The sequence below is a fragment of the Rhodanobacter terrae genome (assembly GCF_042657005.1).
GTDB classification, from domain to species: domain Bacteria; phylum Pseudomonadota; class Gammaproteobacteria; order Xanthomonadales; family Rhodanobacteraceae; genus Rhodanobacter; species Rhodanobacter terrae.
In genome coordinates this window covers 57,672-102,411 of record NZ_JBHSNG010000014.1, presented here as the reverse complement: position 1 = coordinate 102,411, position 44,740 = coordinate 57,672, and the positions used below count along the sequence as shown (strand labels likewise).

The window sequence follows — 44,740 nt, the reverse complement described above, 5'->3', positions numbered from 1 at the left end:
ACGTTCAACGCCGCACGCACTGACATGCACGACGCAACACAGAGGACAACATGATGGCCAGCGAAAGCCTGAAAGCTCAAGGCAAGAGCATCAAGCGGGCGGTATTGACGGGAAGTCTCTTACGGAGACATTAGGCTGGATCGGGCGAACGCTGCGGCGGGTACGAGACGGTAGGCGGGACATGCAAGCTCCCGAAGGCGGCTGCCCGTCGTGCCCATCCATTCGGAGCGTGCCACCCACCGAGGCCATTCCGGAATGAGAGACCCGCGCTACGACATCCTGTTCACCCCGCTCGAGATCGGCCCGGTCACCGCGAAGAATCGCTTCTTCCAGGTACCGCACTGCAACGGCATGGGCCACGCGATGCCGCTGGCGCATGCGGCTATGCGCGAGACCAAGGCGGAGGGCGGCTGGGCGGTGGTCTCCACCGAGGAATGCGAAATCCATCCCAGCGGCGACCTCACGCCCTACGTCGAGGCGCGGCTGTGGGACGACCGTGACATCCCCGCGCTGGCGCTGATGTGCGACAAGGTGCACGCGCACGGCGCACTGGCCGCATTGGAGCTGACCCACAACGGCCCCGCCGCGTCGAACCTGTATTCGCGCGAGGTGCTGCTGGCGCCCTCGCACCAGCCGTCCAAATACGGCTACCCGTCGCAGGCGCGCGCGATGACCTTGCACGACATCCGCGAGTACCGGCGCTGGCACCGCGAGGCGGCGATCCGCGGCAAGCGCGCGGGCATGGACATCATCTACGTCTACGCGGCACACGACCTGTCGCTGGCGATGCATTTCCTGCAGCGCCGGCGCAACCAGCGCAGCGACGCCTACGGCGGCTCGCTGGAGAACCGCGTGCGCCTGCTGCGCGAGGTGCTGCAGGACACCAGGGACGCGGTCGGCGATCGCTGCGCGGTGGCGCTGCGCTTCGCCACCGAAGAGCTGCTCGGCCCCGGCGGCGTGGAACTGGCCGAGGCGAAGGACATCGTGGGCATGCTGGCCGAGCTGCCGGATCTCTGGGACGTGAACCTCGCCGCCTGGTACAACGACTCGGTGCCATCGCGCTTCGCCGGCGAAGGCGCGCAGGAGCCGTTCATCGACTTCGTCAAGAAATCCACCAGCAAGCCGGTGGTGGGCGTGGGCCGCTTCACCTCGCCCGACACCATGGTGTCGCAGCTCAAGCGCGGCGTGCTGGACATGATCGGCTGCGCGCGGCCGTCGATCGCCGATCCGTTCCTGCCGAGGAAGATCGAGCAAGGCCGCATCGATGACATCCGCGAATGCATCGGCTGCAACGTCTGCGTCTCCGGCGACATGACCATCTCGCCGATCCGCTGCACGCAGAACCCGACCATGGGCGAGGAATGGCGCAAGGGCTGGCATCCGGAACGCATCGCGCCGGCACGCACGCCGGCACGCGTGCTGGTGGTCGGCGCCGGCCCGGCCGGGCTGGAGGCCGCACGCGCGCTGGGCCAGCGTGGCTGCGAGGTGAGCCTGGCCGAGGCGCGCCGCGAACTCGGCGGCCGCGTCAGCCGCGAAGCGCGCCTGCCCGGCCTGGCCGAATGGGCGCGCGTACGCGACTGGCGCGTGGGGCAGATCGACAAACTCGCGAATATAGCCGTCTACCTCGATTCGGCCTTGACCGCGCAGGACGTGCTCGACTTCGGCGCCGAACACGTGGTGCTGGCCACCGGCTGCCACTGGCGCCGCGACGGCTACGGCCGCAGCAACGGCTTCGCCATTCCCGGCTTCGCCGACGGCGCGCGGATCTACACACCCGACGACCTGATGGACGGACGCCTGCCGAAAGGCCGCGTGGTCGTGTTCGACGACGACGGCTTCTATTACGGCAGCGTGGCCGCCGAGATGTTGCGCCTGCGCGGTTGCGACGTGATCCACCTGACTCCGGACGACAGCATCGCGCCATGGAGCCAGCACACGCTCGACTACCGGCATATCCGCAAGCGGATGGCCACGCTCGGCATCGAGCCGCTGGTGTCTCACGACATCATCGGCTTCGACGGTACCACGCTGACCGTCGAAGACGTCTGGACCCATCGGCGCCGCGAGCTTGGCTGCGACGCGGTAGTCGCCGTGACCGCCCGCGTGCCCGACGATGCGCTGTACCAGCAGCTGCTGCAGCGCGGGACGGAATGGTCCGCCGCCGGCGTGCAGTCGTTGCGCTGCATCGGCGACGCCGAGGCACCGGGCCTGATCGCGCACGCGGTCTACGCCGGCCATCGCTACGCCCGCGAGCTGGAGGAACCTGCCAGCGGCGAGGTCGCGTTCAAGCGGCACTTCCACACCACCGACGCCGACGACCTGCGCCGCCCGCACGATTAGGGCCTGTTCTCGATCTCCACATGGCCCGCGCCTGGAGCTGTTTGCGCGCAGGCCAAGGAAGAACGAAGGGAGTGGATGTCCATCCACGACCGAGTGATGACGCAGGGATGCGGGCAAACGGCTCCAGGCCCTCCGGGTTGCCTTGCCGTGGCCGCCAGGTGGTGGCCACGGCAAGCAAACCCGGGCTATGTGGAGGTCGTGAACAGGCTCTTAGCCTCCAACGCCAACCCCTCGGCCCACGCGATGCCGCGCGCGATCCCGCCGCCCAGTGCGGAAACTCGCACCGCGGGCCGCGCGTCCAGCACTTCGAGTCCGGCCAGCCGGCTACAGCGAAGACGTCCGATATGGAGTCATCGCCGTTTCGGTCGTGAAATCGTCGTAGGTCAACCAGCGCGCCATGCACAGCAATCGTGCCACCGTCGCGAGGTCGACGGTGGTTGGAGTAGCCGTCGGGGGTAAAACCCGGGGCGGCTCGGGGCCTCTTCTGTTGATAGGCTATGGAACACCATCGCCCGGAGAGCAATGTCCGCAACCCGGCGAGGCGCCGCTCCAAGGGGAGGAAGCACATGAAGGCTTGGGCATCGTTCGTCCTTTTGCTTGCCATAGCAAGGCCCGCGGCATGGGCGCAGGATGCCAGCGGCGACTGGATCGGCCATCTACCCAGCGGTTTTCGGGTGCTGGTGCACATCGACAAGGTCGGGCACGGCTACAGCGGCGTGCTAATCAACCCGAGCGACAATCAGACGCCGCTGGACGACATAACGGCAAATGGCCGGCATCTGCACTTCGGCGCCACCGCCCTCGGCCTCGGGTACGACGGGGACTGGGACGCCGGCCGGAAAGCTTGGCATGGCCAGCTGACCTTCCAGAAAACCTATCCGTTGGATCTGCATCACGCCACCGATGCCGAACTGTATCCGGCACCGCCCAAGCGCCCGCAGGAAGCGGCGATCCAGGCCGGCCCTCGTCCCTACACGTCGCGGGATGTGCTTTTCCCCAACCAGCGCGCTCACGTTACCCTGGCCGGCACTTTGAGCGTGCCGTCGGGCAAAGGTCCTTTCCCCGCGGTGGTGTTGGTTTCGGGCACTGGCCACAACACCCGTGACGAGACCGTGTGGAACCACCAGGTGTTTCTGGTGTTGGCCGATGCGCTCAACCGTGCCGGGGTCGCCGTGCTTCGCTACGACAAGCGCGGCGTGGGCGGTTCCAGCGGCGACTACGATGCCGCCACCACGGCCGACTTTGCCAGCGATGCTGATGCCGCCGTGGCGTGGCTGCGCCGCCAACCGGGAATCGACGCAAACCGTATTGGCGTACTCGGCCACTCCGAGGGGGGAGTGATCGCGCCGATGGTGGCCGATCGGGATCCCAATGTCGCCTTTGTCGTCACCATCGCCGGTCCGGCGATCCGCGGCGATCGTCTGTTCGTGCTGCAGTCGGCGATGACTGCCAAAGCCTACGGCGCCCCTGACGAGTACATCGCGCGCCGCAAGTTGTTCGACCAACGCCTCTACGATGCGATCATCGCCGCGCCCTCCGCACAGGCCGCGCGCAAGCGGGCCGACGCCCTTGTCGCGCAAGGCATCAAGGACAAGACGGTCGATCCGAACGAGGCCAAGAACCTCGCGACCGACGTCACCAGTTCCTGGGAACGGTACTTTCTCGCTTACGATCCGGCGCCAGCGTTGCGGAAGCTGACGGTGCCCATACTGGCTCTCAACGGCTCGCTAGATCTGCAGGTGCCGGCGCAGGATGACCTTGTGGCGATGCGGCAAGCCCTGGCACACAATCCGCACGCGACCATCGTCGAGATGCCCGGCATGAACCACTTGCTGCAGGATGCGAAAACTGGTGCTCCCAATGAGTACAACGGCATTGAGGAAACCATGTCCCCTCGGGCGCTGAACCTGATCTGCGACTGGGTGAAACGTTGGAGCAGATCGTCCAAGAAGGGGTGAAATCCCGATTTGAAACAACGTCGGGCTCGTTTGCTTCAGATGATGTTTCACGTGGGCGGTGCGCGGAATATCGCAAAAGCAGGCATCACCCTGGCGGTGCCAGTGACAAGGTCTTTAACCCTGACGCTTGCCGCGTGACCCAGTTGGACTGTTGGCGATAAGCCGCTGATCTCTGGAGAAGTCGGGGCGACGGCAGGGTCAGGAGCCGCCGCCACCTGTCGCAGAGCTCACGCAACCGCCTGCGCAATACGCTGACACATCGCCTCGTCCAGCTTCGGCAGCACGTCCAGCGCGCCGAGGTTGTGCTCCAGCTGTTCCAGCCGGCTCGCTCCCAGCATCACGGTGGAGACGTGCGGATTGAGCAGGCACCAGGCGATCGCCAGTTGCGCCAGGCTGGTGCCCAGCTCGTCGGCGACCGGCTGCAGCGCGCGCACCTTGCCGATCCGCTCCTTGCTCAGCGCGCTCTCGCGCAGCCACTCGTAACCGGGCTGGGTCAGCCGTGAATCGGCCGGCACGCCGTCGTTGTACTTGCCGCTCAGCAGACCGGATGCCAGCGGCGACCAGATCGTGGTCCCCATGCCATAGGCCTCGTACAGCGGCGCGTATTCCACTTCCACCCGCTCGCGGTGCAGCAGGTTGTACTCGGGCTGCTCCATCACCGGCGCGTACAGATGGTTCTCGCGCGCAATGCGGTGCGCCTCGTGGATCGCCTCGACCGGCCACTCACTGGTGCCCCAGTACAGCACCTTGCCCTGGCGGATCAGCGTATCCATCGCCGCCACGGTTTCCTCGATCGGCGTATCCGGATCGGCGCGGTGGCAGAAATACAGATCCAGATAGTCGACGCGCAGGCGCTGCAGCGCCTGCGTGCAAGCCTCCATCACATGCTTGCGCGACAGCCCGCGCTGGGTCGGCAGCGGCTTGTCGACCGCGCCAAAAAACACCTTGCTGGAGACGCAGTAGCTGTCGCGCGGAAAGCGCAGGTCGGCCAGCACATCGCCCATCACCTGCTCAGCCACGCCATGGTTGTAGATCTCGGCGTTGTCGAAGAAGTTGACCCCGCGATCGTGCGCCAGCGCCAGCAGTTCGCGCGCCTGCGTGCGACCCACTTGTTTGCCGAAGGTGACCCAGGCGCCGAACGACAGCGCGGACAGTTGCAGGCCGGATTTTCCGAGGCGGCGGTAAAGCATGGGGATGCTCCGATGGTGGGGAAGACCGGCAGCATGCCAACAGTCGTGCCGCCGCGTCCAATCCTGCGTCGAAGGCACCTGTCGTCACGGGCGCAACGGCGTACTCTTGAGGTTCCCCTTCTCGCCGGAGTCCGTCATGTCAACGATCAAAGGCTGGGCCGTCAACGCCGCCGGCCAACCCCTCGAACCGGCCACGTTCGACGCAGGCGCGCTCGGCGCCGAGGAAGTCGAAGTGGCGGTGGACTACTGCGGCATCTGCCATTCGGATCTGTCGATGATCCGTGACGAATGGGGCAACGCGCGCTATCCCTTCATTCCCGGCCACGAAGTGATCGGCCGGATCACCGCGCTGGGTGCGCATGCGAAGGGGCTGAGCGTCGGCCAGCGTGTCGGCATCGGCTGGACCGCGGAAAGCTGCATGCACTGCCGCCAGTGCCTGTCCGGCGACCAGAACCTGTGCGCGTCATCGGTGGCGACCATCGGCGGCCGGCACGGCGGCTTCGCCGACAAGCTGCGCGCGCATTGGGCGTGGACGATTCCGCTGCCCGACGGCATCGACCTGGCCAGCGCCGGTCCGTTGCTGTGCGGCGGCATCACCGTGTTCAAGCCGTTCCTGGCCTATGACATCAAGCCGACGGCGCGGGTCGGCGTGGTCGGCATCGGCGGCCTCGGCCACATGGCGATCAAGTTCGCTGCGGCATGGGGCTGCGAAGTCACCGCGTTCACCTCCACTGCCGCCAAGGCCGACGAGGCTCGCGGCTTCGGTGCGAACCACGTGGTGGCCAGCCGCGACTCCGATGCGATCAAGGCGATCGCCGGCACGCTGGACCTGCTGCTGGTCACGGTGAACGTGCCGTTGGACTGGAACGCGTTGCTCGGGACGCTGGCGCCGAAGGGGCGCATGCACGTGGTCGGCGTGGTGCTGGAACCGATCCCGGTGCCGGCCTTCGCGCTGATCGCCGGCCAACGCGACGTCTCCGGCTCGCCCAGCGGCTCGCCGGTCGACATCGCCCGCATGCTGGACTTCGCCGCCCGCCACGACATCCGCCCGCAGGTGGAGATGTTCCCGATGGCCAAGGTCAACGAGGCGCTGAAGCAGCTCGCGGACGGCAAGGCCCGTTACCGCATCGTGCTGGAAGCCGAAGGCCGCTGATCAAGCGCAGCGGCCCATGCGCAAGATGGGCTCCACCAGCACCCGGTAGGAGTCGTCGGCCTCGCGCGCACTCGGCGCCGGCCGGCAGTGCAGCCACCAGTCGATGACCACGAGGAACGTGGTGACGAGGTGCTGCGCCAGAAGTTCGGGCGGTGTGGCGGGCATGTCCCGATCGAGTGGCGCTCGCCGGATATCGGCTTCGGCCTGTTCGATCAGTATCTTCTCGAGGCGCCGATGAACCTGCCGATGGCCACGCCTCGTCGCAGCAACGGGTGCCTGCTGGATATGCGCCTCGATGTGCTGCAGAACGGGAAGGCTGAAGTAGAGCAGCCTGTCGACCGGATCGGATAACTCGGGCAGCCGATCGCGCGCCACGGCCAGCACGTACCGGATGCTGCTGAGCAGCAGCTCCTCCTTGCTGTCGAAATGCGCGTAGAAGGTCGATCTCGCCAAGTGCGCGCGCGCAAGGATCTCCTTCACCACGATGGCGTCATAACTCTTCTCGTGGATCAGCGTCGCCAGTGATCGATGCAGCAGGAGCCTGGTCCTGCTTGCCCGGGAATCGGTCTTTCGCATGTCGCTCATCGGAGTCTGCCTGTTCTGGTCCGGACTGTTCTGGTCCGGACTGTGCTGGCTCGAACCGTTCTGGCCCGAACGTTTCCGGACGCTGTGCGGCTTCTTGTCCGGAATCGAACAATCGAACCGCTGCTGTCCTTCTCGTGTCGACCGATCAGTATCACATTAGCGCACCACCGCAGAAGCGGCGATCGCACGGCACGCTGATCATGACCGAATCAACACCCGCCACGAAAGGACTCGTCCTGCACTCGCATGCGCGCTACTACGACTTCGTCGTGCGACTGCTGACGCTGGGACATGGCCATGCCCTGCACGAGCGGCTCGTCGGGCTCGCGGGACTGGCTCCCGGCGAGGCGGTGCTAGACGTCGGCTGCGGAACGGGCTCGCTCGCACTGGCTGCCAAGGCCCGCGTCGGAGCCGGCGGCACGGTGCACGGCATCGATGCTTCGAGGGAAATGATCGAGCAAGCCTCGCGCAAAGCCCGAAGGCGCCGCATGCCGGTGGGCTTCCGGATCGCTTCGGTGGAAACACTGCCGTTTCCCGACGGCAGCTTCGACGTCGTGTTCAGCACCTTGATGCTCCATCATCTGCCGCGGCCGCTTCGGCGCGCATGCGCCATCGAGATAACGCGGGTGCTCAGGCCCGGCGGACGCGTTCTCATGGCCGACTTCCGGGTGCCCACACGCCGGCGCGGGGGCTGGCTGGGGCGCCTTCATCGCCACGGCTCCGTCACGGCGGAGGAAGTGCGCGAGCTTCTTGTCGGCCGCGGTTTCCACGTGCTGGAGAGTGGTGATGTCGGCATCGGCGATCTGCATTTCACTTTGGCGTCGCGGGAAGGTCATCGATGAGGCATGGTCGTCGGAACATGCCCACCTGGCTGGTCGCCATCGGCATCGCCGTGGCCCTTGCCGTGCACGTCGCGCTGCTGCTTCGCCCGGGTACGTACGTAACGTCGGCGGGCGCGCTGGCCTTCGCCGCACTGGTCATCGTTGCCAAGCACCTCGGCGTGGTGCGATGGCCACGCCGACAGGCGCAAGATCCCGACTCCGCATCGGCGCACGAGGATGAAACATCGCCGTGACGACTGTACTGCGCAGCTGCCGACGCGCGGCGATCGTGGACAGGCCGAAAATACCGCGACATACCGTCCGCGGCGAGTGCGCTCACCTGCCCAGCTGCAAGGACAGCGGTACATCCACACCCTCGATAACCCCGCGTGCGCTTTCATTCGGCACGGGCCCCTGCAGGCGGACACGGAGAGCCAGATCCGTACGCGAATCGGCATGTTCCAGCGCTTCGGCATAACCGATCGTGCCGGCGGCATAGAGCGCATACAGTGCCTGATCGAAGGTCTGCATACCCACTTCGGCGTTCTGCTTCATGGCCTCGCGAATCGTCGCGATCTCGCCCTTCTCGATCAGATCCGACATGTAGGCGGTGACCAGCAACAGTTCGACCGCCGGGACGCGCGTGCCGTCCACCGCGTGCAACAGCCGCTGCGAGACGACGGCCTTGAGGTTGAGCGAAAGATCGATCAGCAACTGGTGTCGCGCGGTGTCGGGAAAGAAGTTGAGGATGCGGTCCAGCGTCTGATTCGCGTTGTTGGCATGCAGCGTGGAGAGGCACAAGTGGCCGGTCTCCGCGTAGGCGATCGCCTGCTGCATGGTTTCACGGTCGCGGATCTCGCCGATCATGATCACGTTGGGCGCCTCGCGCATGGCGTTTCGCAGCGCGTTGGCATAGCTCAATGTGTCGATACCGACCTCGCGCTGATCGATGATCGACTGATGGTGTTCATGCAGATATTCGACCGGATCCTCGATCGTGAGGATATGGCCGGCGCGATTTCGATTCCGATAATCGAGCATCGAGGCCAACGTGGTCGACTTGCCCGAACCGGAAGCGCCTACCACCAGGATCAGCCCGCGCGGGAGCATCACCAGATCGCGCAAGGTCGCCGGCAACCGCAGGCTGCCGATCGAAGGAATCTCGGTGGAGATGTAGCGGATCGCAATCGCGATCTCGCTGCGCTGCCGATAGATATTGACGCGGAAGCGGCCGACCCCTGCCGGGGCTATGCCGAGATTCATCTCCAGGGTGGATTCGAAGTCCTTCTGCTGCCGATCGCTCATCACCGAGTAGGCGATGGCACGCGTGTCGCCGGGGCTGAGCGCCTTGTCGCCCAGGAAGCGCTGGACGCCCGCCACGACGATCGCCGGCGGCGCTCCATGGCTCAAGTACAGATCGGACGCACGCTCGGCCGCCATGGTCGCGAGCAGATCGGAAATATCCATACCGTAACTCCTCGCGGCGAATAATCACCGTGCGTTCCGCCCACTCTAGGACGGCGTCTTCCCGACGGCAAGAATCGTCGCCCGGGGCGGCCAGCCTGAAATGGAGTCCGTTCGACAATCCAGCGCGGATGGCGACCATCCACTGCATCGATTAATGGAATCCGCAGTCGAAAGCAAGCATCGTGGGCCGCCTCCGGTCACGCCCGGCCACCCACATAAGCACCGAGCGTCCGCGCCAGATGGTCGTACAGCAAACGCACGCGTCGACTCGTGCGCAAGTCCTCGTGCATCACCAGCCAGGTGTCGAGTTCGAGTGCAAACACATCCGGCAGCAGGTGCACCAGCTGGCGATCGCGCCGCGCGATCGGGCACTGGCAGATGCCGATGCCGAAGCCGGCGCGGATCGCGGCCAGCTGGGCGAGGTCGTTGTCGGTGCGCAGGGCGAAGTCCTCGCGCGAGAACGGGAGCCGGCTGCGCAGGGCGCGCAGGGCGGGCGTTTCGCGGTCGAAGCCGATCAAGGCATGCTGCTGCAGGTCCGCCACCGTCAGGGGACGGCCGTACGTCTTGAGATACGAGCGGTGCGCGTGCAGCCCCAGCGGAATGCCGCCGACGCGGCGCGCGACCAATGCGGCCTGCGCCGGGCGCAGCATGCGCACGGCGATGTCGGCGTCCTTGCGCAGCAGATCCTCGGACTGGTTGGACAGCGACAGCTCGATGACGATGCCGGGATGCTGCCGCCGGAACGCCGCCAGCATCAGCGGCAACACCTCGGCGCCCACCACTTCGCTGCAGGTCAGGCGCACCACGCCGCGAATTTCCTGATTGCTCGCGGACGCCGCGCGCCGCAGCGCCGCCGAAGCCGCGGCCATCGCTTGCGCGTGCGGCACCAGTTCGTGCGCGTTCTCGGTCGGCGTGAGCCCCAGCGGCGAACGAGTGAACAGCGCCACGCCAAGGTCCGCTTCCAGTTGCCGCACATGCCGCCCGAGGCTGGGCTGGGTCATGCCCAGCGCCCGCGCAGCGGCGGACAGGCTGCCCTCTCGCATGACCGCGAGGAAAGAGCGGTACAAGTCCCATCCGGGCTCGTTCGTCGTCATGCATTTATGTATAGCAGAAGTTCGATCCTGGCGAATTTTCATCGAGGCACGTCGAGGTCATGCTGGGCCCACCTTGAAAGGAGAACCTACATGAACAAGCCACGTATCGCGTTGATCCTGGGAGCCACCGGCGGCGCCGGCGGCGAAATCGCCGCCGCCCTGCGGCGGCGCGGCTGGCAAGTGCGCGCGCTGGTGCGCGATCCCGCGCGGCCCCGGCCGTCGACAGATATGCTGTCGGCGGACATCGAATGGCGCACGGGCGATGCCATGAACGCCGCCGACGTGGCGCAGGCGGCACGCGGCGTGGATGTGATCGTCCACGCGGTCAATCCGCCGGGCTACCGCGACTGGCACAAGCTGGTGCTGCCGATGCTGGACAACACGATCGCGGCGGCGCGCGCCGTCGGTGCACGCATCGTGCTGCCCGGCACCGTCTACAACTTCGCTCCGGACGCGCTGCCGCTGCTGCACGAGGATTCGCCGCAACAGCCGCGGACCCGCAAGGGCGCGATCCGGGTGGAACTGGAACGCCGCCTGCAACAGGCGTCGGCCGATGGCGTGCGCTCGCTGATCCTGCGCTGCGGCGACTTCTTCGGTCCGCACGCCGGCAACAACTGGTTCGCGGCGATGGTGAAGCCGGGCCGGCCGGCGCGCTCGATCGTTTATCCGGGCGAGCGCGCGCTTCGCCATGCCTGGGCCTATCTGCCCGACGTCGGCGAAACCGTGGCTCGTCTGCTGGAACGCGAGGACGAACTGGCCGTGTTCGAACGCTTCCACTTCGGTGGCCACTGGGTCGACGGCAACGCCATGACGGACACCATCCGCCGCGCCGTGGACAATCCGAAGCTCCCGGTCCGGGCCTTTCCCTGGTGGCTGGCGACACTCGCCTCCCCGTTCGTGACGCTATTCCGCGAGCTGCGCGAAATGCGCTACCTGTGGCAACAGCCGCTGCAACTGGACAACCGCAAGCTGGCCGCGTTCCTCGGCAGCGAGCCGCACACCGGACTGGATCGGGCGGTCGAGGCGACCTTGCGCGGGCGGCGCTGCATCGACCGCGAGACAAGCGCCCTTGGCGCGATCTTGCAGGAGCGCACTAATGCGCGATGCTCCTGGCGTCGAGATGGCAAAAGCATCGCGACTGAAGTCGCTCCTACAAAAGACTGAAGACACAAGACACAGGAGCATCGCGCACAGGGTGCGCTCCTACGGCAGGAAATGCAGTCCGCAGGCCAGCACGATCGCGGCGAAGATGCCGGCGAGCACGTCGTCGATCATCACGCCCATGCCGCCTTTCACGCGCCGGTCCAGCCAGCGGATCGGCCACGGCTTCCACACGTCGAACAGGCGGAACAGCACGAAGCCGATCGCCGGCATCCACCACGCGGCGGCGCCGTTCGGCAAAAGTGCGGGAATCAGCAGCGGCAGCAGCGCGATCCACTGGCCGATGAATTCGTCCCACACCAGGCTGCGGTGATCGTCCACGCCCAGCGCGCGGCCGGCCACGTCGCATGCCCACACGCCCGTGCCGAAGCCGGCCAGCAACACGGCCAGATACAGCGGCAGCGACAGTTCGCGCAGCAGCAGCCAGGGCAGCAGTGCGGCCAGCGAACCGAACGTGCCTTGCGCGACGGGAGCGAGCCCCGAGCCGAAACCGCAGGCCAGCCAGCCGGCCGGCGTGGCCAGCAAGGCGCGGCGTTGTTCTGCGCCGAGCGTTTTCTTCGCGCTCACGCGAAATGCTCCCAGCCCGGATGGTCTGTCGCCAGCCACTCGCCATCGGTGCCGCGCACGCGCACGCCGGCGCCTTCCACGATGCGGCCGATCCTGGTCGCGCCGCAGCCCAGTCGCGACAGATCGGCCTGCACGTCGGCGAGCCGCTGTGCGGGCACGCTGAAGCACAGCTCGTAATCGTCGCCGCCGCTCAGCGCGAACTGCAGCGCGCCGGCTTCGTCGTACAACGCCATCAGCGCCGGCGAGCGCGGCAGCAGCGCAGCATCGATCTCGGCACCGACGCCGCTGGCCGCGCAGATATGGCCCAGATCGGCGAGCAGGCCGTCGGAGATATCGATGCAGGCGCTCGCCTGGCCGCGCAAGGCGGCACCCACGGACAGACGTGGCGTAGGCAGATTGAGCCGCCCGATCAGGAAGTCGCGCAGACCGGCACGGCCGTCACCATCGTCCAGCGGGTGTTGCAGCGCATGCAGTCCGGCGGCGGCATCGCCCAGCGTGCCGGTGACCAACACCGCATCGCCGACCCTCGCACCGGTACGGGTCAGCGCCTTTCCCGGTGGCACGAAGCCGTGCACGGCCACACTGATGGTCAACGGTCCGCGGGTGGTGTCGCCGCCGACCAGCGCGAGCCGGTGCGATTGCGCCAGCTTCGCAAACCCTTCGGCAAGGCCCTCGACGAAGGCGACATCGGCGTTCGGCAAGGTCAGCGCCAGCAGCGCCCAGGCGGGACTGGCGCCCATCGCCGCCAGATCGGACAGGTTCACCGCCAGCGCCTTCCAGCCGATATCGGCAGCGGCGGTGCCGCGCGGGAAATGCACGCCCTCGACCAGCGTGTCGATCGCGACCGCCAGCTCCTGTCCGGCAGGTACCGCGAGCACGGCGGCGTCGTCGCCGATCCCCAGCCGCACGTCGTCGCGCGGCTGGATCGTGCGCCGACGGATCAGTTCAATCAGATCGAATTCCATCAACGGATCGCCCGAGGGGAAGCTGGCTAACGGGTAAAAACGAGGGTGGGACTGTCGTGGTAGACCGATGGCTGCCACAGGCGGAAGCCGGCTTTCTCGGCCACCCGGATCGAGGGCAGGTTCTCGGGCGAGATGATGCACACCACGCGCAGGTCGGGAAAATGCGCGTGGCTCCACGCACTGATCGCCGCCACCGCCTCACTGGCGTAACCGTTGCCATGCGCCTGCGGCGCCAGCACCCAGCCGAATTCCAGCATGCCGCGCAGCGACGGCTGCAGGTCGCGCTTGAAATCGGCAAAGCCGATATCGCCGATGTAGCGGCCGCTGTGTTTCTCCTCGACCGCCCAGTAGCCGTAGCCGAGCAGGCTCCATAGCCCGACGTACTGCAGCAGGCGCTTCCAGACTTCCTCGGCCGTGAACGGGCGGCCGCCGATATAGCGGACCACCTCGGGATCGGACCAGATCGCCATGCAGGCGGCGTAGTCATCCGCCCGGTGGGCACGCAGCCGCAACCGCTCGGTTTCGAGCACCGGCACCTGTTCGGCGGACGGCGAATCTGCCGCGACGGAGGACATCAGCCCCGCTTCTCGACCGCGCGCAGGCTGCCGGCAAGCTTGTCCAGCACGCCGTTGACGTAGCTGTGGCCATGATCGGCGCCGAAACGCTTGGTAACTTCGATCGCCTCGTTGATGACCACGCGGTACGGCACGTCGGGGCGGTATTTCAACTCGTACGCGGCCAGGCGCAACGCGGCGCGTTCGATCGGATCGATCTGCGCGACCTCGCGGTCGATGTGCGGGCGCAGGCATTCGTCGAGCACGGCGACATGGGTTTCCACGCCATGCAGCAGATCCTCGAAGTACTCGAGATCGGCCACTTCCATGTCCTGCTCGTGGCGGAACTGGTCGATCACCGCGTTCATGTGGCTGCCGCTCATCTGCCACGCATACAGCGCCTGCAAGGCGCGGCGGCGGGCGCGCGAGCGGGCGGCCAGATCGAGTCCCTGCGGCGGCTGGCTCATCCCAGCTTCCCGTACAGGTCGACCATTTCCAGCGCGGCGATCGCCGCATCGGCGCCCTTGTTGCCGGCCTTGGTGCCCGAGCGCTCGATCGCCTGCTCGATGCTGTCGGTGGTCAGCACGCCGAACGCCACCGGCACGCCGGAACTGTACGCGGCCTGGGCCAGGCCCTTGGCGCATTCGCCGGCGACATAGTCGAAGTGCGGCGTGGAGCCCCGAATCACCGCGCCCAGCGCGATCACCGCCACGTACTTGCCGGAGTTCGCCAGCTTGTGCGCGGCCAGCGCGATCTCCCACGCACCCGGCACGCGAACCAGCTCGATCGCGTCCTCCTTCACGCCGTGGCGCACCAGCGCATCACGCGCGCCGGCCACCAGCGGCTCGACGACGAAGCCGTTGAAACGGCCGGCGACGATGGCAAAGCGGCCTTTCGGCGTGGCGAAATCGCCTTCGATGATCTTCATGGATTGCTGTTCCTGGGGGCGGTAAGCCCATGCTGGTCGGCTATTTTACGGGTTTTCGGCGGCGCCGGCCGGCGCCGGCCGGTCGAGGTGCGGATAGCCGACGAAATCCAGCCGCGCAAGGCCGTCCGCCACGCGCAGCCGTGCCGGCGCCCCGAACGGCAGGGTGAGTTGGTCCATCCCATGGCCGTGCGGCATGCCAGCCACGACCGGAATGCCGGCCACGGCGCGGATCTGCGCAAACGCCGCGTCCAGGTCGTAGCCGTTGTCGCGCGCACCGGGCTGGCAATGGCTGAAGTCGCCCAGCACCAGCGCCCGCTGCCGGCCAAGCACGCCGGACAGATGCAGCTGATACAGCCACCGCTCGATGCGGAACGGCGGCTCGCCGACATCTTCGACGAACAGGATGCCACCGTCGATCTGCGGGAAATACGGCGTACCGAGCAGGCTGCACAACACCGCGAGGTTGCCGCCCCACAGCGGGCCTTGCACGTCGATCCCGGTGCTCCCTGTGCCCGGCCATGCCGCGGTGGATGCCGGCGAGGTCAAGGTGCTCCAGAAGTGCCGCCAGGTGAGCTCACCGCAGGACTCCGCCCCCAGGTCCGCCAGCAGCGGCCCGCTGAACGTGCACAAGCCGCTCTTCGCATACAGCGCCAGCTGCAGCGCGGTGAAATCGCTATGCCCCACCAGCAGCGTGGACGCATCGGCCAGCCGTTCGCGCAAGGCGCCGTAGTGCAGATGCGGCAGCAGGCGCGAGGCGCCGTAGCCGCCACGGGTCACCAGCGCGATATCAGGCAATGTCTCCATCGTCGCCAGCGCGTTGATATCCGCCGCGCGCTCGGCGTCCGTGCCGGCGAAACGCTGCGCGGTTCGCTGCAATACCTCCAGGCCATCCACGACGCAGCCGGCTTCGCGCAATCGCACCACGCCGCGCGTCATCGCCACGGAGTCATACGGGTAGCCGGAGGGGGCGATCAGGCGGATATGCGTTTCGGTCATGGGCTCGGTCGGCGGGAGGAAACCGGATTATGCGGTGATGGAGCGGCTATCGCATGTATCGTATGGCGAAGGTGTGGCATGGTCGGGGCAGCGCACGGTACATGGTAGGAGCCCGCTGGCGGGCGATGCTCCTGCTCTGATTTTTCCTGTCCAACAATCATCAAAGCAAGAGCATCGCCCGCCAGCGGGCTCCTACAAAAATCAGGTCGCTGGCGGTTATACGTACTCGACCACTTCCAGATCGAATCCGGCCAGCGCGACCAGCTTGCGCGGCGTACCCAGCACGCGCAGCTTGTGCACGCCCAGGTCCGCCAGCATCTGCGCGCCGAGGCCGAGCTGACGCCATTCCTGCTGCTGCGCTTCCTCCGGCGCCTGCGTGCTGGGCTGGCGGTTGAGCCGGGCCAGCAGCGCTTCGGGCGTGTCTTCGCCGGACAGCACCAGCAGCACGCCGCGATCCTCGTCGGCGATGCGGCGCAGCGCCGAGGTCACGGTGAGGCCGAGATCGTCGCGCTGCAGGTGCAATACGTCGGACAGCGTGTTGCGCACATGCACTCGGGTCAGCACCGGCCTGGCGTCGTCGACCACGCCCCGCACCAGGGCGAAATGCAGGCCACGCCGTATCGCGTCGCGGTACGCATACAGGCGGAAGGTGCCGAACTCGGTCTGCACGTCTTCCTCGTGTACGCGCCGGACGGTCTTTTCGGTTTCCAGGCGATAGCGGATCAGGTCGGCGATCGAACCGATCTTCAGGCCGTGTTTGGCCGCAAAGACTTCGAGTTCCGGGCGGCGCGCCATCGAGCCGTCCTCATGCAGCACCTCGATCAACACCGCCGACGGCTCCAGCCCGGCCAGCGCGGCCAGGTCGCAACCGGCTTCGGTATGGCCGGCGCGGGTCAGCACGCCGCCCGGTTGCGCGGTCAGCGGAAAGATGTGGCCGGGCTGCGACAAGTCCTGCGGCTTCGCATCGGCCTTCACCGCCACCTGGATCGTGCGCGCGCGGTCGTGCGCGGAGATGCCGGTGGTGACGCCCTCGGCCGCCTCGATCGAGACGGTGAAGTTGGTGTGGTAGGCCGAAGTGTTGTCGCTGACCATCGGCTTCAGGCCGAGCTGCCGCGTGCGCTGTTCGGTCAAGGTGACGCAGACCAGCCCGCGCGCCTCGCGCACCATGAAGTTGATGTCTTCCGCACGTACTTTCTCGGCGGCCATGATCAGGTCGCCCTCGTTCTCGCGGTCCTCGTCGTCGAGGATCACCACCATGCGGCCGGCGCGGATGTCTTCGAGGATTTCGGGAATGGTGTTGAAGGGCATGAGGTGAAGCCTCGGAATGGATGGGTGAGAAGTGAGTGGAGAGGAGTGAGAAACGAGTGAAGAACTCCAGGCTTTCTCTCGTTTCTCACCCCTGTCCACTCTTTACTGAACTGAAGTCAAAAGCCGTGCTGCTTGAGAAACGCCTCGTCCAGCCTGGGTGTCTCGCCGCTGGACAGCAGCCGTTCGATGTAGCGCGCCACCACGTCCACTTCGATGTTCACCGCGTCGCCGACGCGGCGGGCATGGAACGCGGTGTGCTCGACCGTGTGCGGGATCAGGTTGACGCCGAAGCGGTGTCCTGCGACTTCGTTGACGGTGAGGCTGGTGCCGTCGATGCACACCGAGCCTTTCGCGGCGATGTAGCGCGAGATGGCGGCGGGCACTTCGAACGTCCAGCGCTGCGAACGGCCATCCGGCACGATCGATACCACCTTGCCGAGGCCGTCGACGTGGCCCGAAACCAGGTGGCCGCCGAGCCGGTCGGCCAGGCGCAATGCCTTTTCCAGGTTCACCGGGTCGCCGGCCTTCAACTTGCCCAGCGAGGTGAGCGAAAGCGTCTCGTTGGAAACGTCGGCGCCGAACCCGCGCGGTTCCAGCGTGACGGCGGTGAGGCAGACGCCGGAGACAGCGATCGAGTCGCCCAGCTGCACGTCGGCGAGGTCGAGGCCGGCGGTATCGACGGCTAGCCGCACGTCGCCGCCACGCGGTTCGAGCCGTGCGATGCGGCCCACGGACTGGATGATGCCGGTGAACATCAGCGCACCTCCGGATGGAGGGCGACGGACTGCATGAAGGCAATGGATTTCATGAAACGTTTCCCGCGTTGACCGATGCGAAAAACGCCTCAAGGCATGAGGCCAGGCGCACGCCGCGAAGCGTCCGCCGTGCCGTCTTCTCTTTATCCGGACTGTGAGGAAGCGGTCGCCCGTTTCCAACCGTCGGCTCCGGCATTCGACCGGATCTGCTGACCTTCCGGGTGACCGGAAGCGCTCGCGGGCTCGTTGTCGGGCGTGAGCCCTCCAACCTACCGCCGGTGGGGAATTTCGCCCCGCCCTGAAGACGTCGTGTGCTGCCGGCAAGCCGGCTGCGGCAGTCTAGCACTCCCTCCGCCATGCGCAGCCGGGAAACAGCGTTCCGTATCGCGCACGATGTGGACGGCGTTTCAATCGGTGCTCAATGCCCCGACCAGGTCGTCGATCAAGTGCCGCAGCGCCGGCGTTCGATCCGCACCGGGCAACCACAACAGGTGGATCGGCGAAGCAGAGATCTGCCAGTCCGGCAGCACTTCCACCAGACGACCTTCGGCGATCAAGGGTTCGGCCATGTAGTCGCCTTGCAAGGCGATGCCGACGCCGGCCAGCGCCGCGTCGCGCACGGCCTGCGCGTCGTTGCAGGTCAGCACAGGATCGATCCGCACCGAGCGCCGCCGGCGCTGCTGGCTGAACTGCCACAGCGTGCCGGTGCGCAGGCCGCTGAAGGCGATGCAGCGATGCGCCTTCAGGTCGGCAGGATCAGCCAGTGGCGGTCCAGACGCCAGGTACTCGGGCGAGGCGCACAGCAGGCGTCGCATCGTGCCGACCCGCCGCGCCACCCACTGCGCGTCGGCGAGCTTGCCCACGCGCACGGCAAGGTCGATCTTCGCCTCGACCATGTCGACAAAGGCATCGTCGTAGACCGCCTCCACCCGGATCAGCGGGTGACGGCGCATGAACGACGCCAGCAGCGGCGCGATGCGGTAGCGGCCGTAGGCGGCCGGCATTTGCAGGCAGAGTCGGCCGGCAGGCTCGCCATGCTGCGGGCGCAGGTCGGCCGCGAGGTCCGTTACCACGGCTTCCAGCCGCCGGCAGTGCACCAGCAATTGCTCGCCGCGCGCGGTCAGTGTCATGCGCCGGGTGCTGCGCAGGAACAACTTGCCGCCCACGGCATGCTCCAGCGCGGCGATGCGCCGACTCAGCACCGAAGGCGTGCAGCCGACCTCGCGCGCCGCCTGCGAGAAATTCAATCGCCTGGCCGCCACGGCAAAGCCGCGCAGCTCGCGCAGCTCGCGCAGGCGAGTCGGCGTGAGTTCGAATGATTTGTTCATACAGTGAATAAAAGATATGCCATGGCGACGGATTATCACCGGAACATGGCAGGCGGACCATGGCCGCACCTTCTCCTTTCGACTCAAGGAACACCACATGCGCAGCATCCAACTCACCGCGTTCGACCCGGACCACCTCGATCTCGTCGACCTGCCCGCGCCGCGGCCAGGCGCGAACGAAGTGCTGCTTCGGATGGAAGCCGCCTCGCTCAATTTCCGCGACCAGATGCTGGTCCATGGCGATCTCTACCGCGGTGTGCAGTTGCCGATCGTGCCGGTGTCCGACGGCGCCGGCACGGTGCTGGAAGTCGGCGCGGCGGTGACCCGCTTCAAGCCCGGCGACCGCGTCACCACGTTCTACAAGTCGCGCTGGCTCGCCGGCTCGATGCGGCCGGAATGGGAGGGAGCGGAAATCGGCGGCCCGTTCGACGGCGTGATGCGCGAGCTGGCCTGCTTCGATCAGTACTCGCTGGCGCGCGCCCCGGCGCACCTCTCCAGCCTGCAGGCCGCCACTCTGCCGATCGCCGCGCTCACCGCGTGGCAGGCGCTGGAGCAAGCGCACGTCACCACCGGCCAGACCGTGCTGCTGCTGGGTACGGGCGGCGTATCCATATTCGCGCTGCAGTTCGCCAAGCTGCGCGGCGCACGGGTGATCCTGCTCTCCTCCCGTGACGACAAGCTTGCGCACGGCAAGACGCTGGGAGCGGACGAGCTCATCAACTATGCCAGGCAGCCCGCATGGGGCGCGCTCGTCCGCGAAGCCAGCGGCGGAGTCGGCGTCGATGCGGTCATCGAGACCGTGGGCGGCGCCACGCTCGCGCAGTCGCTGGACGCCGTGCGCATGCACGGCTTCGTCGGACTGGTGGGTTTCGTTGGCGGGATGGACGCCACTTTGCCGCTAAGCAAGGCGATCCTCAAGCGCGTGCACCTGCAAGGCATCTCGGTGGCATCGCTGGAGGAACACGAGCGCATGGTCACGGCGATCGAGGCGACCCGCCTGGAGCCCGTGCTCGATCGGGTATTCGGCTTCGGGCAATTGCGCGAGGCCTTCGAACATCTCGCCGCCGGCAGGCACTTCGGCAAGATCGGCATCGACTTCGCGCAATGAAGCGCCCGGTTCAGGCCTGGCGCAGGCGCAAGCGCCAGTCGCGGCCCAGCATGCGCTGCTCCACCGTGCGCAGTTGCCAGCGGCCGGCCATGTCGCCGAGCGCCGGCAAGCGCAGCAGGGGACGCGCACTGTCGCCCAGCAGCACGGGTGCGATGTAAAGCAGCAGCTCATCGGCGAGGCCGGCGGCGAACAACGCGCCGCACAGGGTCGGGCCGGCCTCCACATGCACCTCGTTGCAGCCGCGGCCGGCCAGCAGGGCAAGCACGGCGGGCAGATCCAGCGCATCGTTCCGCGTGTTCAACACCATCCGTTCGACGCGCTCGAAGCGGTTGTCGGCACACGATGCCGCCGTGTCATGCAGCACCAGCGTGGGCGTCGAGCCATCCAGCACGTGGCTGCCGGCCGGCGTACGCAGCTGGCGGTCGAGGATCACGCGCAACGGCGGCGCGAATGCTTCGTCCTCTGGCCATCGCACGGTGAGGCGCGGATTGTCGGCCAGCACCGTGCCGCTGCCGCTGAGGATCGCCGAGCTGCGCGCACGCCAGCGCTGCACGTCGGCGCGCGCGGCCTCGCCGGTGATCCATTTCGATTCGCCGTTGTTCAGCGCGGTATGGCCGTCCAGACTCATCGCCAGTTTCACCCGCACGAACGGACGGCCGCGCTCGACCCGGCTGAAGAAACCGATGTTCAACTCGCGCGCGGCCTCGCGCAGCAGGCCCACGTCGACGGCGATGCCGGCGGCACGCAAGCTGGCCGTGCCACGGCCGTCGACCTGCGGAAACGGATCCTCGGCGGCGACCACCACGCGATCCACGCCGGCCGCGATCAGCGCCCGTGCGCACGGCGGCGTGCGGCCGTGGTGCGCGCACGGCTCCAGCGTGACGTAGGCGGCGGCACCCCGCGCACGGGTGCCGGCTTCGCGCAACGCGTACACCTCGGCGTGCGGCTCTCCGGTGCGCTGGTGGAAGCCCGTACCGACGACCTCGCCGCCATGTGCGATCACGCAACCGACGCGCGGATTCGGCTGGGTCGTGTAGAGGCCGCGCTCGGCCAGGCGCAGGGCATGCGCCATGTGCTGGTGATCGAGCGCGCTGAACATGGGCATGGTCGTGGACATGCGTGGCATTCTGGCAGATGCGGCGGCCGCGAGGCCGCGGGAATCAGTTCTTCTTGCCGCGCTTGATGTCGCCTTCACCGAGCAACGAAAGCTGCAGGGTCTCCAGCCCCGGAAGGTCGCGCTCCAGCTTCTCGATCTCCTCGCGGAACGCCTGCACGTCCTCGAATTTGCGGTAGACCGAGGCGAACCGCACATAGGCCACCTGGTCGAGATTTTTCAGCTCGCGCATCACCAACTCGCCGAGCTGGCGCGACGGCACTTCGCGCTCGCCGCTGCGACGCAGATCGTTGATGATGGCGCGCACCGAGGCGTCCACGTCATGGCTGACCACCGGCCGCTTCTGCAGCGCGCGCTCGAAACTCACCCGCAGCTTGCGCTCGTCGAACGCCTCGCGCCGCTCGCCGCTTTTCACGATCGTCGGCAGCTTCAGCTCGGCCGTCTCGAACGTGTTGAAGCGCTCGCCGCACTGCTCGCATTCGCGCCGGCGCCGCACGCTGCTGCCGTCCTCGGTAAGACGCGAGTCGATGACGCGAGTGTCTTCGTGCTGGCAGAAGGGACAATGCATGATCAGCCGGCAGCTATCGCCGCCTGCACGAAGGCATGCACCGCGGGCGGCAACCGGCCCTGCAGCGCGCCGCGTTCGTGCTGGAACAGCGTGGCGATGAAAAATGGATGATCGTCCAGCTCGACGCCGCGCACGTCGCCGGCGTCGTCCACCGCGTTGATACGCAGCGGACCGTTGTCGAGCACCTGGCGAAAACCGGGGCTCAGCCCGTAGTTGCAGTGATAGCCCTCGGCGATCGCCGTGGTGCCGTAGGCCTGCGCCAGCCGCGAATCCGCCACCAGCTGCACCGCATCGGTCACCTCGACCAGCGAGCACAGCAACGGCACGATCACCTGGCGCGTTGCCTGCGGCGCCGTCTCGGCGTGCTCGGCATCGTCCCATCCCAGCACGTTGCGCGCGTATTCGATCATGGCGTGCTGGAAGCCGCCGCAAGTACCCAGAAAAGGTATGTGCCGCTCGCGCGCCACACGGATCGCCGCGAGCGCGCCATCCATGCTGCGGTAGGGGCTGGCCGGAACGCACCAGAGGCCGTCGAGCTCCGCCAGCGCGGCGCCGGTGCCCACTTCATCGGTGGGCACCCAGACCGGCTCGATCGCCACACCACAGGCATCGGCGGCCATGCCCAATGCCAGCGGGATGGCGCGATGGGCGACCACATCGTCGTTGCGATCGCCGATCAGTCCGATCTGCAGTAGGTGCATGCGGGCAGACTCAGCCGTACACCGGGAACTTCTTGCATTGCGCCGTGACGTTCGCGCGTACCCTGGCGATCATCGCCTCGTCGCCCGGCGCATCCAGCACGTCGCAGATCCAGTTCGTCAGCTCGATGCAATCCGCCTCCAGATAGCCGCGGGTGGTGACGGCCGGCGTGCCGACGCGCAGACCGGAGGTGACGAACGGCTTGCGCGGATCGTTCGGCACGGCGTTCTTGTTGACGGTGATGTGTGCCTTGCCCAGCGCCTCTTCCGCGTCCTTGCCGGTGACATCCTTGCCTATCATGTCGACCAGCATCAGATGGTTCTCGGTACCGCCGGAGACGATCTTGTAGCCGCGTTCCATGAACGTCTTCGCCATCGCCTTGGCGTTCTTCACCACCTGCGTCTGGTAGGCGGTGAACGCCGGTTCCAGCGCTTCCTTGAACGCGACCGCCTTGGCCGCGATCACGTGCATCAGCGGGCCGCCCTGGATGCCGGGGAACACGATCGACTGCAGCTTCTTCTCGATCTCCTCGCCCGCACCCTTGCTCACGATGATGCCGCCGCGCGGACCGCGCAAGGTCTTGTGGGTGGTCGAGGTGACCACGTGCGCGTGCGGCAGCGGACTGGGATACACGCCGGCGGCGATCAGGCCGGCGACATGGGCCATGTCGACGAAGAACAGCGCGCCGACCGAATCGGCGATCTGGCGCATGCGCGCCCAGTCGACCACCTGCGAGTAGGCGCTGAAGCCGCCGACCAGCATCTTCGGCTTGTGCTCGGTGGCCAGGCGCTGCACTTCGTCGTAATCGATCAGGCCGTTCCCGTCGACGCCGTACTGCACCGCGTTGAACAGCTTGCCGGAAATATTGACCTTGGCGCCGTGGGTCAGATGACCGCCATGCGCCAGCGACATGCCGAGGATGGTATCGCCCGGCTGCAGCAGCGCCAGGTACACCGCCTGGTTCGCCTGCGAACCGGAATGCGGCTGCACATTCGCATAGTCGGCACCGAACAGCTGCTTGAGCCGCTCGATCGCCAGTCGCTCGGCGATGTCCACGTACTCGCAGCCGCCGTAGTAGCGCTTGCCCGGATAGCCCTCGGCGTACTTGTTGGTCAGCTTGGAACCCTGGGCTTCCATCACCCGCGGGCTGGCGTAGTTCTCCGAGGCGATCAGCTCGACGTGATCTTCCTGGCGCTGGCCTTCGTCAGCGATGGCCTTGGCCAGTTCGTCGTCGTAGCCGGCAATCGTGCAGTCCTTGGGGAACATTCTGACCTCGTGAAGTGGCGGGTGGGCAAGAGCGAAAGTGTAGCTCCGACGGGCATTTCCGGCCACTCGACGAGGTGTCGGGCGACGCTTCTTCACATAATCTGAATGACAATATTTGTAATCTGTCATTTCACCATTTACCGTCACCTCCCAATCCATGAAGGCAGCCACCATGAAACAACGCTCACTCGGCCAGCATGGCCCGCAAGTTTCCGCCCTCGGCCTCGGCTGCATGGGCATGTCCGATCTCTATGGCAAGGCCGACCGCAACACAGGTATCGCCACCGTGCATGCCGCGCTGGATGCCGGAGTGACCTTGCTCGACACCGGCGACTTCTACGGCATGGGCGACAACGAGCTGCTGCTGGGCGATGCGCTGGCCGGGCGTCCACGCGAGAGCTACCAGCTCAGCGTGAAGTTCGGCGCGCAGCGCGGCCCGGACGGGGCCTGGCTGGGCTACGACGCGCGTCCCGCGGCGCTCAAGACCGCGCTGGCCTATTCGCTGAAGCGCTTGCGCACCGACTACATCGACGTCTACCGCCCCGCCCGGCTGGACCCGAACGTGCCGATCGAGGACACCGTCGGCGCGATCGCAGAACTGGTCCAGGCCGGCTATGTGCGCCGGCTCGGCCTGTCCGAAGTGGGCGTGGAGACGATCCGCCGCGCGCACAGCGTGCTGCCGGTCGCCGACCTGCAGATCGAATACTCGCTGATCTCGCGCGGCATCGAGGATGCGATCCTGCCGGCCTGCCGCGAACTGGGCATCGCCATCACCGCCTACGGCGTGCTGTCGCGCGGACTGATCAGCGGCCACTGGGCGAAGAATCGCGGCGGCGACGCACGCGACTTCCGCCAGCACAGCCCACGCTTCCAGGGCGACAATCTCGAACGCAACCTGGCCCTGGTCGAGCTGCTGCGCCAGCTCGCAGAGGCGCGCGGAGTCAGCGTGGCGCAGCTGGCGATCGCCTGGGTGCTCGCGCGCGGCGACGACATCGTGCCGCTGGTCGGCGCGCGCACGCCCGAACGATTGAAAGAAGCGCTGGGTGCCCTGGACGTCACGCTGACTGCCGACGACCTCGCCGCCATCGAACGCGCCGTACCGCCGGGTGCGGCGGCAGGCGATCGCTACGCCGCGCCACAGATGGCGATGCTCGACAGCGAACGCGACGCGCGCTGAACCCCATCGCCCTTCCCGACTCTCACCTGAGGAAAACCGCATGTACGCCATCATGGGCATTACCGGCCAGGTCGGCGGCGCCGCCGCCAGGCATCTGCTGGACAACGGTCAGCGCGTGCGCGCCATCGTGCGCGACAAAGCAAAGGCGGCGGCCTGGGCTGCGCGCGGCGCCGACATCGCCATCGCCGAATGGTCCGATGCAGAGGCATTGGCCGCTGCGTTCAGCGGCGTCGACGGCGTGTTCGTCATGCTGCCGGCCAATTTCGCGCCCAGCCCCGATTTCGCCGAACCGCGCGCGCTGGTGCAGACCCTGATCGCTGCGCTGCGACAGGCGCAGCCGCCCAAGGTGGTCTCGTTGTCGTCCATCGGCGCCCAGCACAGCCACGGGTTGGGGCTGATCACCCAGCTGCACTTGCTGGAAAACGCGCTCGACGCCCTGCCCATGCCGCGCGCCCATGTCCGCGCCGCGTGGTTCATGGAGAACATCCGTTGGGACGTGGCGCGGGCGCAGGATGAAGGCCGCCTCGCCAGCTACCTGTACCCGCTCGATCGCGCGATACCGATGGTCGCGACCGACGACATCGGCCGCACCATCGCATGGACGCTGATGGAAACGTGGTTCGGCCGCCGCGTGATCGAAGTGGAAGGGCCTCGGCGCTACAGCCCGCTGGACATGGCCCGGGCACTGGCCGCGGTGCTCGAGCAAGACGTCGAGGCGACCGCGGTACCGCGCGAGCAATGGGCGGCACGCTTCCACAGCGAAGGCATGCCGGCCGACCGCACCGGCCCGCGCATCGCCATGCTGGACGGCATCAACAGCGGCTGGGTGGACTTCGCAGGCGGCACCACGGAGCACGTGTCGGGCCGCATCCCGCTGGGCTACGTGGCCGACGAGCTCGTCAGCGCCGGGCACGGCGTGGTTGAATCGGCGGCATGAACGACTCCGCACTCACCCCCGAACGCATCCTCGCCGCCGCCGAAGAGGTGTTGCGCCGTTACGGGCCTGGCAAGGCGACCGTGGTCGATGTGGCGCAGGCGCTCGGCGTCAGCCATGGCAGCGTGTATCGCCATTTCGCCAGCAAGGCAGCGCTGCGTGATGCCGTGCTGAGGGTCTGGCTCGAACGGATGATGGCGCCGCTGCGGGCCATCGCGGCCGCGCGTTCCTCGCCGGCGACACGGTTGCGCCATTGGCTCAGCGCATTGCGCGAAGCAAAGCGCGACAAGGTGCTGGGCGACCCCGAACTGTTCGCCACCTATGGCGCGCTGGCCGCCGACGCGCGCGAAGTGGTCGGCGAGCACGTCGATCACCTGCTGCAGCAGCTGGCGACCATCATCGCCGCCGGCATCAAGAGCGGCGACTTCCGCCAGGTCGATCCTGCCGCCACCGCAAAGGCGATTTTCGACGCCACTTCGCGCTTCCACTACCCCGGCATGGCGCACCTGTGGGCCGACCCGGGCGAGGATGCCGCGTTTGCGCAACTGCTCGACCTGCTGCTGACTGGTCTGGCAGCCGCTCCCGCTCCAGCAGGACATGCGCCCGCAGCTGCGTCCAGAACGCGCCGCAAGGCCGTGCGCCCCGACTGAAGGCGACAGCACCGGCGCCCTGCGCAGCCGCTATAATGCGCGGTTTGGCGAATTGCCTTTCCAGTGCCAGCCTCATCAGGCGGCGCGACGCACGCCTTCGGAGGCTCCATGAGTTCGCAATACATCTACACCATGAACGGGGTCAGCAAGATCGTCCCGCCCAAACGCCAGATCATCAAGGACATCTCGCTGTCCTTCTTCCCCGGTGCCAAGATCGGCCTGCTCGGCGTCAACGGCGCGGGCAAGTCCACCGTGCTGAAGATCATGGCCGGCGTGGACACCGACTTCCAGGGCGAGGCGCGCGCGCAGCCCGGCACCAAGATCGGCTACCTGGCGCAGGAGCCGCATCTGGATCCCGAAAAGACCGTGCGCGAAGTGGTCGAGGAAGGCGTAGCCGAGATCCTCGACGCGCAGAAGCGCCTCGACGAGATCTACGCCGCGTACGCCGAGGAAGGCGCCGACTTCGACAAGCTCGCCACGGAGCAGCAGAAGCTGGAAAATTTGCTCGCCGCCAACGATGCGCACGCGCTGGAGCGCCAGCTCGAAGTGGCCGCCGACGCGCTGCGCCTGCCGCCGTGGGACGCGAGGATCGGCCCGCTGTCCGGTGGCGAGAAGCGCCGCGTGGCGCTGTGCCGCCTGCTGCTGTCCAAGCCGGACATGCTGCTGCTGGACGAACCGACCAACCATCTGGACGCCGAATCCGTCGACTGGCTGGAACAATTCCTGCACGACTATCCGGGCACCGTCGTCGCGGTCACCCATGACCGCTACTTCCTCGACAACGCGGCCGAGTGGATTCTCGAGCTCGATCGCGGCCGCGGCATTCCGTGGAAGGGCAATTACACCGAGTGGCTGGAGCAGAAGGGCGAGCGCCTGGCTCGCGAAGAGGCCGCCGAGAAGGGCCGCCAGAAAGCGCTCGCGCGCGAGCTGGAGTGGGTGCGTTCGGCCGCCAAGGGTCGCCAGTCCAAGGGCAAGGCGCGCATCAACCGCTTCGAGGAACTGAACTCGGTCGAGTACCAGAAGCGCAACGAGACCAACGAACTGTATATCCCGCCGGGCGAGCGGCTGGGCCAGGAAGTGATCGAGTTCAAGAACGTCAGCAAGTCGTTCGGCGACCGCCTGCTGATCGACGATCTGTCGTTCAAGATGCCGCCGGGCGCGATCGTGGGCGTGATCGGACCCAACGGCGCCGGCAAATCCACCTTGATGAAGCTGATCACCGGCGTGGAAAAACCGGACCAGGGCGAGGTGAAGCTCGGCCACACCGTGCAACTGGCCTATGTCGACCAGTCGCGCGACAACCTCGATCCGAAGAAGAACGTGTGGCAGGAAGTCTCCGGCGGCGCCGACATCATCACCATCGGCCGCTACGAGCTGCAGTCGCGCGCGTACATCGGCCGCTTCAACTTCAAGGGCACCGATCAGCAGAAGCTGGTGGGCAGCCTTTCCGGTGGCGAGCGCGGCCGCCTGCATCTGGCCAAGACCTTGATGCAGGGCGGCAACGTGCTGCTGCTCGATGAGCCGTCCAACGATCTGGACGTGGAGACGCTGCGCGCACTGGAAGACGCGATGCTGGAATTTCCCGGCTGCGTGATGGTGATCTCGCATGACCGCTGGTTCCTCGACCGCGTCGCCACCCACATCATCGCGTTCGAAGGCGATTCGCACGTCGAGTTCTTCCCCGGCAACTACAACGAATACGAGGCCGACAAGAAGCGCCGCCTCGGCGAAGAAGGCGCGAAGCCGCACCGGGTGAAGTACAAGAAGCTGGCCTGAGAGCAGGAGTGAGAGGAGAGGAGTGAGAAAAGAGCGGAAGGCATGCGCGAACCAGCTTTCTCTCTTTTCTCACTCCTCCTCACTCACTTCTCAACCGGAGACACCGATGCACTTCATGCAGTCACTGCAGCAAGCCTGGGCCCGCAACGACTCGCTGGTCTGCGTCGGTCTCGATCCGGAGCCGGCCAAATTTCCCGTTCATCTGCGCGGCAAGCCGGATGCGGTGTTCGAATTCTGCCGCGCGATCGTCGATGCCACCGCCGATCTGGTCTGCGCGTTCAAGCCGCAGATCGCGCACTTCGCCGCGCTGCGTGCGGAAGATGCGCTGGAACGCCTGATCGCGCATATCCACCAGCAACATCCCGGCGTGCCGGTGATCCTCGACGCCAAGCGCGGCGACATCGGCAGCACCGCCCAGCATTACGTCACCGAGGCCTTCGATCGCTACGGCGCGGACGCGGTGACGCTGAACCCCTATCTCGGTCGCGACTCGGTGCAGCCGTTCCTCGATCGCGCCGACAAGGGCGTGATCTTGCTGTGCCGCACCTCCAATCCCGGCGGGGCCGACTTCCAGGCACTCGACTGCGGCGGCGCGCCGCTGTACCTGCGCGTCGCCGAAACCATCGCCCGCGAGTGGAACACGAACGACAACTGCGCCCTGGTCACCGGCGCCACCTGGCCCGAAGAACTGGGCAACGTTCGCAGCATCGTCGGTGACATGCCCTTGCTGGTCCCCGGCATCGGCGCCCAGGGCGGCGACGTGGAAGCCGTCCTGCGGCATGGCCGCACACGCGACGGCAGCGGCCTGCTGATCAGCTCCTCACGCGCGATCCTCTATGCCGGCAACGGCGAGGATTTTGCCGAGGCTGCACGTACCGCCGCGCAGGAACTGCGTGACACGATCAATCGGTACCGGCACGGCTGAGCGCACAGCGCGCGCGCCGGCCCGCGAACGGACGGTCAGCCCGCAGCCATCTTCGCCGCCTGCAGCATCTTCACCTTCAGGTCCAGCGCGTCGGCCGCGTCCAGCAGTGCGCGCGCAAAGCTGCGCACTTCGGCCGGCCGCAGGGCGTACCAGTTTCCCGTCTTGGTTTCGGCCACGTTGCGGCCCGCACGCGATACGCAGTGCGGCCGGAAAATCACCATGCCGGTGAGCGATTCCGAACTGATGTCCGCGGAAACAATCTGCATGTGCGTTTCATCTTCTTTCTTCACCGAACTTCTCCCGGGCGGATAGCCGCCCTCGTGCAGCTTACGCCACTGGGAGTTCAACGGTTGTTGGATGGGTTGAACGCGATGCCGTCAACCGGTTGCGCAGCCAGCGCTCGCACGGTGTCGACAGGCAGCGCTCCACCGCGACACCAAGCAGCCAGCACGATGGCAGCGCCAGCAGATACCACGGCAAGCCCCATCGGTAGTCCGCACCGCTGAGCTTGAACAGCCGCACCACCGCGAACACCACGAACATGTGGCTGAGGTAGATCTCGTAGCTCAGACGCCCCCACGAGCGCAGCCAGCCCAGTCCACACATGGGCCGTCCATGACTGCGCGATGGCCGTGGGCTGCTGGCGAGCAGCAGGCACAGTGTCGACACGGTCAGCACCAGCAGGTAGCCGTCTCGCAGCAAATGCCAGATGGCGGCGCCGTCCAGCATCACCGCCGCCAGCCCAAGCGCGCCGAGCCAGCCAAGGAGATTGATCGTGCGGTGCGGCGCCTGCCAGCGCGATGCCAGCAAGGCGCCCAGCACACCGACGGCGATGGCCGCCATCCCCGGCAGATAAGCCTTTTCCTGCCATATCTCGTTGCCGCGCAAGGCGGCATGTGTCCATGGCATCGACAGCGCAAGCAATACCAGCAGCGGCACCAGTAGCCAGAGCCGCCGCGTGAGCAGGCACACCAGCGGAAAGCCGAAGTAGAACACCTCCTCGATCGACAGCGACCACAGTACGTCCCAGTTTCCCGGCAGATAGCCGGTCTGCCCCTCGTACCAGTTCAGATGCAGGCCGAGCGCCGCGATGATCGCGCGCGGCAGCGACTGGCCTGCGCGAGTGATCGTGTAGTCCGGCACCGCCAGCAGATGCAGCAGGCTGAGTACGGCCACCAGCGTCAGCAGACACGGCACGATACGTGCGAAACGCCGCGCATAGAACGCGCGCGTGTCGATCCGCTCCAGGCTGCCCCAGCGGCGCAGCGCGTTGCCTGCGATCAGGAATCCCGAGATCACGAAGAACACGAACACCGCTTCGTAGCCGTTGTAGTTCAGCCGGCTCAGCAACCACGTCGGCAGCACATCGGCCAGCACGGTTTTCTTCAGCGGAATGCGCAGGCCGATATGGTTGAACACCACCAGCACGATCGCCAGCCCGCGCAGCAGGTCGATGCCGGGATGGCGAGGCCCGAGGGCGGCCGCTCCAGCATTCGTTCCGGTCGAAGCCGACATCTGCCCCATGCAATCACCCCATCGCCGTGAATCGCGATAATGGTTGGCATGCCGCGCGCCAGGCAAGCGGCCCGGCCCATCGTGAGAAGCGACCGTCGCGGCAACCGTCATACTTCTTTCTCCCTGTAGGAGGATCGATGCGTGAGCCTTTGGTTTCTGATTTTCCTGAGCGTGCTGCAAGGTGTCACCGAACTTTTCCCCGTCAGCAGTCTCGGCCATACCCTGCTTGTCCCCGCCTTGTTCGGCATGCACATCGACAAGCATGCGCCGCAGCTGCTGCCCTTCCTCGTCGCACTGCATCTGGGTACCGCCCTCGCGCTGCTGTGGTATTTCCGTGCGCGCTGGGCCGCGTTGATCCGGGGCTTCTTCGGCCCGCTTGCCGGGCGTCGCGACGACGACGGCCACATGATGTGGGCACTCATCATCGGCACGATTCCAGCCGGCCTGGTCGGTCTGCTGCTGGAGAAACGGCTCGAACGCCTGTTCCATGACCTGCGGATCGTCGCAATCGCGCTGATCGTCAACGGCGTGCTGCTGTGGCTCGGTGACCGGCTGCAGCGTTCGCGTGTTCACCGCGCGCCGGAAAAGCTCACTTTCCGGCAGGCGTTCCTGGTCGGACTGGCGCAGGTCGGCGCGCTGATTCCAGGCTTTTCGCGTAGCGGCCTGACCATGATCGCGGGCAATGCGGCCGGGCTCACGACGGAAAAGGCCGCCGAATTTTCGTTCCTGCTGGGCACGCCGATCGTCCTCGCTGCCGGCCTGCTCGAGGTGCCCAAGCTCTTCCATGCGCCGGACCAGCTCGCCAACGCACTACTGGGCGGCATGCTGACGACGATCGCCGCGTGGTTGAGCATCCGCTTCCTGATGCACTACTTCGAAGGACGCGGTCGACTGGCGTCGTTCGGGGTCTATTGCATTATTGCCGGAGCGGTATTTCTCGGCTGGTTCATGCTGCACTCGCAACCCGTTTGAGCTTGCTGCCCGGCATGCATGCACCCGCGCCGGCCGCGAACGCTTGCCGCATCAGCCCGGCGGCTCGACCGCCCAGCGCGCCGCGACGAAATCGATGAAAGCCCGCGTGCGTGCGGGCAGCTGTCTGCCGGGTGGCCATACGATGTGCACCGGCAATGCCGGCAACTGCCAGGGTTCCAGCACCTGCTCGAGTCGGCCCTGATCGAGCAGGCTGCGTACCTGCCACAGCGCGGCCACCCCAATGCCCAGTCCGGCCACCACGGCTGCATTGCAGGCTGCCGCATTGTCGGCGCTGAAACGCCCATGCACGTCCACCTGCTGCCGCTTGCCGGCACGCTGGTAGCTCCAGCGCTGCGCCTCGCTGGCGCTACGGCGAACGACACACTCGTGTCGGCGCAGGTCGGCAGGCACGCGCGGCCGGCCATGCATGGCGAAATAGCCCGGCGCTCCAATCGTCACCTGCCGCAACATGCCGAGCTGGCGCGCGTGCAGCCGGCTGTCGGGCAGCTCGCCCAACCGCACCGCCGCATCCAGCTTCTCGCGATGCAGGTCGGCAGGATGGTCGGCCACCACCAGTTCGACGGCCACATCCGGATAGCGCTCCATGAAGGCTGCCACCACCGGCACCAGATGAGGCGCACTGAATTGGGTCGAACCACCGATGCGCAAGCTGCCGTCGATGCGCCCGCCTTGCTCGGCCAGCTCCGATCGCGCGAGATCGATGTCCGCCAGCGCCGTCTTGATCCGCGCATGAAAGGCCAGTCCCGCTGCGCTCGGTTGGGCACGACGGGTGGTGCGCTGGATCAGCTCGACGCCGAGCTCGAGCTCGAGTGACGCCAGCGAACGACTCACCGCCTGCAGCGAGCGATGCAGATGCCGTGCGGCAGCACTGAGGTTGCCCTGCTCCACCACGGCAATGAAGACCCGGTAGTCGTCCAGGCTGGCCATTCCTGATTATCCCTTTGAGTGAGATGATCCATCCATTCTATTGCGTATTCTCTCGTGATCGTTTGCGCCCAAAAATCTCGGAAACAGGTCGCGCCGGCCTGGATTTTCGGAGATGCTCCATGCTCGTCTTGCTTCCCCCAGCCATCAACGGCTATGCAACCGGCTTCGATCCTACGCAGCCGCTGGCCGCCCTGGCTGCGCCCGATGATCGGGAATGGCTCGCCACGTGCCGCGAGGCCGTGCGATGAACATGCCGGTCGAAGCCGCCGCGCCGGTGCCGGTGCGGCTGTTCGCGCTGGCGACCGGCGTGATCGTGGTCGGCTTATACCTGCCGCAGCCACTGGTGGGATTGATCGGCGTCTCGCTGGCGCTGTCGCCGGCGGCGGCCGGCTTGGTCAGCACGTTGATCCTGGCCGGCTACGCAATGGGTTTGTTCCTGCTGGTGCCGTTGTGCGACGTGGTCGAGAACCGTCGGCTGATTCTCGCCACGCTGGCGACCAATGCCGCGGCATTGGCCGTCGCGGCGTGTCCGATCGCGCCGGCGGGGTTTCTCGCCATCAGCTTCGTGGTGGGCCTGACTACCTGTTCGATCCAGATGCTGGTGCCGCTGGCCGCGGCAATGACCGCGGAAGATCAGCGCGGTCGCGTGATCGGCAACATCATGAGCGGACTGCTGCTTGGCGCGATGCTGTCGCGGCCGCTGGCCAGCCTGGTGGCGGAACGCTTCGGCTGGCGTACCTCCTATGCGTTGCTCGCCACCGCCATCGCGTTGCTCGGCGGCCTGCTGGCATTCCGCCTGCCGCGCCGACAGCCGCCGAAAGCGCCCCCTTATCGCGCCCTGGTCGGTTCGATGGCCACGCTGTGGCGCGAGGAACCGATACTGCGCCGCCGAGCGCTCTCCGCCGCATCGAGCTTCGCCGCTTTCAACGCTTTCTGGACCCTGGTCGCGCTGCCGCTGGCCGCGCCGCCGTTCGGGCTCGGTGCCGTCGGCATCGCCGTGTTCGCGCTGGCCAGTGTTAGCGGCGCCATCAGCGCGCCCATCGCCGGTCGGTTCGGCGACGCCGGCAAGACCGCAATCGCCACGCGCGCCGCTCACCTGATCCTCATCGTGGCGATGTTGCTGGCCGGTGTCGCCGGCAGTCCCTGGGCAGCCTCCTTGCTGCCGCGCGCCGCGCTGATCGCCGCAATGGGAGTGGCAGCGATCCTGCTCGACGCCGGCACGGTCGCCGATCAGGCGCTTGGCCGGCATGCCGTGAACCTGCTGCGGGCGGAGGCGCGCGGCCGCATCAACGGGTTGTATACCGGTGTCTTCTTCATCGGTGGCGCGATCGGCTCGGCCGTGGCCGGCCTGGCCTGGGCGAAGGCCGGCTGGATCGGCGTATGCGCAGTCGGCACGCTGGGCGGACTGACCGCACTTGCGCTCGACCTGCGCGACGGCGCGACGATGCGCGTCGCCGACACGGCACCCGTGCAGGCCTGCGATTGATCCATCGCCGGATGCGCAATCCACCGCGCAGGGGAAGGGCGCAGAGGGAAGCCCTCAGTCCGGCTGGATCCGCACGCCACGCCAGAACGCCACGCGATCCTTGATCTGCGCGGCCGCTTCCTTGGGGGCCGCGTAGTACCACGCGGCATCCTTGTTCACCGCATCGCCGACTACCACGTCGCGATAGCTGGCAGTCCCCTTCCAGGGACAGATGGTGTGGTGATCGCTGTCGCGAAAATATTCCCAGCTGATCGAATCAGGCGGAAAGTAGTGGTTGCCCTCGCCGGGCAGGATGCCCCAGTGCCGCGAGCGCATGGATGCGCAGGAGCGGCCGACCACCACGGTGTCGTCGCTATGCGCCAGCACGGCGCCTTGTCATATCGCGCGCATCAGTCGTCTCCGATGTCCTGCCCGGGAAACAGCACGTCGGTATAGCCGAACTTGCTGAAATCGGTAATCCGGCTGGGATACAGCCGGCCGATCAGGTGATCGCATTCGTGCTGCACTACGCGGGCATGGAAGCCTTCGGCGGTACGCTCGATGCGCCCGCCCTGCGGGTCGATGCCTTCGTAGCGGATCAGCGAGTAGCGGCTCACCGCACCGCGCAGGCCGGGCACCGACAGGCAGCCTTCCCAGCCTTCCTCCATGTCCTGCGACAGCGGCGCGATCACCGGGTTGAGCAGGACGGTGCGCGGCACCGCCGGTGCGTCGGGATAACGTTCGTTGCTGTCGAAGCCGAAGATCACCAGCTGCAGGTCGACGCCGATCTGCGGCGCGGCCAGACCGACGCCCTCGGCGTCCTGCATGGTGTCGAACATGTCGGCGATCAGCGCATCCAGTTCCGCGCTGCCCAGCATCGCGGCAGGCACCAGGGGGGCGATGCGCAGCAGGCGCGGATCGCCCATTTTCAGGATTTCGCGAATCATGGGGAGCCTCGTGGCGGAACGCCGTTACCTGTCCAACTGTGGTCGATGCAGTCCCAATGCAAGCGGGGCTGCCTGACAACCTCTGCCGCAAGGCGCCGGGCAAGGCCTCGTGCCGATCTACCGAACCCGCAAGCGGGTTCAGCCGCCGAACACCTTCTTCAGCAGATCGGTGGTGCGAGCGCCGGGATTGTGGCGGATCGACTGTTCCTGGTCGCCGATCTCGGTGAACAAGCCGTCCAGCGTCTTCGCCGTCACGTAGTCGTCCAGATCCAGCGAGCTGCCGCCCTTGCCCGACTTGAGGCCGCCCAGCGAACCCAACACGCCACCCAGCGCACCGCCGCCGTTGCCGGCGGTGAACGCCTTGTATTTCTGAGTGACCCCGACGCTGTCGGTGGCCTGGGCCACGATAGGACGGATCCGCGCGGTCAACGCGTCGCCGGCCACGCGGCGGAAGAAATCGGTAGCCGCGTGATCGCCGCCAGTAAGAATGCCGCGGGCGTCGCTGAGCGTCATCTTGCGGATCGCGTCACCGAAGATCTGTGCGACCTGGGGCACCGCCTTCTCCGCCGCGCGGTTCATGCTCAGCTCGAACGCGTCGACCTTGGCGCCCTGCCCCAGCTGTTTCGCCAGCTTGCCGGCCTGTTCGAGTTTCCCGGGCAGCGGGATGCGCACCTTGCTGTTGTTCCAGAAACCGCCGTCGCGGCCGAGACTGTTGATCGCGTTGGTGGTCCCCTTGGCCAGGGCTTCCTTGAGGCCGGAAGCGATGTCGCTGTCCGGCAGATTGCGGCCCAGCGAGGAGTTCGAACCGTGCGTCGACGCCTTGACCTTGTTCAACAAGTCCTTGAACTGACTCGATCCGGCGGCGATCACCGGCAGTGTGGCCACAGCGAGGGCAAGGCCAAGCAGGCCGCGTCGAACCGGGGTACGCATGGAAAACTCCTTGTAGTCGGCAAGACCGCGAGTGTACCTCCGCCACCAATCGCCGGGAGTCGCCCGCCCGCGCCAGACCATTCGACCAAAGGCTAATGCCGGCAGGCCCGATTTGGCATTGACCCTCGTCGCCGACAGGACGACTCTTGCCGTATTGCCGAGGAGAGCCACTCATGCAAGCAGTCATCCCCAAGCCCAGTCCGGCCAGCAAGATCCTGTGGGTTGCCATCGCCATCGTCGGCGCGTTCTGTCTGGGCGTGGTCGCGCTGCGCCGGGGCGAACCGATCAACGCGATCTGGCTGGTCGCCGCCGCGATTTCGATCTTCGTGATCGGCTACCGCTTCTACGGCAAGTTCATCGAGCACTCGGTGCTGAAGCTGGACCCCAGCCGCGCGCCGCCGTCGGTGCTGCGCAACGACGGTCTCGACTACGTACCCACCGACAAGTGGGTGGTGTTCGGCCACCATTTCGCCGCGATCGCCGGCGCCGGTCCGCTGGTCGGCCCGGTGCTGGCAGCGCAGATGGGCTATCTGCCGGGTACGCTGTGGATCCTGTTCGGCGTGGTGTTCGCGGGTGCGGTGCAGGACTTCATGATTCTCGGGCTTTCGCTGCGCCGCGATGGCCGCTCGCTCGGCCATATGCTGCGTGAGGAGCTGGGACCGACCGCCGGCGTGGTGGCGATGTTCGGCGTGCTGGTGCTGATGATGATCGTGCTGGCGGTGCTGGCGCTGGTCGTGGTCAAGGCGCTCACGCACAGCCCATGGGGCACCTTCACCGTGGCTGCCACGATTCCGATCGCGCTGCTGATGGGCCTGTACCTGCGCGTGTTCCGCCCGGGCCGGATTCTCGAGGTGTCGATCATCGGCCTGGTTCTTCTGCTTGCCTCGATCTGGTTCGGCAAGACCGTGGCCGATTCGGCCACGCTGGCGCCGTTGTTCAATTTCGACGCGAAAGCCCTGGCGTGGCTGCTGATCGCCTATGGCTTCTGCGCGTCGGTGCTGCCGGTATGGCTGCTGCTGGCGCCGCGCGACTACCTGTCCACCTTCCTCAAGATCGGCACCATCGCGCTGCTGGCGCTGGCGATCTTCCTCGCCGCGCCCACCTTGCAGATGCCTGCGGTGACCAAGTTCATCGACGGCACCGGGCCGGTGTTCCAGGGCAACCTGTTCCCGTTCCTGTTCATCACCATCGCCTGCGGCGCGGTGTCCGGCTGGCATTCGATCATCGCCTCCGGCACCACGCCCAAGCTGCTCGCCAACGAGGGCCAGGCGCGCCTGGTCGGCTACGGCGGCATGCTGATGGAGGCGTTCGTGGCGATCATGGCGCTGATCGCCGCCGCTTCGCTGCACCCTGGCGTGTACTTCGCGATGAATTCGCCGGCCGCCATCGTCGGCAGCACGGTGCAGGACGCCGCCACCACGATCAGCCAGTGGGGTTTCGTGGTGACGCCGGACGAATTGCTGCAGACCGCGAAGAACATCGGCGAATCCAGCATCCTCGGCCGCGCCGGCGGCGCACCGACGCTGGCTGTGGGCATGGCGCAGCTGCTGCACAACATCATCCCCGGCGGCGGCATGATGGCGTTCTGGTACCACTACGCGATCCTGTTCGAAGCGCTGTTCATCCTCACCACGGTCGATGCCGGCACCCGCGTGGGCCGTTTCATGATCCAGGAGATTGCCGGGCTGATGTACAAGCCGCTGCAGCAGACCGAGTCGTGGACCGGCAACCTGCTGGCCACCGCGATCTGCGTGGGCTTGTGGGGCTACTTCCTGTACCAGGGCGCGGTCGACCCGCTCGGCGGCATCAACACGTTGTGGCCGCTGTTCGGCATCGCCAACCAGATGCTCGCCGCGATCGCGCTGATGCTGGCCACCGTGGTGGTGGTGAAGCTGAAACGCCAGCGCTACGTGCTGGTACCGGGTATCCCGGCGCTGTGGTTGATCGTGTGTACGCTCACTGCTGGCTGGGAGAAGCTCAGCGGCCCGATCAGCTTCACCGCCGCCGCACAGAAATATGCGCAGGCGATGCAGAACGGCAAGCTGCTGGCACCGGCCAAGACGCCGGCCGCGATGCAGCAGATCGTCACCAACAACTACGTCGACATGGCGCTGACCGGACTGTTCATGTTGCTGGTCGTGGCGATGGTCGGCTTCTCGCTGCGCGCACTGATCCGCGCATGGCAAACCAATCGCCCGACCGCGCATGAAGAACCGTACGTGGCGCTGAGCAGTGTCGCCAGCTGAGGAAGCCGCCATGAACAGGCCGATGCAGGCGCTTGAATCGAGCTGGAAGTGGGCGGTGCAAACCGCCCGCCTCTGCTGCGGCGTACCCGATTACGATGCCTACGTGAAGCATCTGCGCGAGCATCACCCGGAACGCGAGGTGCCCAGCTACGAGGAGTTCTTCCGCGAGCGGCAGGAGGCGCGCTACAAGGGCACCGGCGGGCGCTGCTGCTGAATTTCGTGGGCGCGGTGCTGTGGGGAGTGGTGCCGTGGGAGCGGCTTCAGCCGCGATGCTTTTGAACTTTCCCGGTCAAATGTCGAAAAGCATCGCGGCTGAAGCCGCTCCCACGAAAAGGCTGTCGGGCACGGGGTTCCATGCCAATGCGCACTGGCCATTCCCGCTCAGGCTGAGACAATAGACGGATTGCCTATCCCGTTTCCGAATCATGCCCCCCAGCAAGAACGCCTCGCCTCTCGCCGCATCGGCCGCGCACCACCCCGGCCTGCGCGTCATTGCGATCTACGAGATCATCAAGACCTTGTGCCTGCTGCTGGTGGCGGCTGCCGCGTTTCATCTGGATCGCCAGCAGAACTTCGAACAGCTGGTGCACTGGCTGGGACATCTGTCGCTGGCCGACAGCAATGGCCTGCGCTGGAAGCTGGTCGATCTTCTGCAGGAGATGGGCCCCAGCAAGTTCGTCGCGATCGGCATCGTGGCACTGTCCTATGCGGCGATCTTCGGCGTCGAGGGCATCGGCCTGTGGCTGGGCAAGCGCTGGGCGGAATGGTTCACGGTGATCGCCACCGGCTCGCTGATCCCGCTGGAGCTGTACGAAACGCTGTACCACTTCGGCTGGCTCAAGCTGGCCACCCTGGTCGGCAACGTGGCGATTATCGTCTATCTGGCGCGCATCGCGCTGCAGCCGAGGGAGTAGTACGCAAATCGCGTCGGTCAGTTTTCGGCAATACATCACCACGATTTCAGCGTGTAATCAGAGCAATAGCGTTTCGTCCTCCGCAGGAGGGCGAAACGCTATTGCTCTTCAATGTTTGACGCAGGTCCACACGCGTCACTGGAAGAATTTCCGATCCTTCGGTGCGATGATCGACCCGATCCAACCGCCTCCTCACACCTCGTGATGCACCGCCTCCGCCGGCAACGTGACCGCCTCACCCTTCGGCGGCAGCAGTTCGACCAGATACATCGCCGCCAGAATAAGCCCGCCACCGACCAGCATGCGCCAGCTCAGCACGTCGCTGCCCAGCGCCACCGCGAACGCGGCGGCGAACACCGGCTCGGTCGTCATCACGATGGCCGCGCGGGCCGCCGGCAGGTGCGACTGCGCCCAGGTCTGCATCAGCATCGCGCCGGCGCCGGCGATCAGCGCCATGTACAACACGGCGAACCAGGCGCTGCGATCGGGCGGCAGCACCGGTCCCTGCGGCGCAGTGGCGAGCAGGCAGACCACGGCGATCGCCACCATCTGCACCGCCGACATGCCGAACGCCTCGCCCTGCCGCGACCATTGGCCCAGCCCGACGATGTGCAGCGCATACAGCGCCGCGGAAGCCAGCGTCAGCCATACGCCGAGATCCACCGAGACGCCGTCGAGCGACAACAGCGCCAGCCCGGCCGTGGACAGAAGCACCGCAACCCACACCACGCCGGCCATGCGCTGGCGCAACAGCAGCATCGCCAGGATCGGCGTAAACACCACATACATGCCGGTGGTGAAACCGCTGACGCTGGGTGCGATCAAGGACAGTCCCCAGGTCTGCAGCAACTGCCCCGCCCCATAGACCACGCCGAGCAGCAGGCCGCGCACGACTTGCCTGCGTCCGAGCCGCCACACCGGCCGTGCGAACAGCGCCAGCATCGCCAGCGCGGCGATGGCGAAACGCACCGCCAGGAAATCCGCCACCGGCATGCGCGCGACCACGTCCTTGATCAGCACGAAGGTCGAACCCCATACCGCGGTCATCGCCAGCAGACCGAGCGTCGCCAGCACGGTGATCCGTCGCGAGGTACTCATCGACGCAGCAACCGCCACACCTGCCCGGGAATCTGCAGCAGGAAGTGCGTCCAGATGCCCAGCCACACCGCCGCAGCCACCAGCGGGTTGCGCGCGGCCGGATCGTGCCTGCGGAACCAGCGCCACATGCCCCGATGCTTGAAGCGGCTGACGAATACCGGACGATGCCGGCTGGAACTGCCCTTGCCGTGCAGTACGCGGACATCGCCGGCCAGCAGTACCTGATAACCGAGGTCGCGCACGCGACGGCACAGGTCCAGATCCTCGCAGTGCAGGAAATAATCTTCGTCGAAACCGCCCAGGCGCTGGAACATCGCGCGCGGCAACAGCATCACCGCGCCGGACACCGCCTCCGCCTCGATCACCTCGGCCGGGATCTCCTGCTCCACATTGACCTTCTCGCCGGGGCGGCCGAACACGCTGTTGAGCGAACGCTGCAGCAGCGGATCGCGCCGCCACGATGCGGGGTCGGGACGGCCATCGGCATCGCATACCACCGCACCGATCAGGCCGGCCTTCGGATGGCCCGCCTGCACGGCCAGCAATCGGCCCAGTTCGTCGTCGCGCAGCATGCAGTCGGGGTTGAGTATCAACAGCGCATGGCCATGGGCCTGCTTTGCGGCCAGGTTCACCGCCGGGCCGAATCCGAGGTTGCGGTGGTTGTAAATCACCTTGAGCCGGTGATCGTGTTCGTGCGCACGCTCGATCGCCTGCGGCATGCCGTCACGCGAGGCGTTGTCGACCAGGATCAGCTCCAGCGACAACGGGCTGACCAGCACGCTGCGCACGCATTCGCGCAAGGCCGGGCCGCTGTCGGCGGATACCACGATCACGCTGAGCGCCAGCGAAAACGGCGATCGATGATTGGCCGAAGTATCCACCGTGCAATTATGCGCGGAGTTGCATGAAGGGAAAACCGGCTGCCGCGAAATAATCACGATGACCGCCCGTCACGATCGTCGATGATCGTGACGGGCGACGGTTCGCGCTCAGTCTTCGTCATCCCGGCCCAGCACATCCGGCAGCGCCAGCGGCATGTCGCCCTCGCGTCGGCTCAGCCACGGTTGCTCGCGATACCAGCCGCACAATTGCCAGCCGCGCAGGCGATGCCGATGATGGCCTTCGCGATCCCACAACGCGACGCCGCGACCGCTGGGCATGCGCGCCGCGAACCAGCGTCCCGCCGGACTGAATGCCGCCTGCGGACCGACGCCGCCGATTCCGCTGCCGTCCGAGAACAGAAAGGCGCCGTCACGATATTCCACACGGTGGGCGGATGGATCGGTCAGCCCTTCATCGGCCGATTGCCAGGCCGGCGGCTGCAGCTCGATGATTTCCGCGGCCGGCCCGATCGGCGCCATCGCCAGCTCGGGCCATTCGGCGGAAGGTGCGGCGGCCGGATCGCGACGCCAGCTCCCATCTCGCCGGCTCCGATCCAGCCATGCCTCCAGTCCGGCCAGCAACGTGTAGCCGGCCAGCGCACCGAGCGAGGCCGCGCCCCACGCGAACGCATCGCCGCCCAAGGCACGCAGCGATGCGAACAGCACGCCCGCCAGCCCCCAGCGCAGTCCGCGCCGTATCATCGTGGCATGCTCGCCGGCCAGTCGATGCTGCAGCAACAGCACCGCAGCGGCCAGCGCGAACAGCAACGGCAGGCCCAGCCACCACGGCAACAGCCCGAGCGACACGGCCCAGGCCAGCGCAGGGAGCACGACGTTCCAACCAGGCCAGCGCGAAGCGACCATGGCTCAGGCGCGTTTCACGCGATGCGCGATCAGCCGCACCACACGCGCGCATTGCGGAACATGCGCATCCACGGCGAATCCTCGCCCCACTTTTCCGGATGCCAGCTCAACTGCACGCTGCGGAACACGCGCTCGGGGTGCGGCATCATGATCGTCACGCGGCCATCGGCGGCGGTGAAGCCGGCCAGGCCGCCGGGCGAGCCGTTGGTGTTGAGCGGGAAGTTCTCGGTCGGCTTGCCGCGATTGTCGACGAAGCGCACCGCACCGTTCGATTTCGATGGGCTGCACGCCTGCGGAAAGCTGACCCGGCCTTCGCCGTGCGCTACCGCCACCGGAATCCGCGAGCCGGTCATGCCCTTGAAGAACAGGCTCGGCGAATCGAGGATCTCCACCGTGGCCAGCCGCGACTCGTACTGCTCCGACGCATTGCGCAGGAACTTCGGCCAGTGCTGCGCGCCTGGGATGATCTCCTTCAGCTGCGCCAGCATCTGGCAGCCGTTGCATACGCCCAGCGCGAACTTCGTCGGGTCGGTGAAGAACTCGGCGAACTGCGCGCGCAGCATCTCGTTGTAGAGAATCGACGTGGCCCAACCGCGGCCGGCACCGAGCACGTCACCGTAGGAAAAGCCGCCGCACGCCGCAAAGCCGCGGAAGTCGGCCAGCTTGATCCGGCCGCTGGCCAGATCGGACATGTGCACGTCGACCGCGTCGAAACCGGCGCGGGTGAACGCGGCCGACATCTCGACCTGGCCGTTGACGCCCTGCTCGCGCAGGACCGCGATGCGCGGGCGCGCGCCGCTGCCGATCAGCGCCGCCGCCACGTCCTCGGCCGGATTGAAGCTGAGCTTGGGCGTGATGCCCGGATCAGCATCGTCGAGCCGCCATTCGCGTTCGGCGTCCGCGCTTTGCGGATTGTCGCGCAGGCGCTGCATCGCGTAACTGGTGTCGTTCCACGCCTCGAACAACGTGCGCCAGTTCCACTTGAACAAGGTATCGGTGCCGAGGAACAGCTTGATGCCGAGCTTCTCTTTCGGCCGGCCGATGCGGTAGCTGATGCCGGCCAGGTTGTGCTTGATCAGCAGCGCCTCGAACGCCTCGCGGTTCGCCTCGGCCACCTGCATCACCGCACCGAGTTCCTCGTTGAACAGCGCGCGCAGCGTCGCCTCGGCCCAGCCGTTCAGCTGGATCTCCAGGCCGCAGTGACCGGCGAATGCCATCTCCAGCAAGGTGGTGATGACGCCGCCGTCGGAGCGATCGTGATAAGCCAGCAGCAAGCCATTCGCATTGGCCTCCTGGACCAGCTCGAACAGCGCCTTAAGCCGCTTCGCGTCGTCCAGATCCGGCGGCACGCCGCCGCTGCGGTTGAACACCTGGGCCAGCGCGGAACCGCCGAGGCGGTCGCGTCCGGCGCCCAGGTCGACCAGCCACAGTTCGGAATTGCCGCGATCGAGCTTGAGCTGCGGCGTGAGCGTGCGGCGCACGTCGCTGACGCGGGCAAAGCCGGTGATCACCAGCGACACCGGCGACACCGTGCGCTGCGGCGTGTCGCCGTCCTGCCACACGGTCTGCATCGACAGCGAGTCCTTGCCGACCGGGATCGAGATGTCCAGCTGCGGGCACAGTTCCATGCCGATCGCCTGCACCGCATCGAACAGCGCGGCGTCCTCGCCCGGATGGTTCACCGCCGCCATCCAGTTCGCCGACAGGCGGATATCGCCGAGATTGTCGATCGCGGCGGCAGCCAGATTGGTGATCGCCTCGCCCACCGCCAGCCGCGCGGCATCGGCGCTGCTGAGCAACGCCACCGGCGCACGCTCGGCTATCGCCATCGCTTCGCCGGCGTAGCCGTTGAAATCGGCGATGGTCACCGCGCAATCCGCCACCGGCACCTGCCACGGACCGACCATCGGATCGCGATGATTGAGGCCGCCGACGGTGCGGTCGCCGATCGTGATCAGGAAACTCTTGCTGCCCACGGTGGGCAGGCGCAGCACGCGCAGCAGCGCCTCGTTCATGCCGATGCCGGACAAGTCCGGCAGCAGGTCGACGCGCGGCTTGATGCGTTTCGCGTCGCGATGCATCCGCGGCGGCTTGCCGAACAGCACGTCCATCGGCAGATCGATCACGGTCAGCCCGCGGCGGGGATCGGTGAGCACCAGCTGGCGCTCGACCGTGGCATCGCCGACCACCGCATACGGGCAGCGCTCGCGCACGCACATCGCCTCGAACTCGGCCAGATTCTCCGGGCCGATCGCCAGCACGTAGCGCTCCTGCGATTCGTTGCTCCAGACCTGCATCGGCGACAACGAGGGATCGTCGCAAGGCAGCTTGGCCAGATCGATCCGGCCGCCCACGCCGGCATCGTTGAGCAATTCGGGAATCGCGTTGGACAAACCGCCGGCGCCGACGTCATGCACGCTGACGATAGGGTTGTTTTCGCCACGCGCGCAGCAGGCGTCGATCACTTCCTGGCAGCGCCGTTCCATCTCGGCGTTGTCGCGCTGCACCGAGGCGAAGTCCAGTTCCTCGCTGGATGCACCCGAGGCGACCGACGAGGCGGCGCCGCCGCCGAG

Annotated in this window: 44 protein-coding genes and 1 riboswitch (1 of these 45 running past the window's edge); of the genes, 17 read left to right on the top strand and 27 right to left on the bottom strand. The window is 66.8% G+C overall.

Annotated elements, in window-relative coordinates; translation table 11 throughout:
• Positions 1-255 precede the first annotated feature (255 nt).
• On the top strand, positions 256-2,340 hold the full coding sequence (locus tag ACFPPB_RS13560) for an oxidoreductase (protein ID WP_377327948.1): 2,085 nt from the start codon (positions 256-258) through the stop codon (positions 2,338-2,340).
• Positions 2,341-2,906: 566 nt separating this feature from the next.
• Positions 2,907-4,298 carry an alpha/beta hydrolase family protein gene (locus ACFPPB_RS13555; RefSeq protein WP_377327946.1) on the top strand — a complete coding sequence of 464 codons (1,392 nt, stop codon included), beginning with the start codon at positions 2,907-2,909 and terminating at the stop codon, positions 4,296-4,298.
• 227 nt (positions 4,299-4,525) lie between these two features.
• On the opposite strand, the gene ACFPPB_RS13550 is transcribed toward ACFPPB_RS13555, so the two are convergent.
• Positions 4,526-5,488, bottom strand: a complete 963-nt coding sequence (locus tag ACFPPB_RS13550) for a potassium channel beta subunit family protein (protein ID WP_377327944.1) — start codon at positions 5,486-5,488, stop codon at positions 4,526-4,528.
• A gap of 136 nt (positions 5,489-5,624) precedes the next feature.
• Between ACFPPB_RS13550 and ahr the strand changes: the two genes are divergently transcribed.
• Complete coding sequence (ahr, locus tag ACFPPB_RS13545) at positions 5,625-6,641, top strand: NADPH-dependent aldehyde reductase Ahr (protein WP_377327942.1); 1,017 nt, start codon at positions 5,625-5,627, stop codon at positions 6,639-6,641.
• Here the strand turns inward: ahr and ACFPPB_RS13540 are convergent, their stop codons facing one another.
• Complete coding sequence (locus ACFPPB_RS13540; RefSeq protein ID WP_377327940.1) at positions 6,642-7,226, bottom strand: TetR/AcrR family transcriptional regulator; 585 nt, start codon at positions 7,224-7,226, stop codon at positions 6,642-6,644.
• Between the two features lie 200 nt (positions 7,227-7,426).
• Between ACFPPB_RS13540 and ACFPPB_RS13535 the strand changes: the two genes are divergently transcribed.
• The gene (locus tag ACFPPB_RS13535) at positions 7,427-8,068 is read left to right on the top strand and encodes a class I SAM-dependent methyltransferase (RefSeq protein WP_377327938.1); all 642 of its coding nucleotides are present in this window, start codon (positions 7,427-7,429) and stop codon (positions 8,066-8,068) included.
• A gap of 17 nt (positions 8,069-8,085) precedes the next feature.
• A complete protein-coding gene (locus ACFPPB_RS13530; protein WP_377327936.1) occupies positions 8,086-8,301 on the top strand; it encodes a hypothetical protein in 216 nt (71 codons plus the stop codon).
• An 82-nt stretch (positions 8,302-8,383) separates the two neighbouring features.
• Here ACFPPB_RS13530 and ACFPPB_RS13525 read toward each other — a convergent pair whose 3' ends face one another.
• Both ACFPPB_RS13525 and ACFPPB_RS13520 read right to left on the bottom strand, forming a co-directional pair.
• The gene (locus ACFPPB_RS13525) at positions 8,384-9,514 is read right to left on the bottom strand and encodes a PilT/PilU family type 4a pilus ATPase (protein WP_377327934.1); all 1,131 of its coding nucleotides are present in this window, start codon (positions 9,512-9,514) and stop codon (positions 8,384-8,386) included.
• Positions 9,515-9,711: 197 nt separating this feature from the next.
• On the bottom strand, positions 9,712-10,608 hold the full coding sequence (locus tag ACFPPB_RS13520; RefSeq protein ID WP_377327932.1) for a LysR family transcriptional regulator: 897 nt from the start codon (positions 10,606-10,608) through the stop codon (positions 9,712-9,714).
• A gap of 90 nt (positions 10,609-10,698) precedes the next feature.
• Between ACFPPB_RS13520 and ACFPPB_RS13515 the strand changes: the two genes are divergently transcribed.
• On the top strand, positions 10,699-11,772 hold the full coding sequence (locus ACFPPB_RS13515) for an NAD-dependent epimerase/dehydratase family protein (RefSeq protein ID WP_377327930.1): 1,074 nt from the start codon (positions 10,699-10,701) through the stop codon (positions 11,770-11,772).
• A 39-nt stretch (positions 11,773-11,811) separates the two neighbouring features.
• Here the strand turns inward: ACFPPB_RS13515 and ACFPPB_RS13510 are convergent, their stop codons facing one another.
• From ACFPPB_RS13510 to ACFPPB_RS13470, 9 genes are all read right to left on the bottom strand, one after another.
• Positions 11,812-12,336, bottom strand: coding sequence for a phosphatidylglycerophosphatase A family protein (locus tag ACFPPB_RS13510; RefSeq protein ID WP_377327928.1), 525 nt, complete (start codon positions 12,334-12,336; stop codon positions 11,812-11,814).
• Positions 12,333-13,301 carry a thiamine-phosphate kinase gene (gene thiL, locus ACFPPB_RS13505; protein WP_377327926.1) on the bottom strand — a complete coding sequence of 323 codons (969 nt, stop codon included), beginning with the start codon at positions 13,299-13,301 and terminating at the stop codon, positions 12,333-12,335. The genes ACFPPB_RS13510 and thiL overlap by 4 nt, the downstream gene beginning before the upstream one ends.
• Before the next feature lie 26 nt (positions 13,302-13,327).
• The gene (locus ACFPPB_RS13500; RefSeq protein WP_377327924.1) at positions 13,328-13,876 is read right to left on the bottom strand and encodes a GNAT family N-acetyltransferase; all 549 of its coding nucleotides are present in this window, start codon (positions 13,874-13,876) and stop codon (positions 13,328-13,330) included.
• Entirely contained in the window at positions 13,876-14,322 is a 447-nt protein-coding gene (gene nusB / locus ACFPPB_RS13495) for a transcription antitermination factor NusB (protein ID WP_377327922.1), read from the bottom strand. The genes ACFPPB_RS13500 and nusB overlap by 1 nt, the downstream gene beginning before the upstream one ends.
• Positions 14,319-14,783 carry a 6,7-dimethyl-8-ribityllumazine synthase gene (gene ribH, locus ACFPPB_RS13490; RefSeq protein WP_377327920.1) on the bottom strand — a complete coding sequence of 155 codons (465 nt, stop codon included), beginning with the start codon at positions 14,781-14,783 and terminating at the stop codon, positions 14,319-14,321. The genes nusB and ribH overlap by 4 nt, the downstream gene beginning before the upstream one ends.
• A gap of 45 nt (positions 14,784-14,828) precedes the next feature.
• Positions 14,829-15,779: a muramoyltetrapeptide carboxypeptidase gene (gene ldcA / locus ACFPPB_RS13485; RefSeq protein WP_377327918.1), complete on the bottom strand. Its 951-nt coding sequence runs from the start codon at positions 15,777-15,779 to the stop codon at positions 14,829-14,831.
• Between the two features lie 216 nt (positions 15,780-15,995).
• Positions 15,996-17,087 (bottom strand): bifunctional 3,4-dihydroxy-2-butanone-4-phosphate synthase/GTP cyclohydrolase II, encoded by a 1,092-nt coding sequence (ribBA, locus tag ACFPPB_RS13480; protein ID WP_377327916.1) that lies wholly within the window; start codon positions 17,085-17,087, stop codon positions 15,996-15,998.
• Positions 17,088-17,203: 116 nt separating this feature from the next.
• Positions 17,204-17,842 carry a riboflavin synthase gene (locus ACFPPB_RS13475; protein WP_377327914.1) on the bottom strand — a complete coding sequence of 213 codons (639 nt, stop codon included), beginning with the start codon at positions 17,840-17,842 and terminating at the stop codon, positions 17,204-17,206.
• 130 nt (positions 17,843-17,972) lie between these two features.
• Positions 17,973-18,152: riboswitch (FMN riboswitch) on the bottom strand.
• A 97-nt stretch (positions 18,153-18,249) separates the two neighbouring features.
• Positions 18,250-19,170 carry a LysR family transcriptional regulator gene (locus tag ACFPPB_RS13470; RefSeq protein WP_377327912.1) on the bottom strand — a complete coding sequence of 307 codons (921 nt, stop codon included), beginning with the start codon at positions 19,168-19,170 and terminating at the stop codon, positions 18,250-18,252.
• Between the two features lie 97 nt (positions 19,171-19,267).
• On the opposite strand from ACFPPB_RS13470, the gene ACFPPB_RS13465 reads away from it, so the two are divergent.
• Positions 19,268-20,278, top strand: a complete 1,011-nt coding sequence (locus ACFPPB_RS13465; protein WP_377327910.1) for a zinc-dependent alcohol dehydrogenase family protein — start codon at positions 19,268-19,270, stop codon at positions 20,276-20,278.
• A 10-nt stretch (positions 20,279-20,288) separates the two neighbouring features.
• On the opposite strand, the gene ribD is transcribed toward ACFPPB_RS13465, so the two are convergent.
• From ribD to glyA, 4 genes are all read right to left on the bottom strand, one after another.
• Positions 20,289-21,350: a bifunctional diaminohydroxyphosphoribosylaminopyrimidine deaminase/5-amino-6-(5-phosphoribosylamino)uracil reductase RibD gene (ribD, locus tag ACFPPB_RS13460; protein WP_377327954.1), complete on the bottom strand. Its 1,062-nt coding sequence runs from the start codon at positions 21,348-21,350 to the stop codon at positions 20,289-20,291.
• Positions 21,351-21,438: 88 nt separating this feature from the next.
• Positions 21,439-21,960, bottom strand: coding sequence for a transcriptional regulator NrdR (gene nrdR, locus ACFPPB_RS13455; protein ID WP_377327908.1), 522 nt, complete (start codon positions 21,958-21,960; stop codon positions 21,439-21,441).
• Between the two features lie 2 nt (positions 21,961-21,962).
• Positions 21,963-22,661 (bottom strand): CTP synthase C-terminal region-related (seleno)protein, encoded by a 699-nt coding sequence (locus ACFPPB_RS13450; protein ID WP_377327906.1) that lies wholly within the window; start codon positions 22,659-22,661, stop codon positions 21,963-21,965.
• Positions 22,662-22,671: 10 nt separating this feature from the next.
• Positions 22,672-23,925: a serine hydroxymethyltransferase gene (gene glyA / locus ACFPPB_RS13445; RefSeq protein ID WP_377327904.1), complete on the bottom strand. Its 1,254-nt coding sequence runs from the start codon at positions 23,923-23,925 to the stop codon at positions 22,672-22,674.
• Between the two features lie 172 nt (positions 23,926-24,097).
• Between glyA and ACFPPB_RS13440 the strand changes: the two genes are divergently transcribed.
• The 5 genes from ACFPPB_RS13440 to pyrF all read left to right on the top strand — a co-directional run bounded on the left by ACFPPB_RS13440 (position 24,098) and on the right by pyrF (position 29,387).
• Positions 24,098-25,102 (top strand): aldo/keto reductase, encoded by a 1,005-nt coding sequence (locus ACFPPB_RS13440; protein WP_377327902.1) that lies wholly within the window; start codon positions 24,098-24,100, stop codon positions 25,100-25,102.
• A gap of 40 nt (positions 25,103-25,142) precedes the next feature.
• Complete coding sequence (locus tag ACFPPB_RS13435; protein WP_377327900.1) at positions 25,143-26,039, top strand: NmrA family NAD(P)-binding protein; 897 nt, start codon at positions 25,143-25,145, stop codon at positions 26,037-26,039.
• Complete coding sequence (locus ACFPPB_RS13430) at positions 26,036-26,686, top strand: TetR/AcrR family transcriptional regulator (RefSeq protein WP_377327898.1); 651 nt, start codon at positions 26,036-26,038, stop codon at positions 26,684-26,686. The genes ACFPPB_RS13435 and ACFPPB_RS13430 overlap by 4 nt, the downstream gene beginning before the upstream one ends.
• Before the next feature lie 108 nt (positions 26,687-26,794).
• Positions 26,795-28,462 (top strand): energy-dependent translational throttle protein EttA, encoded by a 1,668-nt coding sequence (ettA, locus tag ACFPPB_RS13425; RefSeq protein ID WP_377327897.1) that lies wholly within the window; start codon positions 26,795-26,797, stop codon positions 28,460-28,462.
• 106 nt (positions 28,463-28,568) lie between these two features.
• Complete coding sequence (gene pyrF, locus ACFPPB_RS13420) at positions 28,569-29,387, top strand: orotidine-5'-phosphate decarboxylase (protein ID WP_377327895.1); 819 nt, start codon at positions 28,569-28,571, stop codon at positions 29,385-29,387.
• A 35-nt stretch (positions 29,388-29,422) separates the two neighbouring features.
• On the opposite strand, the gene ACFPPB_RS13415 is transcribed toward pyrF, so the two are convergent.
• Both ACFPPB_RS13415 and ACFPPB_RS13410 read right to left on the bottom strand, forming a co-directional pair.
• Complete coding sequence (locus tag ACFPPB_RS13415) at positions 29,423-29,653, bottom strand: hypothetical protein (protein WP_377327893.1); 231 nt, start codon at positions 29,651-29,653, stop codon at positions 29,423-29,425.
• A gap of 61 nt (positions 29,654-29,714) precedes the next feature.
• Positions 29,715-30,902, bottom strand: coding sequence for an acyltransferase family protein (locus ACFPPB_RS13410; RefSeq protein ID WP_377327891.1), 1,188 nt, complete (start codon positions 30,900-30,902; stop codon positions 29,715-29,717).
• A gap of 141 nt (positions 30,903-31,043) precedes the next feature.
• Here ACFPPB_RS13410 and ACFPPB_RS13405 point away from each other — a divergent pair, with 141 nt between their 5' ends.
• A complete protein-coding gene (locus ACFPPB_RS13405) occupies positions 31,044-31,874 on the top strand; it encodes an undecaprenyl-diphosphate phosphatase (RefSeq protein WP_377327889.1) in 831 nt (276 codons plus the stop codon).
• 51 nt (positions 31,875-31,925) lie between these two features.
• Here the strand turns inward: ACFPPB_RS13405 and ACFPPB_RS13400 are convergent, their stop codons facing one another.
• Complete coding sequence (locus tag ACFPPB_RS13400; RefSeq protein WP_377327887.1) at positions 31,926-32,822, bottom strand: LysR family transcriptional regulator; 897 nt, start codon at positions 32,820-32,822, stop codon at positions 31,926-31,928.
• A 244-nt stretch (positions 32,823-33,066) separates the two neighbouring features.
• Between ACFPPB_RS13400 and ACFPPB_RS13395 the strand changes: the two genes are divergently transcribed.
• Positions 33,067-34,308, top strand: a complete 1,242-nt coding sequence (locus tag ACFPPB_RS13395; RefSeq protein ID WP_377327885.1) for an MFS transporter — start codon at positions 33,067-33,069, stop codon at positions 34,306-34,308.
• A gap of 54 nt (positions 34,309-34,362) precedes the next feature.
• Here ACFPPB_RS13395 and ACFPPB_RS13390 read toward each other — a convergent pair whose 3' ends face one another.
• From ACFPPB_RS13390 to ACFPPB_RS13380, 3 genes are all read right to left on the bottom strand, one after another.
• Positions 34,363-34,674: a DUF427 domain-containing protein gene (locus tag ACFPPB_RS13390; RefSeq protein ID WP_377327883.1), complete on the bottom strand. Its 312-nt coding sequence runs from the start codon at positions 34,672-34,674 to the stop codon at positions 34,363-34,365.
• 23 nt (positions 34,675-34,697) lie between these two features.
• Positions 34,698-35,234, bottom strand: a complete 537-nt coding sequence (def, locus tag ACFPPB_RS13385) for a peptide deformylase (protein ID WP_377327881.1) — start codon at positions 35,232-35,234, stop codon at positions 34,698-34,700.
• A 138-nt stretch (positions 35,235-35,372) separates the two neighbouring features.
• A complete protein-coding gene (locus tag ACFPPB_RS13380; RefSeq protein ID WP_377327879.1) occupies positions 35,373-36,164 on the bottom strand; it encodes a DUF4197 domain-containing protein in 792 nt (263 codons plus the stop codon).
• Between the two features lie 173 nt (positions 36,165-36,337).
• Between ACFPPB_RS13380 and ACFPPB_RS13375 the strand changes: the two genes are divergently transcribed.
• From ACFPPB_RS13375 to ACFPPB_RS13365, 3 genes are all read left to right on the top strand, one after another.
• Positions 36,338-38,410 (top strand): carbon starvation CstA family protein, encoded by a 2,073-nt coding sequence (locus ACFPPB_RS13375; protein WP_377327877.1) that lies wholly within the window; start codon positions 36,338-36,340, stop codon positions 38,408-38,410.
• Positions 38,411-38,420: 10 nt separating this feature from the next.
• On the top strand, positions 38,421-38,624 hold the full coding sequence (locus ACFPPB_RS13370; protein ID WP_377327875.1) for a YbdD/YjiX family protein: 204 nt from the start codon (positions 38,421-38,423) through the stop codon (positions 38,622-38,624).
• 211 nt (positions 38,625-38,835) lie between these two features.
• Entirely contained in the window at positions 38,836-39,324 is a 489-nt protein-coding gene (locus ACFPPB_RS13365) for a DUF2127 domain-containing protein (protein ID WP_377327873.1), read from the top strand.
• A gap of 192 nt (positions 39,325-39,516) precedes the next feature.
• Here the strand turns inward: ACFPPB_RS13365 and ACFPPB_RS13360 are convergent, their stop codons facing one another.
• From ACFPPB_RS13360 to purL, 4 genes are all read right to left on the bottom strand, one after another.
• Positions 39,517-40,422 carry a DMT family transporter gene (locus tag ACFPPB_RS13360; protein WP_377327871.1) on the bottom strand — a complete coding sequence of 302 codons (906 nt, stop codon included), beginning with the start codon at positions 40,420-40,422 and terminating at the stop codon, positions 39,517-39,519.
• The gene (locus ACFPPB_RS13355) at positions 40,419-41,303 is read right to left on the bottom strand and encodes a glycosyltransferase family 2 protein (protein ID WP_377327869.1); all 885 of its coding nucleotides are present in this window, start codon (positions 41,301-41,303) and stop codon (positions 40,419-40,421) included. Before ACFPPB_RS13355 ends, ACFPPB_RS13360 begins: the two co-directional genes overlap by 4 nt.
• A gap of 108 nt (positions 41,304-41,411) precedes the next feature.
• Complete coding sequence (locus tag ACFPPB_RS13350; RefSeq protein ID WP_377327868.1) at positions 41,412-42,134, bottom strand: hypothetical protein; 723 nt, start codon at positions 42,132-42,134, stop codon at positions 41,412-41,414.
• A gap of 62 nt (positions 42,135-42,196) precedes the next feature.
• Positions 42,197-44,740: the 3' portion of a phosphoribosylformylglycinamidine synthase gene (purL, locus tag ACFPPB_RS13345; RefSeq protein ID WP_377327866.1), read on the bottom strand. Its footprint extends 1,335 nt past the window's final position; the window shows 2,544 of its 3,879 coding nt (coding positions 1,336-3,879); its start codon lies off the right edge, out of view — the gene reads right to left on this strand; its stop codon occupies positions 42,197-42,199.

Coding starts and splice junctions, on each gene's coding strand:
- ACFPPB_RS13560 (WP_377327948.1), top strand. CDS start 256: ATGAGAGACCCGCGCTACGACATCCTGTTCACCCCGCTCGAGATCGGC.
- ACFPPB_RS13555 (WP_377327946.1), top strand. CDS start 2,907: ATGAAGGCTTGGGCATCGTTCGTCCTTTTGCTTGCCATAGCAAGGCCC.
- ACFPPB_RS13550 (WP_377327944.1), bottom strand. CDS start 5,488: ATGCTTTACCGCCGCCTCGGAAAATCCGGCCTGCAACTGTCCGCGCTG.
- ahr (WP_377327942.1), top strand. CDS start 5,625: ATGTCAACGATCAAAGGCTGGGCCGTCAACGCCGCCGGCCAACCCCTC.
- ACFPPB_RS13540 (WP_377327940.1), bottom strand. CDS start 7,226: ATGAGCGACATGCGAAAGACCGATTCCCGGGCAAGCAGGACCAGGCTC.
- ACFPPB_RS13535 (WP_377327938.1), top strand. CDS start 7,427: ATGACCGAATCAACACCCGCCACGAAAGGACTCGTCCTGCACTCGCAT.
- ACFPPB_RS13530 (WP_377327936.1), top strand. CDS start 8,086: ATGCCCACCTGGCTGGTCGCCATCGGCATCGCCGTGGCCCTTGCCGTG.
- ACFPPB_RS13525 (WP_377327934.1), bottom strand. CDS start 9,514: ATGGATATTTCCGATCTGCTCGCGACCATGGCGGCCGAGCGTGCGTCC.
- ACFPPB_RS13520 (WP_377327932.1), bottom strand. CDS start 10,608: ATGACGACGAACGAGCCCGGATGGGACTTGTACCGCTCTTTCCTCGCG.
- ACFPPB_RS13515 (WP_377327930.1), top strand. CDS start 10,699: ATGAACAAGCCACGTATCGCGTTGATCCTGGGAGCCACCGGCGGCGCC.
- thiL (WP_377327926.1), bottom strand. CDS start 13,301: ATGGAATTCGATCTGATTGAACTGATCCGTCGGCGCACGATCCAGCCG.
- ACFPPB_RS13500 (WP_377327924.1), bottom strand. CDS start 13,876: ATGTCCTCCGTCGCGGCAGATTCGCCGTCCGCCGAACAGGTGCCGGTG.
- nusB (WP_377327922.1), bottom strand. CDS start 14,322: ATGAGCCAGCCGCCGCAGGGACTCGATCTGGCCGCCCGCTCGCGCGCC.
- ribH (WP_377327920.1), bottom strand. CDS start 14,783: ATGAAGATCATCGAAGGCGATTTCGCCACGCCGAAAGGCCGCTTTGCC.
- ldcA (WP_377327918.1), bottom strand. CDS start 15,779: ATGACCGAAACGCATATCCGCCTGATCGCCCCCTCCGGCTACCCGTAT.
- ribBA (WP_377327916.1), bottom strand. CDS start 17,087: ATGCCCTTCAACACCATTCCCGAAATCCTCGAAGACATCCGCGCCGGC.
- ACFPPB_RS13475 (WP_377327914.1), bottom strand. CDS start 17,842: ATGTTCACCGGCATCATCCAGTCCGTGGGCCGCATCGCACGGCTCGAA.
- ACFPPB_RS13470 (WP_377327912.1), bottom strand. CDS start 19,170: ATGAACAAATCATTCGAACTCACGCCGACTCGCCTGCGCGAGCTGCGC.
- ACFPPB_RS13465 (WP_377327910.1), top strand. CDS start 19,268: ATGCGCAGCATCCAACTCACCGCGTTCGACCCGGACCACCTCGATCTC.
- ribD (WP_377327954.1), bottom strand. CDS start 21,350: ATGGCGCATGCCCTGCGCCTGGCCGAGCGCGGCCTCTACACGACCCAG.
- nrdR (WP_377327908.1), bottom strand. CDS start 21,960: ATGCATTGTCCCTTCTGCCAGCACGAAGACACTCGCGTCATCGACTCG.
- ACFPPB_RS13450 (WP_377327906.1), bottom strand. CDS start 22,661: ATGCACCTACTGCAGATCGGACTGATCGGCGATCGCAACGACGATGTG.
- glyA (WP_377327904.1), bottom strand. CDS start 23,925: ATGTTCCCCAAGGACTGCACGATTGCCGGCTACGACGACGAACTGGCC.
- ACFPPB_RS13440 (WP_377327902.1), top strand. CDS start 24,098: ATGAAACAACGCTCACTCGGCCAGCATGGCCCGCAAGTTTCCGCCCTC.
- ACFPPB_RS13435 (WP_377327900.1), top strand. CDS start 25,143: ATGTACGCCATCATGGGCATTACCGGCCAGGTCGGCGGCGCCGCCGCC.
- ACFPPB_RS13430 (WP_377327898.1), top strand. CDS start 26,036: ATGAACGACTCCGCACTCACCCCCGAACGCATCCTCGCCGCCGCCGAA.
- ettA (WP_377327897.1), top strand. CDS start 26,795: ATGAGTTCGCAATACATCTACACCATGAACGGGGTCAGCAAGATCGTC.
- pyrF (WP_377327895.1), top strand. CDS start 28,569: ATGCACTTCATGCAGTCACTGCAGCAAGCCTGGGCCCGCAACGACTCG.
- ACFPPB_RS13415 (WP_377327893.1), bottom strand. CDS start 29,653: ATGCAGATTGTTTCCGCGGACATCAGTTCGGAATCGCTCACCGGCATG.
- ACFPPB_RS13410 (WP_377327891.1), bottom strand. CDS start 30,902: ATGTCGGCTTCGACCGGAACGAATGCTGGAGCGGCCGCCCTCGGGCCT.
- ACFPPB_RS13400 (WP_377327887.1), bottom strand. CDS start 32,822: ATGGCCAGCCTGGACGACTACCGGGTCTTCATTGCCGTGGTGGAGCAG.
- ACFPPB_RS13395 (WP_377327885.1), top strand. CDS start 33,067: ATGAACATGCCGGTCGAAGCCGCCGCGCCGGTGCCGGTGCGGCTGTTC.
- def (WP_377327881.1), bottom strand. CDS start 35,234: ATGATTCGCGAAATCCTGAAAATGGGCGATCCGCGCCTGCTGCGCATC.
- ACFPPB_RS13380 (WP_377327879.1), bottom strand. CDS start 36,164: ATGCGTACCCCGGTTCGACGCGGCCTGCTTGGCCTTGCCCTCGCTGTG.
- ACFPPB_RS13375 (WP_377327877.1), top strand. CDS start 36,338: ATGCAAGCAGTCATCCCCAAGCCCAGTCCGGCCAGCAAGATCCTGTGG.
- ACFPPB_RS13370 (WP_377327875.1), top strand. CDS start 38,421: ATGAACAGGCCGATGCAGGCGCTTGAATCGAGCTGGAAGTGGGCGGTG.
- ACFPPB_RS13365 (WP_377327873.1), top strand. CDS start 38,836: ATGCCCCCCAGCAAGAACGCCTCGCCTCTCGCCGCATCGGCCGCGCAC.
- ACFPPB_RS13360 (WP_377327871.1), bottom strand. CDS start 40,422: ATGAGTACCTCGCGACGGATCACCGTGCTGGCGACGCTCGGTCTGCTG.